The 57,671-nt window shown below is 57.9% G+C and carries 49 protein-coding genes and 1 pseudogene (2 of these 50 cut by a window edge); 13 read left to right on the top strand and 37 right to left on the bottom strand.

Annotated features, from left to right (window positions below):
- A protein-coding gene (gene gntX / locus KFZ77_RS01340) for a DNA utilization protein GntX (RefSeq protein ID WP_031521813.1) crosses the window boundary here: on the top strand, nt 1-480 show its 3' portion. It extends 204 nt beyond the left edge of the window; 480 of the gene's 684 nt are visible here — the last part of the coding sequence; the start codon falls outside the window, past its left edge; it ends in the stop codon at nt 478-480.
- A gap of 58 nt (nt 481-538) precedes the next feature.
- Complete coding sequence (gene nfuA, locus KFZ77_RS01335) at nt 539-1,114, top strand: Fe-S biogenesis protein NfuA (protein WP_031521814.1); 576 nt, start codon at nt 539-541, stop codon at nt 1,112-1,114.
- A gap of 72 nt (nt 1,115-1,186) precedes the next feature.
- Here the strand turns inward: nfuA and malQ are convergent, their stop codons facing one another.
- Together malQ and malP are read right to left on the bottom strand one after the other, a co-directional pair.
- Nucleotides 1,187-3,271, bottom strand: coding sequence for a 4-alpha-glucanotransferase (gene malQ, locus KFZ77_RS01330; protein WP_264385254.1), 2,085 nt, complete (start codon nt 3,269-3,271; stop codon nt 1,187-1,189).
- Nucleotides 3,272-3,280: 9 nt separating this feature from the next.
- Nucleotides 3,281-5,683, bottom strand: coding sequence for a maltodextrin phosphorylase (gene malP, locus KFZ77_RS01325; protein ID WP_264385253.1), 2,403 nt, complete (start codon nt 5,681-5,683; stop codon nt 3,281-3,283).
- A 611-nt stretch (nt 5,684-6,294) separates the two neighbouring features.
- On the opposite strand from malP, the gene malT reads away from it, so the two are divergent.
- Nucleotides 6,295-9,000, top strand: coding sequence for an HTH-type transcriptional regulator MalT (gene malT, locus KFZ77_RS01320; RefSeq protein ID WP_031521819.1), 2,706 nt, complete (start codon nt 6,295-6,297; stop codon nt 8,998-9,000).
- 4 nt (nt 9,001-9,004) lie between these two features.
- Here malT and nadS read toward each other — a convergent pair whose 3' ends face one another.
- The 5 genes from nadS to glpE all read right to left on the bottom strand — a co-directional run bounded on the left by nadS (nt 9,005) and on the right by glpE (nt 11,769).
- The gene (gene nadS, locus KFZ77_RS01315; protein ID WP_264385252.1) at nt 9,005-9,301 is read right to left on the bottom strand and encodes a NadS family protein; all 297 of its coding nucleotides are present in this window, start codon (nt 9,299-9,301) and stop codon (nt 9,005-9,007) included.
- A gap of 22 nt (nt 9,302-9,323) precedes the next feature.
- Nucleotides 9,324-9,641 carry a type II toxin-antitoxin system RelE/ParE family toxin gene (locus tag KFZ77_RS01310; protein WP_264385251.1) on the bottom strand — a complete coding sequence of 106 codons (318 nt, stop codon included), beginning with the start codon at nt 9,639-9,641 and terminating at the stop codon, nt 9,324-9,326.
- A 109-nt stretch (nt 9,642-9,750) separates the two neighbouring features.
- Nucleotides 9,751-10,509 (bottom strand): DeoR/GlpR family transcriptional regulator, encoded by a 759-nt coding sequence (locus tag KFZ77_RS01305; protein ID WP_264385250.1) that lies wholly within the window; start codon nt 10,507-10,509, stop codon nt 9,751-9,753.
- Between the two features lie 35 nt (nt 10,510-10,544).
- Nucleotides 10,545-11,375, bottom strand: coding sequence for a rhomboid family intramembrane serine protease GlpG (gene glpG, locus KFZ77_RS01300; RefSeq protein WP_031521825.1), 831 nt, complete (start codon nt 11,373-11,375; stop codon nt 10,545-10,547).
- Between the two features lie 64 nt (nt 11,376-11,439).
- Complete coding sequence (gene glpE / locus KFZ77_RS01295; protein WP_031521827.1) at nt 11,440-11,769, bottom strand: thiosulfate sulfurtransferase GlpE; 330 nt, start codon at nt 11,767-11,769, stop codon at nt 11,440-11,442.
- A 212-nt stretch (nt 11,770-11,981) separates the two neighbouring features.
- Between glpE and glpD the strand changes: the two genes are divergently transcribed.
- The gene (gene glpD / locus KFZ77_RS01290; RefSeq protein ID WP_264385249.1) at nt 11,982-13,490 is read left to right on the top strand and encodes a glycerol-3-phosphate dehydrogenase; all 1,509 of its coding nucleotides are present in this window, start codon (nt 11,982-11,984) and stop codon (nt 13,488-13,490) included.
- Nucleotides 13,491-13,565: 75 nt separating this feature from the next.
- Here the strand turns inward: glpD and glgP are convergent, their stop codons facing one another.
- The 6 genes from glgP to asd form a co-directional block, all read right to left on the bottom strand.
- Nucleotides 13,566-16,013 carry a glycogen phosphorylase gene (gene glgP / locus KFZ77_RS01285; protein ID WP_031521830.1) on the bottom strand — a complete coding sequence of 816 codons (2,448 nt, stop codon included), beginning with the start codon at nt 16,011-16,013 and terminating at the stop codon, nt 13,566-13,568.
- Between the two features lie 103 nt (nt 16,014-16,116).
- Complete coding sequence (gene glgA / locus KFZ77_RS01280) at nt 16,117-17,550, bottom strand: glycogen synthase GlgA (RefSeq protein ID WP_264385248.1); 1,434 nt, start codon at nt 17,548-17,550, stop codon at nt 16,117-16,119.
- A gap of 147 nt (nt 17,551-17,697) precedes the next feature.
- Nucleotides 17,698-18,981 carry a glucose-1-phosphate adenylyltransferase gene (gene glgC / locus KFZ77_RS01275; RefSeq protein WP_031521833.1) on the bottom strand — a complete coding sequence of 428 codons (1,284 nt, stop codon included), beginning with the start codon at nt 18,979-18,981 and terminating at the stop codon, nt 17,698-17,700.
- A 12-nt stretch (nt 18,982-18,993) separates the two neighbouring features.
- Nucleotides 18,994-20,970 (bottom strand): glycogen debranching protein GlgX, encoded by a 1,977-nt coding sequence (gene glgX, locus KFZ77_RS01270; RefSeq protein WP_264385247.1) that lies wholly within the window; start codon nt 20,968-20,970, stop codon nt 18,994-18,996.
- On the bottom strand, nt 20,967-23,153 hold the full coding sequence (gene glgB / locus KFZ77_RS01265; protein ID WP_264385246.1) for a 1,4-alpha-glucan branching enzyme: 2,187 nt from the start codon (nt 23,151-23,153) through the stop codon (nt 20,967-20,969). Before glgB ends, glgX begins: the two co-directional genes overlap by 4 nt.
- Nucleotides 23,154-23,414: 261 nt before the next feature.
- Entirely contained in the window at nt 23,415-24,521 is a 1,107-nt protein-coding gene (gene asd, locus KFZ77_RS01260; protein ID WP_264385245.1) for an aspartate-semialdehyde dehydrogenase, read from the bottom strand.
- 177 nt (nt 24,522-24,698) lie between these two features.
- Between asd and KFZ77_RS01255 the strand changes: the two genes are divergently transcribed.
- Nucleotides 24,699-25,292, top strand: a complete 594-nt coding sequence (locus tag KFZ77_RS01255) for a YhgN family NAAT transporter (protein ID WP_264385244.1) — start codon at nt 24,699-24,701, stop codon at nt 25,290-25,292.
- A gap of 23 nt (nt 25,293-25,315) precedes the next feature.
- Here KFZ77_RS01255 and KFZ77_RS01250 read toward each other — a convergent pair whose 3' ends face one another.
- From KFZ77_RS01250 to KFZ77_RS01225, 6 genes are all read right to left on the bottom strand, one after another.
- A complete protein-coding gene (locus KFZ77_RS01250; RefSeq protein WP_264385243.1) occupies nt 25,316-25,750 on the bottom strand; it encodes a hypothetical protein in 435 nt (144 codons plus the stop codon).
- Between the two features lie 232 nt (nt 25,751-25,982).
- Nucleotides 25,983-27,323: a gluconate transporter gene (gntU, locus tag KFZ77_RS01245; RefSeq protein ID WP_031521846.1), complete on the bottom strand. Its 1,341-nt coding sequence runs from the start codon at nt 27,321-27,323 to the stop codon at nt 25,983-25,985.
- A 9-nt stretch (nt 27,324-27,332) separates the two neighbouring features.
- Nucleotides 27,333-27,854, bottom strand: coding sequence for a gluconokinase (gene gntK, locus KFZ77_RS01240; protein WP_031521848.1), 522 nt, complete (start codon nt 27,852-27,854; stop codon nt 27,333-27,335).
- Between the two features lie 144 nt (nt 27,855-27,998).
- Nucleotides 27,999-28,994: a gluconate operon transcriptional repressor GntR gene (gene gntR, locus KFZ77_RS01235; protein WP_264385242.1), complete on the bottom strand. Its 996-nt coding sequence runs from the start codon at nt 28,992-28,994 to the stop codon at nt 27,999-28,001.
- A gap of 99 nt (nt 28,995-29,093) precedes the next feature.
- Nucleotides 29,094-29,789 carry a pirin family protein gene (locus tag KFZ77_RS01230; protein WP_031521851.1) on the bottom strand — a complete coding sequence of 232 codons (696 nt, stop codon included), beginning with the start codon at nt 29,787-29,789 and terminating at the stop codon, nt 29,094-29,096.
- A 147-nt stretch (nt 29,790-29,936) separates the two neighbouring features.
- Nucleotides 29,937-30,974 (bottom strand): oxidoreductase, encoded by a 1,038-nt coding sequence (locus KFZ77_RS01225; protein WP_264385241.1) that lies wholly within the window; start codon nt 30,972-30,974, stop codon nt 29,937-29,939.
- A gap of 395 nt (nt 30,975-31,369) precedes the next feature.
- On the opposite strand from KFZ77_RS01225, the gene KFZ77_RS01220 reads away from it, so the two are divergent.
- Both KFZ77_RS01220 and yhhY read left to right on the top strand, forming a co-directional pair.
- Nucleotides 31,370-31,870, top strand: coding sequence for a bactofilin family protein (locus KFZ77_RS01220; protein WP_264385240.1), 501 nt, complete (start codon nt 31,370-31,372; stop codon nt 31,868-31,870).
- Nucleotides 31,871-32,146: 276 nt separating this feature from the next.
- Nucleotides 32,147-32,644: an N-acetyltransferase gene (gene yhhY, locus KFZ77_RS01215; RefSeq protein ID WP_264385239.1), complete on the top strand. Its 498-nt coding sequence runs from the start codon at nt 32,147-32,149 to the stop codon at nt 32,642-32,644.
- A 199-nt stretch (nt 32,645-32,843) separates the two neighbouring features.
- On the opposite strand, the gene ggt is transcribed toward yhhY, so the two are convergent.
- A complete protein-coding gene (gene ggt, locus KFZ77_RS01210; protein ID WP_264386227.1) occupies nt 32,844-34,592 on the bottom strand; it encodes a gamma-glutamyltransferase in 1,749 nt (582 codons plus the stop codon).
- 126 nt (nt 34,593-34,718) lie between these two features.
- On the opposite strand from ggt, the gene KFZ77_RS01205 reads away from it, so the two are divergent.
- Nucleotides 34,719-35,117: a DUF2756 family protein gene (locus KFZ77_RS01205; RefSeq protein ID WP_264385238.1), complete on the top strand. Its 399-nt coding sequence runs from the start codon at nt 34,719-34,721 to the stop codon at nt 35,115-35,117.
- 13 nt (nt 35,118-35,130) lie between these two features.
- Here KFZ77_RS01205 and ugpQ read toward each other — a convergent pair whose 3' ends face one another.
- The 10 genes from ugpQ to livK all read right to left on the bottom strand — a co-directional run bounded on the left by ugpQ (nt 35,131) and on the right by livK (nt 45,320).
- A complete protein-coding gene (gene ugpQ / locus KFZ77_RS01200; protein WP_264385237.1) occupies nt 35,131-35,868 on the bottom strand; it encodes a glycerophosphodiester phosphodiesterase in 738 nt (245 codons plus the stop codon).
- Nucleotides 35,865-36,935: a sn-glycerol-3-phosphate import ATP-binding protein UgpC gene (locus KFZ77_RS01195; protein ID WP_031521864.1), complete on the bottom strand. Its 1,071-nt coding sequence runs from the start codon at nt 36,933-36,935 to the stop codon at nt 35,865-35,867. The genes ugpQ and KFZ77_RS01195 overlap by 4 nt, the downstream gene beginning before the upstream one ends.
- A gap of 1 nt (nt 36,936) precedes the next feature.
- On the bottom strand, nt 36,937-37,782 hold the full coding sequence (ugpE, locus tag KFZ77_RS01190) for a sn-glycerol-3-phosphate ABC transporter permease UgpE (protein ID WP_264385236.1): 846 nt from the start codon (nt 37,780-37,782) through the stop codon (nt 36,937-36,939).
- Entirely contained in the window at nt 37,779-38,666 is an 888-nt protein-coding gene (ugpA, locus tag KFZ77_RS01185; protein WP_031521868.1) for a sn-glycerol-3-phosphate ABC transporter permease UgpA, read from the bottom strand. The genes ugpE and ugpA overlap by 4 nt, the downstream gene beginning before the upstream one ends.
- Nucleotides 38,667-38,870: 204 nt before the next feature.
- Complete coding sequence (ugpB, locus tag KFZ77_RS01180) at nt 38,871-40,187, bottom strand: sn-glycerol-3-phosphate ABC transporter substrate-binding protein UgpB (RefSeq protein ID WP_031521870.1); 1,317 nt, start codon at nt 40,185-40,187, stop codon at nt 38,871-38,873.
- Nucleotides 40,188-40,440: 253 nt separating this feature from the next.
- Nucleotides 40,441-41,154, bottom strand: a complete 714-nt coding sequence (livF, locus tag KFZ77_RS01175; protein ID WP_264385235.1) for a high-affinity branched-chain amino acid ABC transporter ATP-binding protein LivF — start codon at nt 41,152-41,154, stop codon at nt 40,441-40,443.
- Nucleotide 41,155: 1 nt separating this feature from the next.
- A complete protein-coding gene (gene livG / locus KFZ77_RS01170; protein ID WP_031521873.1) occupies nt 41,156-41,923 on the bottom strand; it encodes a high-affinity branched-chain amino acid ABC transporter ATP-binding protein LivG in 768 nt (255 codons plus the stop codon).
- Entirely contained in the window at nt 41,920-43,197 is a 1,278-nt protein-coding gene (locus tag KFZ77_RS01165; protein WP_264385234.1) for a high-affinity branched-chain amino acid ABC transporter permease LivM, read from the bottom strand. Before KFZ77_RS01165 ends, livG begins: the two co-directional genes overlap by 4 nt.
- Nucleotides 43,194-44,120 carry a high-affinity branched-chain amino acid ABC transporter permease LivH gene (gene livH / locus KFZ77_RS01160; RefSeq protein WP_031521877.1) on the bottom strand — a complete coding sequence of 309 codons (927 nt, stop codon included), beginning with the start codon at nt 44,118-44,120 and terminating at the stop codon, nt 43,194-43,196. The genes KFZ77_RS01165 and livH overlap by 4 nt, the downstream gene beginning before the upstream one ends.
- A gap of 66 nt (nt 44,121-44,186) precedes the next feature.
- Nucleotides 44,187-45,320: a high-affinity branched-chain amino acid ABC transporter substrate-binding protein LivK gene (gene livK, locus KFZ77_RS01155; RefSeq protein ID WP_264385233.1), complete on the bottom strand. Its 1,134-nt coding sequence runs from the start codon at nt 45,318-45,320 to the stop codon at nt 44,187-44,189.
- Between the two features lie 431 nt (nt 45,321-45,751).
- On the opposite strand from livK, the gene panM reads away from it, so the two are divergent.
- The gene (gene panM, locus KFZ77_RS01150; protein ID WP_264385232.1) at nt 45,752-46,141 is read left to right on the top strand and encodes an aspartate 1-decarboxylase autocleavage activator PanM; all 390 of its coding nucleotides are present in this window, start codon (nt 45,752-45,754) and stop codon (nt 46,139-46,141) included.
- 274 nt (nt 46,142-46,415) lie between these two features.
- On the opposite strand, the gene KFZ77_RS01145 is transcribed toward panM, so the two are convergent.
- From KFZ77_RS01145 to ftsY, 6 genes are all read right to left on the bottom strand, one after another.
- The gene (locus KFZ77_RS01145; RefSeq protein ID WP_264385231.1) at nt 46,416-47,051 is read right to left on the bottom strand and encodes a hypothetical protein; all 636 of its coding nucleotides are present in this window, start codon (nt 47,049-47,051) and stop codon (nt 46,416-46,418) included.
- A 130-nt stretch (nt 47,052-47,181) separates the two neighbouring features.
- The gene (locus tag KFZ77_RS01140) at nt 47,182-48,285 is read right to left on the bottom strand and encodes a branched-chain amino acid ABC transporter substrate-binding protein (protein WP_152548382.1); all 1,104 of its coding nucleotides are present in this window, start codon (nt 48,283-48,285) and stop codon (nt 47,182-47,184) included.
- Between the two features lie 243 nt (nt 48,286-48,528).
- Complete coding sequence (gene rpoH / locus KFZ77_RS01135) at nt 48,529-49,386, bottom strand: RNA polymerase sigma factor RpoH (protein WP_031521886.1); 858 nt, start codon at nt 49,384-49,386, stop codon at nt 48,529-48,531.
- A 248-nt stretch (nt 49,387-49,634) separates the two neighbouring features.
- Nucleotides 49,635-50,690: a permease-like cell division protein FtsX gene (gene ftsX / locus KFZ77_RS01130; RefSeq protein WP_035891259.1), complete on the bottom strand. Its 1,056-nt coding sequence runs from the start codon at nt 50,688-50,690 to the stop codon at nt 49,635-49,637.
- The gene (ftsE, locus tag KFZ77_RS01125) at nt 50,683-51,351 is read right to left on the bottom strand and encodes a cell division ATP-binding protein FtsE (protein ID WP_031521889.1); all 669 of its coding nucleotides are present in this window, start codon (nt 51,349-51,351) and stop codon (nt 50,683-50,685) included. Before ftsE ends, ftsX begins: the two co-directional genes overlap by 8 nt.
- A 2-nt stretch (nt 51,352-51,353) precedes the next feature.
- On the bottom strand, nt 51,354-52,790 hold the full coding sequence (gene ftsY, locus KFZ77_RS01120) for a signal recognition particle-docking protein FtsY (RefSeq protein WP_264385230.1): 1,437 nt from the start codon (nt 52,788-52,790) through the stop codon (nt 51,354-51,356).
- A gap of 182 nt (nt 52,791-52,972) precedes the next feature.
- Between ftsY and rsmD the strand changes: the two genes are divergently transcribed.
- From rsmD to zntA, 4 genes and pseudogenes are all read left to right on the top strand, one after another.
- Complete coding sequence (gene rsmD / locus KFZ77_RS01115; RefSeq protein WP_031521893.1) at nt 52,973-53,569, top strand: 16S rRNA (guanine(966)-N(2))-methyltransferase; 597 nt, start codon at nt 52,973-52,975, stop codon at nt 53,567-53,569.
- Nucleotides 53,559-53,828, top strand: a complete 270-nt coding sequence (locus tag KFZ77_RS01110) for a DUF1145 family protein (protein WP_031521894.1) — start codon at nt 53,559-53,561, stop codon at nt 53,826-53,828. The genes rsmD and KFZ77_RS01110 overlap by 11 nt, the downstream gene beginning before the upstream one ends.
- A gap of 130 nt (nt 53,829-53,958) precedes the next feature.
- Nucleotides 53,959-54,585 carry a lysoplasmalogenase gene (locus KFZ77_RS01105; protein WP_031521896.1) on the top strand — a complete coding sequence of 209 codons (627 nt, stop codon included), beginning with the start codon at nt 53,959-53,961 and terminating at the stop codon, nt 54,583-54,585.
- Nucleotides 54,586-54,687: 102 nt separating this feature from the next.
- A pseudogene (gene zntA, locus KFZ77_RS01100) lies at nt 54,688-56,862 on the top strand (Zn(II)/Cd(II)/Pb(II) translocating P-type ATPase ZntA); the annotation flags it as partial.
- 417 nt (nt 56,863-57,279) lie between these two features.
- Here the strand turns inward: zntA and KFZ77_RS01095 are convergent.
- A protein-coding gene (locus tag KFZ77_RS01095) for a TRAP transporter large permease (protein WP_031521900.1) crosses the window boundary here: on the bottom strand, nt 57,280-57,671 show its final stretch. 895 nt of this gene lie beyond the right edge of the window; only the last 392 of its 1,287 coding nucleotides appear in the window; its start codon lies off the right edge, out of view; the stop codon is at nt 57,280-57,282.

Below are 57,671 nucleotides of genomic sequence, written 5' to 3'. Positions count from 1 at the left end.
GATTACGCTGCGCCGCTCAGCGGGCTGGTGCAGCACTTTAAGTTCCACAATACGCCGGCGCTGGCCCCTGCCCTCGCCCGGCTGCTGGCCCTGCGGGTACTGGCGGCGCGGCGTGAATCCGGGCTGGGGCAGCCCGATATGATGGTGTGCGTCCCGCTGCATCGTCGGCGCGGCTGGTCACGCGGTTATAACCAGAGCCATCTGCTCGCGGCGTGGCTCAGTGCGCGGCTGTGCTGTGATTACGCGCCCGACGCGCTGACGCGCGTTCGCCCGGCAGCGGTCCAGCATCAGCTCAGCGCCAGGCTCAGGAAAAACAACCTGAAAAACGCCTTCCGCCTTGAATTGCCGGTAGCGGGTCGCCATATGGTTATCGTGGATGATGTCGTAACCACCGGCAGCACCGTCGCGGAAATCACGCGCCTGCTTAAGCGCAACGGCGCGGCGACGGTCCAGGTGTGGTGCCTGTGTCGAACCTTGTAGACCCTCGATGATGGGCGTATTATAACCAACTAAAATAGTCAACTATTAGGCCATTGCTATGATTCGTATTTCCGATGCAGCCCAGGCTCACTTCGTAAAACTCCTGGCAAACCAGGAAGAAGGAACGCAGATCCGCGTTTTCGTGATTAACCCGGGTACCCCTAATGCCGAATGCGGCGTCTCTTACTGCCCGCCGGACGCGGTTGAAGCCAGCGATACCGAGCTGAAATTCGAGCAGATCACCGCCTACGTGGATGAGCTGAGTGCCCCGTACCTTGAAGACGCCGAGATTGATTTCGTCACCGACCAGCTGGGTTCTCAGCTGACGCTGAAAGCTCCGAACGCCAAAATGCGCAAGGTGGCTGATGATGCACCGCTGATGGAGCGCGTGGAGTATCTGCTGCAGTCGCAGATCAACCCGCAGCTGGCAGGCCACGGCGGTCGCGTAACGCTGATGGAGATCACCGATGAAGGCTACGCCATCCTGCAGTTCGGCGGCGGCTGTAATGGTTGTTCGATGGTGGATGTGACGCTGAAAGAAGGGATCGAAAAGCAGCTGCTGAACGAGTTCCCGGAGCTGAAAGGCGTGCGCGATCTCACCGAGCACCAGCGCGGCGAGCACTCTTACTACTGAGTTATCGCCCGCCCGGCAGACAAAACGCCCGCTTATGCGGGCGTTGTTATTTCTGAAGCCTGACCGGCTGGCTTAGTGTTTCTTACCTGCGGCGCGGCGGTGTTTATCCAGATCCCTGAGCAGGCGGTTGATCGCCTCATCCGAGAACATCGCTTCCAGCGAGGTGGTGAGCTTACGCCGCCAGTTTTTATACTGATCGCTGGTGCCAGGCACGTTGACCGGTGCCGCCATGTCCAGCCAGTCTTCCGGCTGCAGCCCCAACAGCGCGCTTTGCGTGTCGGCAATATAGCGCTGCATCGCCCGGTTCAGCGTCGGCGTCATTTTCATACTCTTCGCCCGATGGCCGGTGCGTTTGGGCAGACAGCCCGCCGCGTGCAGCGCCTCCAGCAGCCCCTGCTTTGCCCGCTCACGGTCTGCATGCAGCCCGCGCAGCACTTCTTCATCAGGATAAAGACCCAGGGTTTTACCCAGCGTCAGATCGCCGCTCTCCCAGTATCCGCGCAACGTGGGCAGATCGTGAGTGGTCGCGACCGCCATTGACTGTGCAGGCCACGCTTCAGGCGCGCGGAACTGCGTGTTGTCGTTTTCAAAGTAGAGCACTTTGTAAGAGTACACGCCGCTGCGGCGCAGTTTGCCGACAATCTCCACAGGCACGGTACCGAGATCTTCGCCGATCACCATGCACTGATGACGCTGGCTCTCCAGCGCGAGGATCGCCAGCAGATCGTCCACCGGATAGTAGACGTAAGCGCCCTTATCCGCCGTTTCTCCGTAGGGTATCCACCACAGGCGCAGCATCGACATCACGTGATCGATGCGCAGTGCCCCGCAGTGGGTCATGTTGGCGCGCAACAGAGCGATGAACGGCTCATAGCCTCGCGCGTTCATGACGTGCGGGTCCATCGGCGGCAGCCCCCAGTTCTGGCCCAGCGGCCCCAGAATATCCGGCGGCGCGCCAACTGAAGCTTTCAGGCAGTAAAGCTCGCGGTCGCACCAGGTTTCCGACCCGCCCTCGGCGACGCCAACCGCCAGGTCGCGATAGAGGCCAACCGGCATCCCGTGCTGTTGGCTGGTTTCCCAGCAGGCCTGGAACTGGCAATACGCCAGCCACTGCAGCCACAAATAAAACTGCACGTCATCCGCGTGCTGCTCGCAAAATGCCTGTACTTCCGGGCTGGAAGTGCGCTGCAGGGCTTCCGGCCACGCCGGCCATCCCCAGCGCAGCGGGTCCTGTTTCACCTGATGGGCGTGCAGGGCGTCAAACGCAGCCTGCCAGAACAGGCCTTCACCTTCGCGCGCCGCAAAGTCGCGGAACGCCGCTTTCTGCTCATCATCGGCATCGCGCAGGGAAAACTGCGTCCACGCCATGCGCAGCGCGGTGAGCTTCAGCGCCGTCACCGCCGCGTAATCGACCCATTCAGCCTCACGCGCCTGCTTCAGCGCCTGCTGCGTGGCGGGCTTTTTCCACCACGCCTGGGCCGGCTTACTGTGGGCAAAATCCTCAACGGCATTAACGTCGATATAGATTACGTTAAGCCAGCGGCGCGACGACGGGCTGTAAGGGCTGGCGCTCTCCGGGTTAGCCGGATAGAGCGCATGAATTGGGTTCAGGCCGATAAACGCCCCGCCGCGCGCGCCGACATCATCCAGCATCGCTTTCAGATCGCCGAAGTCGCCAATACCCCAGTTTTTTTCCGAGCGCAGGGTGTAAAGCTGCACGCAGGCACCCCAGATTTTTTCGCCGTTGCGCAGCGCCTGCGGCTCGTAGCAGCGTTTCGGGGCGATGATAATGCGGCATTGCCACTGCTGTTTTTTCCGGGTCAGCGTCAGGGTGTGATACCCCTCCGGCAGACGTGCCGGTAGTAAGAGATCGCTTCCCGCTGAGGCGTCGCCGCTATGCTGCTTGCCCTGTTCGGTCGTCAGCTGCCAGCTGAAGTTGCCCTTTCCCTGCAACGGTAACGCCATTTTCGCGCCGCGGGTGAATACCCGCACGGGCGGCAGCGGCGCGGTAGCCTCTTTAGCCGCCGGGCGGTGCATGGCGTCCAGCAAACGCTGACGGCTGTCATCCGGAACCGCCTGCGGCTTGCCGTGCGCGTTGATATACGTTGGGCTGATACCTGCCGCCTGCGCGGCTTTTTCCAGCTGTTTGCTGTCCATGGCGGTTCCTTAGCGTTTGGCCTGCCAGATTCGTTGCTGATAGTCGCGGATCGAGCGGTCAGAACTGAACATGCCGCAGCGGGCGGTATTCAGAATGGCAGCCCGGGTCCACGCCTCCTGGTCGCGGTACAGCGCATCGACTTGACGCTGCGCTTCGACATATGCGCTGAAGTCCGCCATCACCAGATAAGGATCGCCGCCCTGCTTACCGATGCTGTGCAGCATCTGATCGAAAGCGTGCTTATCGCCGTCGCTGAATGTGCCGCTTTCCAGCGCCTTCAGCACTGCGTCCAGCGCCTTATCTTTTTTGCGCCACTTCACCGGGTCGTAACCTTTGGCTTTCAGGGCTTTCACCTGCTCCACGGTGTGGCCGAAAATAAAGATATTGTCTTCGCCTACCTGTTCGGCGATCTCAACATTAGCACCGTCGAGCGTGCCGACCGTGAGCGCCCCGTTGAGCGCCAGCTTCATGTTGCCGGTGCCGGACGCTTCTTTCCCCGCTGTGGAGATCTGCTCCGAGACGTCTGCCGCCGGGATCATGACTTCCGCCGCCGAGACGCAGTAGTCCGGCAGGAACACCACTTTCAGCGCATCCCCCACTTTCGGGTCGTTGTTAATCACGTCCGCTACTTTATTAATGGCATAGATGATGTTTTTTGCCAGGTAATAACCCGGTGCAGCTTTGGCACCGAACAGGAAGACGCGGGGAACGCGGTTCGCCTGCGGGTTGTCGCGAATTTCATGATACAGCGCCACGATGTGCAGCAGGTTCAGGTGCTGGCGCTTGTATTCGTGCAGGCGTTTGATCTGAATATCGAAAATGGCGTCGGTGTTAATGTCGATTCCGGTACGCGCCTTAACAAACGCGGCCAGCTTCACCTTGTTGTCATGTTTGATGTCGCGGTAGGTCTGGCGGAATGCGGCGTCATCCGCATACTTCTCCAGCCCCTGCAGCACATCCAGATCGTTGGCCCACTCTTTTTTCAGCGTCTTATCCAGCAGCGCGGCCAGTGCCGGGTTGCACTGCTTGATCCAGCGACGCGGCGTGATGCCGTTGGTGACGTTATGGAACTTGTTTGGCCACAGCTGGTGATACTCCGGGAACAGATCCTTCACCACCAGATCCGAGTGCAGTGCCGCCACGCCGTTCACCGCAAAACCGCTCACCACGCACAGGTTCGCCATACGGACCTGCTTGTTATGCACCACAGCAAGCTTCGCCCATACCGCGTCATCCCCAGGCCAGGTCTGGTTAACCTGCTTTTTGAAGCGCTCGTTAATCTCTTTGATGATAAGCATATGGCGTGGCAGGAGCTGGCGCACCAGGCGCTCGTCCCAGCACTCCAGCGCTTCCGGCATCAGGGTATGGTTGGTATAGGCAAAGGTGCGGCTGGTGATGGTCCAGGCCGCGTCCCAGTCGAGCTGATGCTCATCGAGCAGCACGCGCATCAGTTCCGGAATGGCAATGGTCGGGTGCGTATCGTTCAGCTGAATCACTTCGTAATCCGGCAGCGCATGCAGTTTGCGTCCCGCCTGATGATGACGGCGCAGAATGTCGGCCACGGAACAGGCGCACTGGAAATACTGCTGCATCAGGCGCAGCTTTTTCCCGGCCTGATGGTTGTCGTTCGGATAGAGCACTTTAGTGAGCTTTTCAGCGTCAATGCCCTGCTGCTCGGCTTTCAGGAACTCGCCGTCGTTGAACTTCTTCAGGTCGAACGGGTGAGCGTGCGTCGCCTGCCACAGGCGCAGCGGCTGCGCGACGCCGTTACGATAGCCGAGCACCGGCAGATCCCAGGCCTGGCCGACCATCACAAAACCCGGCTCCCAGCGCAGGCTGCGGCCGTTTTTCACCACTTTGCCGCCGACGCCGACCTGCACATCCAGCGCGCTGTTGTGGCGAAACCACGGATAGCTGCCGCGGTGCCAGTCGTCCGGCGCTTCCTGCTGCTGCCCCTCTTTGAAGGACTGGCGGAACAGGCCGTACTGGTAGTTCAGCCCATAACCGGTCGCGGGTTGCCCGACGGTGGCCATTGAATCAAGGAAGCATGCAGCAAGGCGCCCAAGGCCGCCGTTGCCTAGCGCCGGGTCCACTTCTTCTTCCAGTAGATCGGTCAGGTTCACGTCATGTGCTTTCAGCACGTCGCTTACCGCCTGATACCAGCCGAGATTGAGCAGGTTGTTACCGGTGAGACGGCCAATCAGAAACTCCATCGAGATGTAGTTCACATGACGCTGCTGCGCCACAGGCTGGTTTACTGGCCGGGCGGCGAGCAGTTCCGCCAGCGCGCCGCTAACCGCATGCCACCACTGCTGCTGCGTCATCTCCGCAGCGGTTTGCAGACCAAAACGCTGCCACTGACGCGTCAGTGCAGCCTCAAATTGCGCGTTGTTGAAATCAGGCTGAGACATAGGGAACGGGAGTCCTGTTAAAAGTGAAATTGAGCATTGCGCCTAGTGTGCCTGGCGGCCCGAAATGCGTCCTCATCCTGGCCCGGATTAGACAGGGATGAGCAGCGGGGAGGAGCCGTCCCGATCGCATGTGAAATACCCTGCAATGAAGCAGTAATCGTACCGGAAATAAGCGCTGCGCCCGGTAAACAGTAATACGAAAAAAAACGAGCATAACCGCGCATCATTTACGAAATATGAAAATGCGTTTTATAAATAATAACCACAGGATTAACAGTACTGACAAAAAATTACCAAACGGCACAGATTCGCCGTCTCTTTTCACCGTTGACTACGTAACAAAAGTATATTCTCGCCCTGCTCAGGCGCTGCGCTTGCCTGAAACAGCGCAGCGGTTAATAAACCTCCAGCCCTTACGCCATGCGCCTCTGACGGCAAAACCAACAATTTATTCATGTCGCTAATAGAAATGTGACAGAGTGCAAATTCGAACCGCGCAGATCCAGACATAACTTGCAATAAAGAGAAATCTGGCCGACCTTAATTACTAATTAATTACGAAGCGCAAAAAAAATCATTATTTCCGTTCCTGCACAGTGAAGTGACTGACTATGTTGATCCCATCGAAATTAAGTCGCCCGGTCCGTCTTGAGAATACTGTGGTTCGCGATCGCCTGCTGGCAAAATTATCTTCCGCCAATAATTACCGTCTGGCATTAGTGACCAGCCCGGCAGGCTACGGAAAAACCACGCTGATCTCCCAGTGGGCTGCGGGAAAAACCGAGCTTGGCTGGTACTCGCTGGATGAAGGCGATAATCAGCAGGAGCGCTTCGCCAGCTATCTCATTGCCGCCCTTCAGCAGGCAACGGACGGCTACTGCGCCAGTAGTGAAGTGATGGCGCAAAAACGCCAGTACGCCAGCCTGACGTCCCTGTTCTCTCAGTTATTTATCGAGCTTGCCAACTGGCAGCGCCCGGTTTATCTGGTGATTGATGATTACCATCTGATTACCAATCCGGTGATCCACGAAGCAATGCGCTTTTTCCTGCGCCATCAGCCGGAGAACCTGACGCTGGTAGTGATGTCGCGCAATCTGCCCCAGCTCGGCATCGCCAACCTGCGCGTGCGCGATCAGCTACTGGAGATCGGCAGCCAGCAGCTGGCGTTTACCCATCAGGAAGCCAAACAGTTTTTTGACTGCCGTCTTACGTCGCCCATTGAGCAGGCAGAAAGCAGCCGCCTGTGTGATGACGTTGCCGGCTGGGCGACGGCGCTGCAGCTGATTGCGCTGTCTGCACGCCAGAGCAGCCATTCGGCCCATCAGTCGGCACGCCGCCTCGCCGGCATTCAGTCCAGCCACCTGTCGGATTATCTGGTGGATGAGGTGCTGGATAACGTTGATATCGCTACCCGCCACTTCCTGCTGAAAAGCTCGCTGCTGCGCTCGATGAACGATGCGCTGATCGTACGGGTTACCGGAGAAGAAAACGGCCAGATGCGGCTGGAAGAGATTGAACGCCAGGGCCTGTTTTTACAGCGCATGGATGACTCCGGAGAGTGGTTCAGCTATCACCCGCTGTTTGGCAGCTTCCTGCGTCAGCGCTGCCAGTGGGAGCTAGCGATGGAGCTACCCGATATTCATCGCGCCGCAGCGGAAAGCTGGATGGCGCAGGGCTTCCCGAGCGAAGCCATCCACCACGCGCTGGCCGCAGGCGACGCCAGTATGCTGCGCGATATTCTGCTCAATCACGCCTGGGCGCTGTTCAACCACAGCGAACTGACGCTGCTGGAGGAGTCGCTGAAAGCGCTGCCGTGGGACAGCCTGCTGGCGAATCCGAAACTGGTGCTGCTGCAGGCGTGGCTGATGCAGAGCCAGCATCGCTACAGCGAAGTCAATACTCTGCTGGCGCGTGCTGAGCAGGAGACCGGCGGCATCATGGACGACACGCTGCATGGCGAATTCAATGCCCTGCGCGCCCAGGTTGCTATTAACGACGGCGACCCGGAAGAGGCGGAACGGCTGGCGATGGTGGCGCTGGAGATGCTACCGCTCTCCAGCTTCTACAGCCGCATCGTCGCTACGTCGGTGCATGGCGAAGTGCTGCACTGTAAAGGCGACCTCACCAAATCGTTGTCGGTGATGCAGCAGACCGAGCAGATGGCGCGTCGCCACGACGTGTGGCAGTACGCACTCTGGAGCCTGATTCAGCAGAGTGAAATTTTGTTTGCCCAGGGCTTTTTGCAGGCCGCCTGGGAGACGCAGGAAAAAGCCTTCGTCCTGATCCGCGAACAGCATCTTGAGCAGCTGCCGCTGCACGAATTCCTGCAGCGCATCCGCGCTCAGCTGATGTGGGCGTGGTCGCGGCTTGATGAAGCAGAGGCCGCTGCCCGCAGCGGAATGGACGTGCTGGCGACCTATCAGCCACAGCAGCAACTGCAGTGCCTGGCGATTATCGTCCAGTGCTCGCTGGCGCGTGGCGATCTTGATAACGCGCGCAGCCATCTTAACCGTCTTGAGAACCTGCTCGGTAACGGGCAATACCACAGCGACTGGGTGTCCAACGCCGATAAAGTGCGGGTGATTTACTGGCAAATGATCGGCGATAAGAAGTCGGCAGCTAACTGGCTGCGCCTGACGCCGAAACCGGAAGTGGCAAACAATCACTTCCTGCAAAGCCAATGGCGCAACATTGCCCGCGCCCAGATCCTGCTGGGGGATTTTGATCCGGCGGAGATGGTGCTTGAGGAGCTGAACGAGAACGCGCGCAGCCTGCGTCTGATGAGCGACATCAACCGCAACCTGCTGTTGCTGAATCAGCTTTACTGGCAGGCAGGCCGTAAAAGCGATGCCCAGCGCGTGCTGATTGAAGCCCTGGCGCTGGCGAATCGCACCGGGTTCGTCAGCCACTTTGTGATTGAAGGCGAGGCGATGGCGCAGCAGCTGCGCCAGTTAATTCAGCTTAATACCCTGCCGGAGCTTGAGCAGCATCGCGCCCAGCGCATTCTGCGTGATATTAACCAGCATCATCGCCACAAGTTTGCACACTTTGATGAAGGTTTCGTTAATCGTCTGCTGACGCACCCGGACGTGCCGGAGCTCATTCGCACCAGCCCGCTAACCCAGCGCGAGTGGCAGGTGTTAGGGCTGATTTATTCCGGCTACAGCAACGACCAGATCGCCGGCGAGCTAGCCGTGGCCGCGACCACCATCAAAACCCATATCCGTAATCTCTATCAGAAGCTCGGCGTGGCGCACCGCCAGGATGCGGTCCAGCACGCGCAGCATCTGTTGAAAATGATGGGGTATGGGGTGTAATGAATTAAATTTCTTTCAGCTGTTCAATCATAAATGGGTTTGCAGCTAGTAAAAGTAGCAGCTTACGGGAAGCACCAAGCGGGATCCGGCGTTTGCTTTCCCAACTTTTAACAAGATCATGACTGACACCCACCGCGGCAGCAAAATCCTGCTGCTTCATTCCCGTCGCTTCACGTATTGACCTGACGTCAATTTCTGTCCAGTTATGCACCTGCCCGGCAGCGGGGGATTGTTCACCCTGCTCAATATTTACCATTTCATGAGCACTTGCCAGCAGGTCGTCAAATAGCTCTTTCTTCATTTCAACTCCAGATTCACTGTCGTTAGCGCAGTAAGTCGGTCAACTGTTTCAGCATCCGACACTGTTCAGCGCTCAGGTCATCCTGTTCATTTTTAGGATAAACCAGAGCGAGATAAATGCGTCCTTTATCTGCCAGATAGTAGTAAATGACCCGCATGCCGCCACGCTTACCGGAAAAGCGTCGGCCCCACCGAACCTTACGAAAGCCGCCTGTTCCGATAATCAGGTCGCCCGCCAGAGGATTGATTATCAGCGCTTCCTGAAAGGCACGGAATTCATCATCAGTCATTAACATCCGACGACGCTGGCTAAATCCCTTAAGCTCGATAAATGTAAACATGACGCTCCCTGCGTACCATTTCCAGGTCTTTACTCTGTACATGGTACACCAGCCAATAAAAAAGGTGTACTAAGTACACCTTTTTATTTTTGACAGCGTCATGTGCAGGTCAACACAGCTCCAGCTGCACGTTGTGATCCTGTATCACTTTCAGCACGCCAGCGGGCGGGTTGGCGTTGGTGTAGACGGCGTTCACCATGCTGATGCTGCCCATGTTGACCATCGCGTTGCGGCCAAACTTGGAGTGGTCCACCACCAGCATCACGTGGCGGGAATTTTCAATAATCGCGCGCTTAGTGCGCACTTCGTGGTAGTCGAACTCCAGCAGCGAGCCGTCGCTGTCGATGCCGCTGATACCAAGAATGCCGAAGTCGAGGCGGAACTGGGAGATAAAATCGAGCGTCGCTTCGCCGATAATTCCGCCGTCGCGGCTGCGCAGCTCCCCGCCGGCGAGGATGATGCGGAAGTCGTCCTTTACCATCAGCGTGTTCGCCACGTTAAGGTTGTTGGTCACAATGCGCAGGTTTTCGTGGTCGAGCAGCGCGTGGGCTACCGCTTCCGGCGTGGTACCGATATCAATAAACAGCGTCGCGCCGTTCGGGATCTGGCTCGCCACTTTCCAGGCGATACGCGCTTTTTCGGCAGTTTGCGTCGCTTTGCGGTCATGCCACGGGGTATTCACCGAGCTGGAAGGCAGCGCTGCGCCGCCGTGGTGGCGCAGGATCATGTTCTGTTCTGCGAGGTCGTTCAAATCGCGGCGGATGGTCTGCGGACTGACGGCGAACTGCTCGACCAGCTCCTCGGTGCTGACGTATCCCTGCTTCTTTACCAGCTCAATAATCGCATCATGACGTTGTGTTTGCTTCACACGCTTCTCCTGAAGACATCAGCGGATATCTGTTTTTATGTTCGTTTTCGCACATTGAGAGTATCGGTCAACGCCATTGCCAGGCCGACGGCAAGGCCGGTGACGTGCGCCGCATTGGCAATGGAAAGACCGAAAAGATCGAACCAGCCGGCGATAAGCCAGATCAGCGCAAACGCAATCAGCCCGCGCGGCATGCTGATGCCGCTGTCCGGATCGCGCTCGCCGCGCAGCCAGACATAGCCCATCAGCGCATAAACGACGCCGGATAGGCCACCGAACCAGGCGCCGCTAAACTTCTCCTGCACAAAGCCGCTGAGCAGGGCCGATATCAGGGCGATGACCAACAGCTTACCGCTGCCCAGTCGCTTCTCCACCGGGCCGCCAAGATACCACCACCACATCAGGTTAAAGACGATATGCAGCAGCGAGAAGTGCAGCAGCGCATGGCTGAAGTAGCGCCAGAATTCAAATTTCAATGAGGGATCGAACGGCCAGGCCAGCCAGACCATCACCGCCTGGTCACCGGCGACCTGCATGATGATATAGACCACAATACAGGCCACCATCAGCGCGAGCGTCAGCGGCCCGGCTTTCTGACGCAGCGTGGTCAGGAAGGAGTAGCGGCGATATTCGAGGCCGCTGTTGGTCTGACCGGACTCCCAGCTTGCCGCCAGATAGCGGGGATGTGAAGGGTCCTGCAGAAACTGCTCAAGCGCCGATCTGACGCGCGTTTCCTGACTGGCATCTGCCAGCCAGACTTCGCTCTGCGCCGACCGGGACAGGGTCAGGGTGATCCCCTGGGTCGCCATATAATCCACGAAAGCCTGGGCCATTCGCGGGTTGGCAAAAGTAGTAATCATCAACATGGCGACTGCCGTTTTTCCATACAAAGAAAAACAGTATACCCGGACAACGTGACGGGACGCGACATCAACCCTCTCCGCGCGCCACTTCCGCCGGGAAATGACGGTGCCAGGCATCGAACCCGCCATCAACGCTGTAAACATTATCGAAGCCCTGCTGAAGCAGGTACTGCGCCGCGCCTTTGCTGCTGTTGCCGTGATAGCACATCACCATCACTGGCGTTTCAAAATCATGGTTCTGCATAAACGGCAGCAGCGTGTCGTTGGTGAGATGAAAGGCGCCCGGCGTGTGGCCCATGGCGTAACTTTGCGGATCGCGAATGTCGACCAGCACTGCCGCTCCCTGATGCAGTTTCTGATGCGCTTCTTCTACGTTGATACATTCAAAATGATCCATGGTGCTCTCTTTATGCAGTGACGTCTTACGGTTTGCCGCATGGGCGGCGGCTTCATTTTAGCGTCAAGTGTACGTCTTACGCTGACCGTAACGCCATTATGTTATGCATATCACGCGAAAATGTTTTTTTGATGTTACCAAAAGCGCGATTCCTTGCTATTATGAGCGATAACGAACATTTATGAGCTTTAACGAACATCTGCGAGGCCAGCATGGAAACCAAAGATCTGATTGTGATTGGGGGCGGTATTAACGGTGCCGGGATAGCGGCAGACGCTGCCGGGCGTGGGCTTTCCGTCCTGATGCTGGAAGCGCAGGATCTGGCGTGCGCCACTTCATCCGCCAGTTCCAAACTGATCCACGGCGGGCTGCGCTACCTTGAACACTACGAGTTCCGCCTGGTGAGCGAAGCGCTGGCCGAGCGTGAAGTGCTGCTGAAAATGGCCCCGCACATCGCGTTCCCGATGCGTTTCCGTCTGCCGCACCGTCCGCACCTGCGCCCGGCGTGGATGATCCGCGTGGGCCTGTTTATGTACGATCACCTCGGGAAACGCACCAGCCTGCCAGGCTCTAAAGGGTTGCGATTTGGCGCAGCGTCTGTGCTGAAGCCGGAAATCGTGCGCGGTTTCGAATATTCTGACTGCTGGGTAGACGATGCCCGTATGGTGCTGGCGAATGCGCAGATGGTGACCCGCAAAGGCGGCGACGTCATGACCCGCACCCGCGCCACCTCTGCGCGTCGTGAAAATGGTCTGTGGATCGTGGAAGCGGAAGATATCGATACCGGCGAAAAATTCAGCTGGAAAGCGAAAGGCCTGGTGAACGCCACCGGTCCGTGGGTTAAAAACTTCTTCGATGAAGGCCTGCAGCTCAAATCCCCTTACGGCATCCGCCTGATCAAAGGCAGTCACATTGTGGTGCCGCGCGCGCATGCTGAAAAACAGGCGTACATCCTGCAGAACGAAGATAAGCGTATCGTATTTGTCATCCCGTGGATGGATGAGTTCTCCATTATCGGCACCACCGACGTTGAGTACAAAGGCGATCCAAAAGCGGTGAAAATCGACGACAGCGAGATCGACTATCTGCTGAACGTTTACAACGCGCACTTCAAAAAGCAGCTGGGCCGCGACGATATCGCCTGGACCTACTCCGGCGTGCGCCCGCTGTGCGATGATGAATCTGACTCCCCGCAGGCCATCACCCGCGATTACACCCTCGACATTCACGATGAGAACGGCAAAGCGCCGCTGCTGTCAGTTTTCGGTGGGAAGCTCACCACCTACCGTAAGCTGGCCGAGCACGCCGTGGAAAAACTGTCTGGCTACTACGATCGCATCGGGCCGGCGTGGACCAAAGACTGCGTCCTGCCGGGCGGTGAAATTGGTAAAGATCGCGACAGCTATGCCGCCATCCTGCGCCGTCAGTATCCGTTTATCAGCGAAGCGCTGGCGCGCCATTACGCCCGCACCTACGGCAGCAACGCCACGTTAATTCTGGATGATGCCACTTCCATCGGCGCGCTGGGCGAAGACTTCGGCCATGAGTTCTACGAAGCCGAGCTGCGTTACCTGGTCGAGCATGAGTGGGTGCGTCATCTTGATGATGCCATCTGGCGTCGTACCAAGCTGGGTATGTGGCTGACCGATGAACAGCAGGCGCGTGTCGCGCAGTGGCTGGCGCAGCATGGCGCGAAACATCAGCTCTCTCTGGCGTCGTAACCAGTCAGCAGCCAGTAAAAAGGCGGGTGCCTCCTCAGCAACCCGCCTTTTTTATTTCCCGCGCTCAGCGCGGTGCTACAACCGCACCGGCGTGATGTGCCAGATATTATCTGCATACTCCTGAATGGTTCGGTCAGACGAGAAGTAGCCCATATTGGCGATGTTGTTCATCGCGGTGGTCGTCCACTGTTCCGGCTGACGATACAGCTCGTCCACCTTGTCCTGACAGTCCACATAGCTGCGGAAATCCGCCAGCACCTGATAGTGATCGCCGAAGTTAATCAGTGAATCCAGCAGGTCGCGATAGCGCCCTGGCTCGTCAGGGTTGAACACGCCGGTGCCAATCTGCGTCAGCACCTGGTGCAGCTCCTCATCCTGCTCGTAGAACTCACGCGGTTTGTAGCCCTCGCGCCGCAGCGTCTCGACCTCCTCAGCGGTATTACCGAAGATGAAGATGTTTTCCGCCCCGACGTGCTCCAGCATCTCGACGTTGGCCCCATCCAGCGTACCGATGGTCAGCGCGCCGTTGAGGGCAAACTTCATGTTGCTGGTGCCTGAGGCCTCGGTCCCGGCCAGCGAGATCTGTTCGGAGAGATCGGCCGCCGGAATAATGATCTGCGCCAGGCTGACGCTGTAGTTGGGAATGAACACCACCTTCAGCCGATCGCCAATCACCGGATCGTTGTTGATCACCTTCGCCACGTCATTGATCAGATGAATAATGTGCTTCGCCATGTAGTACGCCGAGGCGGCCTTACCGGCGAAGATATTCACCCGCGGCACCCAGTCGGCGTCCGGGTCGGCCTTAATCCGGTTGTAGCGCGTGATAACGTGCAGCACATTCATCAGCTGTCGTTTGTACTCGTGGATACGCTTAATCTGCACGTCAAACAGCGCTTTCGGGTCCACCACCACGTTCAGATGCTGCGCAATGTAATGCGCCAGCCGTTTCTTGTTTTCCAGCTTCGCCTGGCGCACGGCCTGGTTTACCAGCGGGAAATCGATATGCTGGCTGAGTTCGCTCAGCTGACTGAGATCGGTGCGCCAGGTGCGCCCGATGTGCTCGTCCAGCACTTCAGAGAGCGGCGGATTGGCGAGCGCCAGCCAGCGGCGCGGCGTGACGCCGTTGGTCACGTTGCAAAAACGCATCGGGAAGATGGCGGCGAAATCAGCGAACAGCGACTGCACCATCAGGTTCGAGTGCAGCTCCGACACGCCGTTCACTTTGTGGCTGACCACCACCGCCAGCCAGGCCATGCGCACCCGGCGCCCGTTGGTTTCATCGATAATGGAGCAGCGGCTCAGCAGACCGGTATCGTTGGGATACTGATCCTTAAGTGTCTTCAGGAAGTAGTCGTTGATTTCGAAAATAATCTGCAGATGGCGCGGCAGAATTTTACCCAGCATGTCTACCGGCCAGGTCTCCAGCGCCTCGCTCATCAGCGTATGGTTGGTGTAGGAGAATACCTGGCAGGTCACTTCCAGCGCTTCATCCCAGCTAAATTTATGATCGTCGATCAGCAGCCGCATCAGCTCCGGAATCGACAGCACCGGGTGGGTGTCGTTCAGGTGAATGGCGATCTTGCCCGCGAGGTTGCTGTAGGTTTTATGCAGCATATAGTGACGATTGAGGATGTCCTGAATCGTCGCCGACACCAGGAAATACTCCTGACGCAGGCGCAGCTCGCGGCCAGAATAGGTGGAGTCGTCCGGGTAGAGCACGCGCGACACGTTCTCGGAGTGGTTTTTATCTTCCACCGCTGCGAAGTAATCACCCTGGTTGAACTTGCCGAGGTTGATCTCGCTGCTCGCCTGGGCATTCCACAGGCGCAGCGTGTTGGTAGCGTCGGTGTCGTAGCCCGGCACGATCTGATCGTAGGCCACGGCCAGAATCTCTTCGGTCTCTACCCAGCGGGTTTTCTTACCTTCCTGCTGGATGCGACCGCCGAAACGCACCTTATAGCGGGTGTTGTGGCGCTTGAACTCCCACGGGTTGCCGTACTCCAGCCAGTAGTCAGGTGACTCTTTCTGGCGACCATCAACGATATTCTGCTTAAACATGCCGTAATCGTAGCGGATGCCGTACCCGCGGCCCGGCAGCGCAAGGGTGGCGAGGGAGTCGAGGAAGCAGGCCGCCAGACGCCCCAGGCCACCGTTGCCGAGGCCGGGATCATTCTCTTCGTCGATCAGCTCTTCCAGATCAAGCCCCATCTCTTCCAGCGCGTTTTTAACATCGTCATAAATCCCGAGCGACAACAGCGCATTGGAAAGGGTGCGGCCAATGAGAAATTCCATCGACAGGTAATAGACCTGGCGGGTTTCCTGGGAGAGCTGCGCCCGGTTGGAGCGTAGCCAGCGTTCCACCAGGCGATCGCGTACCGCAAACAGCGTGGCGTTTAGCCATTCATGCTTGTTGGCGATGGCAGGATCTTTGCCGATGGTAAACATCAGCTTGTAGGCGATAGAGTGCTTCAGCGCCTCGACGCTGAGCGTCGGCGAGGCATAGGTGAAGGGTGCGTTCATATCAGTGGCTCCACAGTACAAGGAACGTGTCCATCAGACGCCATAAGTAACGCCCGCCTGGTAGGCCAGGAGGGCGTACTGTATCGCCTGTCAGATCCGCTACTTACAACAAGCGTTGATAGAGATCGCGATAGGATTGCGCCGCGACCTGCCAGCTAAAGTCCATACCCATCGCCTGACGCTGAACGAAACGCCACAGTGACGGACGGGACCACAACACGAAAGCGCGCCGGATCGCGCGGAGCAGCGACCAGGCATTACTGTCCTCAAACACAAAACCGCTGGCGATGCCGTCCGCCAGGTTCTCCAGCGAGCTGTCAGATACGGTATCCGCCAGCCCACCGGTGCGCCGCACCAGCGGCAGCGTGCCGTATTTCAGCCCGTAAAGCTGGGTCAGCCCGCAGGGTTCAAATCGGCTCGGCACCAGAATAACGTCGGCACCACCCATAATGCGATGCGAAAATGCCTCGTGATAGCCAATCTGCACCCCAACCTGGCCGGGATGCTCAGCCGCCGCGGCAAGGAAGCCCTCCTGCAGCACCGGATCGCCCGCGCCCAGAATCACCAGCTGACCGCCCTGCTCCAGCAGGCCGGGCAGCGCCTCCAGCACCAGGTCCAGCCCTTTCTGGCTGGTCAGGCGGCTGACTACCGCAAACAGCGGCATTTTTTCGTTAACTTTCAGCCCCATCGCAATTTGCAGCTGGCGCTTGTTTTCGGCTTTCTCTTCAAGCGTATCGCGGTTGTAGCGCGCGGTAAGCAGCAAATCATGCGCCGGGTCCCAGATCTTGCCATCAACGCCGTTAAGGATACCGCTCAGACGTCCTTCCAGCTGGCGCTGCTTCAGCAGCCCTTCCATGCCGTAGGCAAATTGCGGTTCGGTGATCTCCCGGGCATAGGTCGGGCTGACGGCAGTAATATGATCAGCATAGAAGAGTCCGGCTTTCAGGTACGAAATTTGACCATTAAATTCCAGGCCATTCATATCGAAGAAGGACCAGGGCAGATCGATATCGTTCATATGATGGGCGTAGAACATGCCCTGATAGGCCAGGTTGTGCACCGTAAACACCGTCTTTGCCGGACGTCCACGCGCGGCGATATAGGCCGGTGCCAGCCCGGCGTGCCAGTCATGCGCGTGCACAATGTCCGGTTTCCAGAGCGGATCGAGTCCAGACGCCATCTCCGCAGCCACCCACCCGAGCAGCGCGAAGCGCAGCACGTTATCGGTATAGGCGTAAAGGTTAGTGTCGTGGTACGGGCTGCCGGGGCGCTCATACAGGTGCGGGGCATCAATCAGGTAAATGCCCACGCCGTTAAAATGCCCGAACAGCAGCGTATAGTCCCCGGCGAAGCTTTCGCCTGTCGCCACCGCTTTAGCATCCGCCACGCCACGCAGAATATCCGGGAACGCAGGCACCAGCACGCGCGTATCCACCCCGCCCTCAATTTGCGCAGCAGGTAACGCGCCGATCACATCCGCCAGTCCGCCGGTTTTCAGCAGAGGAAAAATTTCAGAACATACATGTAAGACCTGCATTATCGCTCCCGTTCGATAAGCCAGGCATCCGGTACGCTGCAAAAGGCAGCGCTTGCCGGTAGCCCCACTTTGTGTCCCGACACAGCCTGCGTGCCGAAGGCGAAAAACACAGCGCGCAAACCTTTTGCGCGCGGTCACTCTTGCGCGTCAGCCCTGCAGTTTTGCCAGCATTTCGCGCGTTACCAGAACAATCCCCTCTTCCGACCGGTAGAACCGGCGGGCGTCTTCTTCAGCGTTCTCACCAATGACCATGCCTTCAGGAATAACGCAGGCGCGATCGATGATGCAGCGGCGCAGGCGACACGAGCGCCCTACCCAGACATCCGGTAGCAAGACGGTGGAATCAATGTTGCAAAATGAGTTCACCCGCACCCGCGGGAACAGTACCGACTGCACCACCACCGAACCGGAGATAATGCAGCCGCCGGAAACCAGCGAGTTCAGGGTCATGCCGTGGCTGCCGGAGCGGTCCTGGACGAACTTAGCGGGCGGCAGCGACTCCATGTGGGTGCGGATAGGCCAGTTCTGGTCATACATATCCAGTTCCGGCGTGACCGAGGCGAGATCGAGGTTCGCTTTCCAGTAGGCTTCGAGCGTACCCACATCGCGCCAGTACGGCTCGGCATCAGCATCTGACTGCACGCAGGAGAGCGGGAACGGGTGCGCAAACGCCTGCCCGTCGCGGGTCACTTTCGGGATAATGTCCTTCCCGAAGTCGTGACTCGATTTGTCGTCCTTGTCATCCTCTTCAAGCAGCTCGTAGAGGTAATCGGCATCAAAGATGTAGATCCCCATGCTGGCCAGCGCTTTGGTGTCGTCCCCCGGCATGGTCGGCGGATCGGCCGGTTTCTCAACGAAGGCGATCACTTTGTCGCTCTCGTCTACCGCCATCACGCCGAAGGCGGTGGCTTCATGTTTCGGCACCGGCAGACAAGCCACTGTGCAGCGCGCGCCTTTTTCGACGTGGTCGATCAGCATGCGCGAATAATCCTGCTTGTAGATGTGATCCCCGGCGAGGATCACCACGTACTCCGCTTTGTAGCGCCGAATAATGTCGAGGTTCTGGGTCACGGCATCAGCGGTGCCGCGATACCAGTTTTCACCGTGTACGCGCTGCTGGGCGGGCAGCAGATCGACAAACTCGTTCATCTCTTCACTGAAGAACGACCAGCCGCGCTGGATGTGCTGCACCAGGGTGTGTGACTGGTACTGTGTGATTACGCCCACCCGACGAATGCCGGAGTTGATGCAGTTAGAGAGCGCAAAATCGATAATGCGGAACTTACCGCCAAAGTGAACGGCAGGCTTGGCGCGAGTCGCAGTCAAATCTTTAAGTCGGGTACCACGTCCGCCGGCCAGGATCAGGGCAACGGATTTCATCGGCAACTGTCTTGCCAGCATCAGGGGGTCGTTCTTTTCAAACCTAACCATGACTGACTCCTTTTATGACTTGTGGAATACGCACACGCCGTGCGCGGGGCCATGCCATAACGCCATTACCACCGGGTTGTCCTCAGCGGCGAAAGGGGGAACGGCACGCCATTCCCCGTCAGGTAACACTATGTCAGCCACGTCGTGACCGCCGTTAAGCGCAATCAGCCAGCGGCCTGACAGCTCAATTTGCAGCTGCAAGGCCCCGGCGTGCCACGCACCGGCGTCCATCGGTCGCGCCTGAGCGTCGAGCCAGCGCACGTTGCCATCGCCCTCTTCCCACCACTGATTACGGGTCAGCGCCGGGATCTGCTGGCGAAGGTGCAGTAACGCCGCCACAAAGGAGGTCAATCCTTGATGCGCTTCCTGCCAGTTAAGCCACGTCAGGGCGTTGTCCTGGCAGTAGGCGTTGTTATTACCATGCTGGCTGTGACCATGCTCATCGCCGGCCAGCAACATCGGGGTTCCCTGGGACAGCAGCAGCGTGGTCAGCAGGGCATGTACACTGACGCGCCGCTGCTCGCTGATGCGAACGCCAGCGCCCACGCCTTCAAAACCATGATTATTGCTATGGTTATTATTTGTACCGTCCTGATTGTCTTCGCCGTTAGCCTCGTTGTGCTTATGGTTGTAGCTGACGCAGTCGCGCAGCGTAAAACCATCGTGCGCCGTCACCAGGTTGACCGTCGCATGAGGCAGTCGCCCGTTACGGCGGAACACATCGGCGGACGCGGCAAAGCGGCCCGCAAACTCCCCCAACGACAGGTCGTTTTGCAGCCAGAAACGACGCATCGCGTCGCGAAAATGGTCATTCCACTCGGCGAACAGCGGCGGAAAGTTCCCCACCTGATAGCCGCCCGCGCCAATGTCCCAGGGTTCGGCAATCAGCTTCACCTGCGACAGCAGCGGACAGTTTTTAATCGCCTCAAACAGAGGGGCATCCTGACGATAGTCAGGCGTGCGTCCAAGCACAGAGGCCAGGTCGAAGCGGAAACCGTCTACGTGACAGGTCTCCACCCAGTAGCGCAGGCACTCCAGCGCGTACTGCACCGTGTCGGGCTGGCTGAGGTTGAGCGTGTTTCCGCACCCGGTCCAGTTCTGGTATTCCCCACTGTCACTTAACCAATAATAGCTACGGTTATCGATTCCGCGCAGGGAGAAGGTCGGGCCTTCAACGTCGAGTTCCGCGCTGTGGTTAAGCACGATATCGAGGATCACCTCAATACCGGCGCGATGCAGGCTTTTCACCGCATCACGAAACTCGTTGAGCGCGTTGATTGGGTCCGCCGCGTAGCGTGGGTCGAGACTCCAGTTAGCCAACGGGTTGTAGCCCCAGTAGTTACTCAGGCCCAGCCGCTGCAAACGCGGTTCGCTGGCAAAATGCATCACCGGCAGAAGTTCAATGGCGGTGATACCCAGTTTTTTCAGGTAGTCCACCATCACCGGATGACCGAGCGCGCGGTACGTGCCGCGTATCGCTTCCGGCAGCGCCGGATGCAGTTGCGTCAGGCCTTTAACGTGCGCTTCGTAGATCACCGTCTTGCCCCAGGGCGTGCGCAACGGGGTATCGCCTTCCCAGTCGTACTGCTCGTTGACCACCACCGCCTTTGGTGCAATGGCCGCGTTATCGTGCGGGTCGGGCTGGTCAATGCCGCCGTGCAACAGCGGGTTATCGTCCGTGCTGCCCGCCACCTGACGTGCGCAGGGGTCAATTAACAGCTTCGCCGGATTAAAACGATGGCCCTGCGTCACGTCCCAGGGGCCGTGTACCCGATAGCCATAGCGCTGACCGGGACGTACGCCAGCGGCATAGCCATGCCACAGGTTGCCGGTACGCGCCGGCAGATCGTGGCGCTGCTCATTACCTTCGTTATCGAACAGGCACAGCTCTACGCGCTCAGCATGGGCGGAAAACAGGGTGAAGTTCACCCCGCTCCCGTCGTAGCGTGCGCCGAGCGGGCTGGCTGCGCCTGCCGATAAGCGGCTCATTCCCCCTCCCGCACCAGCCAGATCGTCGCCAGCGGCGGCAGCGTCAGACTCAGGGAGTGTTCACGCCCGTGGGACGCAATGGCATCGGTATGCACCGCACCACCGTTCCCGGCATTGCTGCCGTGGTAGTGGATCGAGTCGGTATTCAGCTCTTCGCGCCACTTTCCGGCCTGGTTTACGCCGATGCGATAACCGTGGCGCGGCACCGGGGTAAAGTTGCTGACCACGATAATCTCGTTGCCGTTACGATCCCGACGCACGAAAGCGAAAATGGAGTTTTCGCTGTCTTCCACCACCAGCCACTCGAAGCCGTAGCTGTCGAAGTCCAGCTCGTGCAGGGCTTTGTGATGACGGTAGGTAAAATTGAGATCCCGCACCAGGCGCTGGACGCCGTGATGCCAGTTATCACCGCCTTCCAGCAGATGCCAGTCGAGGCTGCTGTCGTGGTTCCACTCGCGCCCCTGAGCAAATTCACCGCCCATAAACAGCAGCTTCTTGCCGGGGAACGCCCACATCCACGCATAGTAGGCGCGCAGGTTGGCGAACTTCTGCCAGGCATCGCCCGGCATACGGTCCAGGATCGATTTCTTGCCGTGAACCACTTCGTCGTGCGACAGCGGCAGCACGAAGTTCTCGGTGTGGTTGTAGACCATGCCGAAGGTCATTTTGTGGTGATGATGCTTGCGGTACACCGGGTCGAGCTTCATGTAGTCGAGGGTGTCGTGCATCCAGCCGAGGTTCCATTTGTACCAGAACCCGAGGCCGCCCATCGCGGATGGACGGGACACGCCCGGGAAGTCGGTGGACTCTTCCGCGATCGCCACCGCACCCGGCACCTGCTCGCCGAGCGTGCGGTTGGTGTTGCGCAGAAATTCGATGGCTTCCAGATTCTCACGCCCGCCGAACTCATTGGGGATCCACTCCCCCTCTTTACGGCTGTAGTCGCGATAAATCATTGAGGCGACCGCATCCACGCGCAGGGCGTCGATGCCGAAGCGCTCCACCCAGTAGAGCGCGTTGCCCACCAGATAGTTGCTGACTTCGCGCCGGCCATAGTTGTAAATCAGGGTTTTCCAGTCCTGATGGAAGCCTTCGCGCGGATCGCTGTGTTCGTACAGCGCGGTGCCGTCGAAGCGGGCCAGGCTGAACTCATCGGTCGGGAAGTGGCCCGGCACCCAGTCCAGGATCACGTTCAGCCCGGCGGCGTGCGCGGCGTTCACGAAGTGGCGGAACTCGTCACGGGTGCCGAAGCGGCGCGTCGGCGCATACAGGTTGGTCGGCTGGTAACCCCAGCTGCCGTCAAACGGATGCTCGTTGATCGGCAACAGCTCGATATGGGTGAAGCCCATCTCTTTGACGTAAGGGATCAGCTGCTCGGCCAGCTCCTGATAGCTGAGCCAGAAATTATTGTCAGTGTGGCGACGCCAGGAGCCGAGATGTACCTCATAGATAGAAATCGGCGCATCAAAATCGTTAGCGCGCTGACGCGCTTCGGTTTGCAGAATTTTATCCGGCAGGCCGCAGATCAGCGAGGCGTTGTCCGGGCGCATCTGGCTCTCGAACGCGTAGGGATCGGCTTTGATACGCAGGTTGCCGTTGGCGTCGAGCAGTTCAAATTTGTAGAGCTGACCGTTAAGCGCGCCGGGAACAAACAGCTCCCAGATACCACTTTCGCGGCGCAGACGCATCGGATGGCGGCGGCCATCCCAGTAGTTGAACTGCCCGACCACCGATACGCGACGTGCGTTCGGTGCCCAGACGGAAAAGCGCGTGCCGACAATGCCGTCCAGCGTACAGGCGTGTGCCCCCAGGGTTTCATAGGGGCGCTGATGGGTGCCTTCGGACAGCAGCCAGATATCGAGATCCTGAGTCAGGGTGCCGAAACGGTACGGATCGTCAATCAGGTTTTGTTGGCCGTGCCACATTACCGCCAGCTGATAGCGAAACGGGTTCTTACGCCGCGCCATCAGGCCGCTAAAAAATCCGCGCGAGTCGAGGCATTCCAGCTTGCCCACTTTGCGGCCGGTTTTGGTTTCGATAACCCAGACTTCTGTGGCGTCAGGCAGCAGCGCGCGTACCTCAACGCCCTGGCCGGTGACGTGCATTCCCAGCACCGAGAAAGGATCGGCAAAATGACCGGCAATAAGCGCATTGATCACGTCTCTATCAATATGATGGGACATGCTATTTCATCCTGTTTTAATAGCGTCACACCTATCCAGCCTTACGCCTGTGCGTCCGGTGGTGACACTTTTGTGATGACCTGAACGGGCTACGCGTTTCGTTCCTTTTCTTGCTCCGTTCAACCTTCTGGCAGAGCGCACTGTGATCGCCCTGAACTAATCATAGTCAAGGGTTTAGCGAACTATTCAAAAATTAGGTTAATTACGGATATTTCATATTGCGGGCATAAAAAAAGGGAGGCGCTTAGCCTCCCTTGATTATTACGCCAGCTGCCGTAGCAGACGGCGCAGCGGTTCAGCCGCGCCCCACAGGAGCTGATCCCCCACCGTAAAGGCGGAGAGAAAATCATTGCCCATGTTGAGCTTACGCAGGCGGCCCACCGGGGTGGTAAGCGTGCCGGTGACCGCAGCTGGCGTCAGTTCGCGCATGGTGATGTCGCGGTCGTTCGGGATCACTTTCGCCCACGGGTTATGCGCAGCCAGCATCTCTTCGATGCCGGAAATCGACACATCTTTTTTCAATTTGATGGTAAACGCCTGGCTGTGGCAGCGCAGTGCACCAATGCGCACGCAGAGGCCATCAACCGGGATCGGCGCAGCGGTGTTGAGGATTTTGTTGGTTTCAGCCTGGCCTTTCCACTCTTCACGGCTCTGGCCGTTATCAAGCTGTTTGTCGATCCACGGGATCAGGCTGCCCGCCAGCGGTACGCCGAAGTTATCCACCGGCAGCTCGCCGCTGCGCGACAGTGCGGTGACCTTGCGTTCGATATCGAGAATTGCCGATGCCGGGTCCGCCAGCTGGTCCGCCACGTGATGGTGCAGCGCACCCATCTGCGCCAGCAGTTCACGCATATGACGCGCACCGCCGCCGGAGGCCGCCTGGTAGGTGGCAACCGATACCCACTCCACCAGATCTTCCGCGAACAGACCGCCGAGGGACATCAGCATCAGACTGACGGTGCAGTTACCGCCAACAAAGGTTTTGATGCCGTTATTCAGGCCGTTAGTAATAACGTGCTGGTTAACCGGGTCGAGAATAATAATCGCATCGTCTTTCATGCGCAGCGAAGAGGCCGCATCAATCCAGTAACCCTGCCAGCCGCTTTCACGAAGCTTTGGATAGATTTCGTTGGTATAATCGCCGCCCTGGCAGGTCACGATAATATCGAGCGCCTTAAGGGCATCGATAGAGTAAGCATCCTGCAACGTGCCGCCGGTATGCTGACCAAAGGCCGGTGCCGGCTGGCCGAGCTGGGAAGTTGAAAAGAAAACCGGGCGGATAGCGCTAAAATCGTTCTCTTCTACCATGCGCTGCATGAGTACAGAGCCGACCATACCGCGCCAGCCGATAAAACCAACATTTTTCATAGCGAGTAATTCCTGCGAGATGTGCGTTGTGCAAGCCAGTAGGTAAGCGACTGGACAATACCATCCACCTTACAAAAAGCAGCCAAAGTCGCAAGTGAATTTAATCTATGATTTGCCGACAATTAGAAATAACGCTAATTAGTCGCGTTAATTTATCAAGCATCAGGGATACGTGTAATGAGTGAAATAATTTCTGCGGCGGTACTGCTGATCCTGATTATGGACCCGTTAGGAAACCTGCCGATTTTTATGTCGGTGCTGAAACATACCGAGCCAAAGCGCCGTCGGGCCATTATGATCCGCGAGTTGCTCATTGCCCTGCTGCTGATGCTCATCTTCCTGTTCGCCGGGGAGAAGATCCTCGCATTCCTTAATCTGCGTGCGGAAACGGTATCGATTTCCGGCGGGATTATCCTGTTCCTGATCGCCATCAAAATGATTTTCCCCAGTAACGAAGGCAATGCCACCGGTCTGCCGGCGGGCGAAGAGCCGTTTATCGTACCGCTGGCGATCCCGCTGGTGGCTGGCCCCACCATTCTGGCTACCCTGATGCTGCTCTCGCACCAGTATCCGAACCAGATGGGGCATCTGGTGATTGCGCTGATGATTGCCTGGGGCGGTACCGTCGCCATTCTGCTGCAGTCGTCGCTGTTCCTGCGTCTGCTGGGTGAGAAAGGCGTTAACGCGCTGGAGCGCCTGATGGGCCTGGTGCTGGTGATGCTCTCAACCCAGATGTTCCTCGACGGCATTCGGGCGTGGATGAAAGGCTGAATCATTGCCTGCGCAGGGACGCGCTATTTCCAACTCTCCGGGGCGATGCTTTGACTCAGGCGCAGGGTCGTAAGGCAGAGCTGGTTTATATTCCAGCTCAGGATCCTGCACACCGGTTCCCACAGATTATATTTCGATATCACTTCATGCAGATATAACGCGCCGATACGTTCCAGCGTCAGCGGGCTGGTAGCCTGAAGATAATAGTGCTGCCAGGGTTCAGTCACCGCCGTGGAATTAAGCCCGATTATCGCCGGGGAGTGGATTTGCGCGACCACGTGGTGATCCCGCTTGCGCCGCAGCACCGCGCTGCCACGATGGAACAACAGGCATTCGCCGTCCCGCTGGCTGTCAAAATGTATTATCTGTTGGTTAACGGGCCGCTCCTGATGGCCTGCGCAGGTGAGATGCTTAATAACAAAAATTATGTCTTTCAGTGGCTTGCCATTACCGACCATGATTATTCCCTTAATTAATGATGAGATATCCTGAGCGGCATTATCGCAGGGTGAATAATCATTGATACGCTAAAGCAGTCTCTTTTTGGAGGCAGGCAGCAACAGGCGATATATTCAGAATTCATCCTCGTTTTATTAGCAGTAATCCGGTGCGACGCAACAATGTATTTCTCCGCACGCAGGCAATAAAAAACCCGGCGCGGGCCGGGTTTGAGATTACTAAGGCGCGGGGTTAGCCGAGCAGGCTGAAGGCAATCATGCCGACAATCGCCCCGGTGGTGCCGAGAATGGTTTCCATCATGGTCCAGGTTTTCAGCGTCTGGCCTTCTGTGGCACCGGTAAATTTACCGAACAGCCAGAAGCCGGCGTCGTTCACATGGCTGACCACGATAGAGCCGCCGGCGATGCAGATGGAGAGCGCAGCCAGCTGGGCGCCAGAGTAGTTAAGCTGTTCAATAACCGGCATCACCAGCCCGACGGCGGTGAGACAGGCGACGGTGGCAGAGCCCTGAATAATGCGCACCGCCGCAGCCAGCACAAAGCAGGTTATGGCGACAGGAAGGCCCATGCCGGTCAACGCTTCACCCAATGCCGGACCCACCCCCGAGTCCACCAGAATCTGTTTGAAGACGCCGCCTGCGCCAATAACCAACAGGATAATCCCGGCCGGCTGCAGCGCGTGGCCGCAGATCTCCATCACCTTCTCTTTCGCCATCCCCTGACGGTACGCCAGGCCATAGATCGCCACCAGACAGGCCACCAGAATGGCGGTAAACGGATGACCGATGAACTCCAGCCACTCATAGAGCGTAGTGCCTTCGGTGATGAAGCGGGCCGCGATGGTTTTCAGCCCCACCAGCACCAGCGGCAGCAGGATCAGCGACAGGCTGAAACCAAACGACGGCAGTTTGCCTTCGCCCAGGTGCGGCTCGGAGATATCGTCCGGGATTTTTAACTCAACAAACTTGCTGATGAAGTTACCGTACAGCGGCCCGGCAATCAGCATGCCGGGAATGGCGGCGCACAGCCCGATGAGGATCATCCAGCCGAAGTCGGCATGCATCTGTGACGCCAGCAGCATCGGTGCCGGCCCCGGCAGCAGGAATGCCGCGGCGGCGGCAACACCGGCAAACAGCGGGATCACCAGCTTCACCAGGTTAGTCCCGGTATGACGCGCCATTGAGAACGCCACGCTAATCAGCAGCACAATCGCCACTTCAAAGAACAGCGGCAGCGCGCAGATCAGCCCGGCCAGACCAATGGCATAGTGGGCGCGGCTGTGACCAAACGACTTCAGCATCTTGACTGCAATCTGGTCTACCGCACCCGTTTCATGAAGAATTTTGCCGAACATCGCGCCGAGCGCGACAACGATCGCCAGGAAGCCCAGCGTACCGCCCATCCCTTTTTCCATCGTGGCCGCAATTTTCTCCAGCGGCATTCCGGAAAACAGCCCTGCACCAATCGACACCACCATCAAAGCCAGAAAAGCGTGCATCCGTGCTTTCATGACTAAAAACAGCAGCAGTAAAACCGACCCTGCCGCTGTTAAAACCAGCGTTAATGTACTCACGTTACTGCCTTATTTTTTTATTAACTTAATCATATCCGCAACAACCGCATCTACCGGCTGGTTGATATCGACTACCAGCACATCCGCTTCGTCCGCGCCCGGCTCTTCGAGCGTGGCGAACTGGGTTTGCAGCATCTGTGGTTTAAAGAAGTGCCCTTTGCGCGCCTTCAGGCGCTCGCCGATGGTGTCCATATCTCCTTTCAGATAAATGAAAGAGAGATTCGGGTTGCCGTCGCGCAGCTGATCGCGATAGTGCTTTTTCAGCGCCGAGCAGACAATGAGCGACACTTCATTGGTGCGCTGCATAGCAAAGGCGGCATCGTTCAGCGCCTGCAACCACGGCTTACGGTCGTCGTCGTTCAGCGGTTCGCCGGAAGACATTTTCATAATGTTGCTGCGGGGATGGAGAAAATCGCCATCCAGGAAAGCGGCCTGTAACTTGTACGCCACTTCACGGGCAGTGACGGATTTACCGCTGCCGGAGACACCCATCAGGATGTAAATATGGTGGTCATGATTCGTCGTGCTCATCGCATCGCTCCTGGTGGCACAGTCGTTAATATCGAATGTTACGGGTAACAGTTATCGGTAACATTGTCATGCTGGCTGACAGGCTAAGCAACAACCCGGCGGAGGGAAAGTGAATAAGTGTGAACTACATCAAATTTGTGGACGTCAGATCGATCCGCCCGGTGACAACGTGAAACCTAAATCTAACATCTTCGGCGAGACGATTTCACCGCGCACGCGCGCCAGCAGACGCTCGGCACCGATACGCCCCATGCGCTCGCGCGGCGTCAGCACGCTGGCCAGCAGCGGCTCCATCACCTGCCCGATGTCATGCCCGTGGAAACCGGCGATGGCGACGTCGTGCGGAATGCGCAGCCCGAGACGCTGGCACTCAAACGCCGCGCCCACGGCGAGGTCATCGTTGGTACAAAAGATGCCGTTCAGCTCCGGATATTCGCGCCGCGCCCGGCGAAACAGCTCAATCCCGGATGAATAAGACGACGAGTGCTCATCCATCACGCTATTGGGTGCCAGACCCGCGTCGCGCATTGCCTGCTCGTATCCCAGCTGTTTAATGATAGTGCGTTCATCCAGACGCGCGCCCAGATAGGCCACATGGCGATGCCCACGGGCGATGATAGCGGCGGTCATCTGCCGCGCGGCCTCAAAGTTATCGAAGCCCACGGCAATATCCAGGCAGGGCGACACGCTGTCCATCAGCTCCACCACCGGAATTCCCGCCACTTCGATCATTTTCAGGGTACGCGGCGTGTGGGTACGCTCGGTGAGTACCAGCCCGTCGATATTCCATGACAGCATCGACTCCAGACGCTTCTCTTCCAGCTCGGGCTTATAGCCGTAGTGCGCCAGCATCGTCTGGTAGCCGTGCGCATCGGTCACGCTTTCGATCCCGCGCAGGACTTCAGCAAATACCTGGTTGGTGAGCGAGGGAAGCAGCACGCCGATAGCGCGGCTGGTGGCATTAGAGAGAATATCGGGGGCGCGATTGGGAATATAGCCAAGCTCATCCAGTGCGGCGGCGATCTTGCTGCGCAAGGCCACCGAGACCTGTTCCGGATTGCGCAAAAAACGGCTGACCGTCATTTTGGTCACGCCTACGCGATCTGCCACATCCTGAAGTACCGGTCTTTTCTTTTTCATCGTCCTGAATGGCTTAAAAGGGAAGGATTTCCTCAGTTTATCATGGACAACGAACAACCTCCCTTTTTGCAAAGGGAGGTTGCGGATTTATTTCATTACTCAGACCGGCGGCAGATCGAACAGCAGAATTTCACTGTCGCTGTCGGCATGGATGGAGAGCGCCTGCTCGTCCCAGATGGCCAGACCGTCGCTGGTGGTGGCTTTGGTGCCGTTAATGGAGACGTTACCTTTTACCACCTGGATCCAGACACGGCGTTCTGCGGCAATCTGGTAAACGTTCTGCTCGTCTTTAATCATCGCCCAGCGCGACAGCTCCATATCCTGATGCACTTTCAGCGACCCGTCGCGGGCATCCGGAGAGAGCACCAGCTGGCGACCCTGCGCTGCATCAAAGCGGCGCTGCTCGTAGCGCGGGGTGATGCCGGTTTCTTCCGGAATGATCCATATTTGATACAGGCGCAGACGGTCGGTCTTGCTCGGGTTGTACTCAGAGTGACGTACCCCGGTACCGGCGCTCATAATCTGGAACTCACCGGCGGGCACCTGCTCTTTATTGCCCATGCTGTCTTCGTGCTCTACCGCGCCTTCCAGCACATAGGTCAGGATCTCCATGTCTTTGTGCGGGTGCGTACCGAACCCCTGGCCCGCTTCGACGATGTCATCGTTGATGACGCGCAGTGCGGAGAAGCCCATGAAATTCGGGTCGTAATAGTTGGCGAAGGAAAAGGTGTGCCATGAATCCAGCCAGCCATGATTTGCGTGACCACGTTCTTCAGCTTTGCGTAAGAAAATCATCTTTTATACCCTCGTGTAACCTGAGCCATCAGGCCGTTGTTCGTTGCGATGGATGTAGTGTGGACGTGAACGGCCCAGGATGATAGAGGGTGAAAATTGACTCCTCTGTTCAAATTTTATGAACAAGTACAGAGGAGCCTGCTGAGCTTATCTGTCTAAGGTCACCGTGGCAGGTGATGGCTGCTCAAAGCCGCGTTCGAGGATTTCAAGGTTGGTCAGAACATCAGTTTCCCTGATGTAGTTTTCGGCCCCATGAAGAATGGTTTCATAGAGCGCATCATAGACCCGGCCATAGTCTCCCGTTTCCGGTTGGACCTGCTCGCGCACCGTCTCGCCCGCGTCATTAACGTACTCCAGCTCGCCCACCGAATCGTCAGCCGCAAAGCCCGGCTCGCCCGGCATAATTCCCGCTTTCAGGCTGGTTTCCTGCTGATCGATACCGTATTTGATAAACGAACCGCGAGTGCCGTGCACAATGAACTTCGGATAATCGATTTTCACCAGGTGGCTGGTTTTGACGATGGCTTTCAGACGCCCGTAAAACAGCTGTGCTTCAAAGGTATCATCCGGGTTCGCCGGATTACGCAGGCTGCGAATGTCATACGAGACGTGCTGCGGTCGCCCGAACAGCGAGATGATCTGATCGAGCGTATGCACGCCGAGGCCAAAGAACATGCCGTCCTGCGGCTGGCCCGGCTTCGTCTCTGCCTCAGGGCGGTAATAGTCGAAGTGGCTCTCAATTTCGACAATCTCGCCCAGTTTGCCGCTCTCGATCACCTTCTTCGCCGTCAGGAAGCAGGCATCAAATCGGCGGTTCTGGTACGGGGTCACTATCAGCCCCTTGCGCTGCGCCAGTTCAAACAGGGTGCGCGCTTCGGCAAGGGTCATGGTGAACGGCTTTTCCACCAGCACGTTTTTGCCGGCTTCCAGCGCCCGGCGCGCGTAGTCGAAATGGCTGTCCGCATGGGTACAGACCACCACCAGCTGCACAGCGGGATCGGTGAGAATATCGTCCAGATTACTGGTGAAGTGGATGCCCTGATACTGCGGCTCGTGTTCCGCCAGCTTTTCATGGCGGCGATAGATGTGGGCGACGTGAAGCTTATCTTTGCGGTTGAGCACATAGGGCAGATGGTAACGGGTGGTGCTTTTGCCAAATCCAATCCAGGCGCAGTGAAGTGTCATCGCATATTCCTTATTTTATGTCCTCCAGCAACCTTAGCCACAATCTCATTATGATGCCACCCCGGTCGCAATTGCCGGAATAAGGGCTATTAATTCGTTGTATTCCCGCTAATAATATCGCAGTCCATTTTTGGCTTTATTATCGTTAGGCATTGCCCGTCCTGCATGCTAGTCTGCCGGCCAGACTGATTCTGGCATTACCCTTTATATAGCAGCGCACAGGCTGCGATCGGATTAACATGGTACGAGTTCATTATTTTTTAAACGCGGGGCTGTGTTGCTGGTCGCTGGCGCTATTTTTCTGGTGCGTTTACGCCACGCCCTGGGCAATTTTTCCCGGCGTGCTGGCGCTCATCGCCTTCATACTTCATGGCTTTCAACAGCGAGTTTTTACTATGTTTGGAAAAAATAAGAGTCCCACCACCGAGCCGCAAAATAGCGTGATGGTTACCCCGGCAGCGCCAGAAAAAGAGACACCGCGCGAAGAGAAACAGAATAATACCGTTATCTCCAGCGACGTACGCTTTGAAGGCAATATTATCGCCAGCGGCCAGGTGTACATTTACGGTGAAGTTCACGGCAATATCGAGTCCAACGGCGGCATTATCAAAATCATGCGCAACGGTCTGGTGCAGGGCAACATCGTGTGCCGCGAGCTGATTGTTGACGGCACCGTCAATGGCGAATGCAAATCGGAGAGCATCGATATCTATGAGAACGGCACGCTGAACGGCGCCATGAGCTATGCCTCACTGGCGATCAAAAAAGGCGGCGTGTTTATCGGGAAATCGCTGGCGCAGCAGATGACCGAGAAGAAAACCAATGTGATTGATCTGACCCCTGAGCCAGGCACCGACGAGCCGGTTGCCATTCAGAAGAGCCGTCAGAAGAGTTAACCCGCCCGTGGCCGGGCCATCATGCCCGCGCCCCTGCCTCTTGCTCCGAATTGCGGGCAAAAAAAAAGCCAGCACCCGGCTGGCTAAGAAATACTGGAAGCAATGTGAGCAATGTCGTGCTTTCAGGTTCTCCGTTGGGGTATCCCCTGAACGCATGGCAATAATAATCATTATCATTCGCATGTGTCCAGCATTTTTTTCAAAAAAATGCATTGACTGCAAAAGTAAAGTCAATGATGTTTAAAGGGATTTCTGTAACTCATTGAGGAGAAAAGGATGTGTGAGATTGTGATTCGCCATGCAGAGAAAACGGACGTAGCGGCAGTGCATCACCTGTTTACGCTGCCCGAGGTCATTCGCAACACCCTGCAGGTGCCACATCCTTCTCTGCATATGTGGGAAGAGCGGATGCATCCGCTACCGAGCGATCAGCGGCAGCTGGTGGCCTGCATTGACGGACGCGTGGTCGGGCATCTGGCGATGCACATTCCTCCCCGCCCGCGCCGCAGCCATACCGCCAGCTTTGGTATTTGCGTCGATCCCGCGTTCGGCAACCGCGGCGTTGCCAGCGCGCTGCTGAGTGAAATGATCGACCTGTGCGACAACTGGCTGCGCGTGGAGCGCATTGAACTGACGGTATTTGTCGATAACGCGCCGGCGATTGCCGTTTATCGCAAATTTGGCTTTGAAATCGAGGGCACCGCTAAAGGCTATGGCCTGCGTGAGGGCGAATATATTGATGCTTATTATATGGCACGTCTGAAAGCGGGCTAAATTAACCGGCCGGGGATATTTTCTTCAGCCTGATGCGAAGTATTCCACGCCGGAATAAACAAACCCGGCGCGGATTTACCTTAAATACACCTCAGGCTGCGTCAAATACTTCTCTCCGGCATTAATATGCGTCCTGATTAATAATCAGGACTAATTGTTAACCTAAAAATAATAACGCCCCGGTGCGGGGCGTCAGGCATTAATATCCAGCCGTCAGGCCATCAACGGTACGGGGATCGGAAGCGCCATATTTAATGCCGTCCGGCCCCAGCATTATGCTCTGGGTGCTTCCCATCACGTCTTTCACTTCCACCTTCTGCCCTTTATCGCGCAGCAGTTTCAGCGTGTCCGGGCTGAAGCCCTTCTCCACGCGCAGCTCATCCGGCAGCCACTGATGATGGAAGCGCGGCGCGCTGGTCGCCTCGGCTACATTCATGCCGAAATTGACGGTGTTGATTATCATCTGCAGCACGGTAGTGATAATGCGGCTGCCGCCAGGGCTGCCGGTGACCAGCCAGGTTTTGCCATCCTTCACCACAATGGTCGGTGACATCGACGACAGCGGACGCTTGTTCGGCCCCACGGCGTTCGCGTCTCCCCCCACCAGCCCATAAACATTCGGCACGCCAGGCTTGGCTGAGAAGTCGTCCATCTGGTTATTCAGCAGGATACCGGTATTTCCCGCCACGATGCCCGAACCGAAGTTGGTATTCAGCGTGTAGGTGACCGCGACCGCGTTGCCCTGCTTATCCACCACCGAGAAATGGGTAGTCTGGTTGCTTTCATAAGGAGTCAGATTGCCCGGCTTGATGGTTTCCGAAGGCAGCGCCTTGTTAAGATCGATTTTCTGCGCCAGGGATTTGGCATAGGCTTTGCTGGTCAGCGCCTGCCACGGCACCTTCACGAAGTCAGGGTCGCCGAGATACTCCGAGCGGTCAGCGTAGGCAAATTTTTCCGCTTCGGCGATGGTGTGTATCGCGTCGGCGCTGCCAAAGCCGTACTTCGCCAGATCGACGTTTTCGAGAATATTGAGGATCTGCACGATATGGATCCCGCCGGAGGACGGGGGCGGCATGGAAAAGATTTCATACCCGCGATAGGTGCCGCTGATCGGCGTGCGCTCCACCGCTTTATAGGCTGCCAGATCCTCCCGGGTAATAAGCCCGCCGTTTTTTGCCATTTCGTCGGCAATCTGCGTGGCGATCTCGCCTTTATAGAACGCATCTGGCCCCTGCTCAGCAATCATCTCCAGGCTGTGAGCGAGGTTCTCCTGCACCAGCTTGTCGCCTTTCTGCAGCGGATTGCCGCCGACGTGCCAGAAAATGGCTTTGCTGTTGGCATGATTCGCCAGGTTCTCCATCCCGTAGGTGTTGAGGTCGAAGGCTAACGCATCGTTAACCCAGATACCGTCCCGGGCCAGGGTAATCGCCGGCTGAATCACCTTATTCAGCGGCAGCGAGCCGTACTTTTCGATCGCCAGCGCGAACCCGGCGACGGTGCCCGGCGTACCGGAAGCCAGATGCGAGGTCAGCGATTTTTTGCTGTCGGCGTCGCCCTTCTCATTGAGGAACATATCGCGCGTGGCCTTTGCCGGTGCCATCTCGCGGAAATCGATCGCGGTGGTTTTCCCGTCGGCGGTACGCAGCATCATAAACCCGCCGCCGCCGAGATTACCGGCCTGCGGATGGGTCACCGCCAGCGCAAACCCGACGGCGACCGCCGCATCTACCGCATTACCGCCCTGTTTGAGGATCTCCACCCCGACGCGCGTCGCGGTGGCATCCACCGTCGAAACCATGCCGTTGTGGGCTTCCACCGGGTGGAAAATGTCTTTCTCAACGCCATAGGAAACCGGTGCTGGCGCGGTCGGCGCCGCCGTTACGCTAAAGCTTCCCCCTGCCGTCAACATCACAATGGCGACCAGCCGCGCCACGCTGCGCTTTATCATCATTCATCTGCTCCTTAAACCAGGGGAGGCTTTCCCCGCTTCAAGTCTGGTTCACAACTCTGAAAAGATCATCGTTATGGCGCAGAAGGGATACACTTAAGGGATCTCCCTGAAGGAGGAATGACCATGAAAAAGCTAATTTTACTGGCAGCGCTGCTGCCGCTGACGGCCCTCGCTGCGCCGCTGGATAATCCGACTAACAGCCCGAATCGCCCGGGTTATCAGAACCCGACCCAGCAGCGGATGCAGACGCAGATGCAGTCTCAGCAAATCCAGCAGAAAGGAATGCTCAACCAGCAGCTCCAGACGCAAACCCGGACGCAGCAGCAGCATCTGAATACGCAGATAAACACCAACACGCAGAGAATTCAGCAGGGGGAGCTCAACCCCCGGTCTCAGCAGCTCCTGCCCAACAGCCAGGGCGGAATGCTGAGCGGGGGAAGCAGCAATAGCGCAGGCGCGCTGAGCGGTGGCGAACAGCACATGATCCAGCCAAAAACCAACGGCGATATGCTGCGCCGCTAGAGCGAGCTGGCTTTTACGCGCTGAAATCCGGGCCGATCTCGTCGATGCGGTCGGTGCAGATACAGTCAACGCCCCAGCCCAGCAGCGTCGCGGCGCGCTGGGGATCGTTGACGGTATAGACCAGGATACGTAGCCCGGCGGCTTTCAGCTCGCTGACGCGCGATTTATCGAGCAGCCGGTGGTTAAGGTGGATCGACACGCACGCCAGCCCGTCGGTCAGGTCGCGCCAGTCATCGCGCCACTCATCAAGCAGCAGACCGCGCGGCAGTTCCGGTACAGCGGCCTGCGCGGCTTTCAGCGCATCAATCTCAAACGACGACAGCAGCGGCGCGGTCATGCCCTGCCACAGCTCGCGTGCTGCCAGCGCCACCACGCGTCCGGTTTCCGGGCCAGTGCCGGTGGTCGGTTTTATTTCGATGTTCGCCATCATCTGGTGCTGGCGGCAACGCGCCGCCACCTCAGAGAGCAGCGGCAGCTTTTCGCCCTTGAACGCCCCGCCGTACCAGCCGCCAGCGTCCACTTTCAGCAGATCGTCCCACGCCAGCGCTCCCGCCACGCCCCAGCCATTGCTGGTGCGCTCCAGCGTGTCGTCGTGCAGCAGGAAGATCTGCCCGTCTTTCGAGAGCTTGACGTCAAACTCAATCATGGTGTGACCGTAGTGCGCCCCGACGTCGATTGCCGCCAGGGTGTTTTCCGGTGCCAGTTTGCCGCCGCCGCGGTGGGCGACGATGCGAGGATAGGGCCAGTTCATAGACGTTGTCCTGTTTCACCATCGAAGAAGTGCAGGTTCGCTTCAGGAAGCTGCAGCCACAACGTACTGCCCGGCTGCGGACGCTCCTGATGCGCCAGGCGCGCCACCACTTTCTGGCTGCCCCAGCGGCCATGCGCGAGGTTGTCGGCCCCCAGCATCTCAAGGGTGTCCATCACCAGCGGAATGCCGCCTGCGGCCTGTGAGCTTAGCGCAATATGTTCCGGGCGGATACCCAGCGTCACCTTGCGGCCCGCCAGGCTGAGGCGCTGCTGGCCCAGCGGCAGCGTGATGCCATCATTCATCTCAAAATGGCTACCCGACACGCCGATACGCCCTTCCAGCAGGTTCATCGCCGGGGAGCCGATAAAGCTCGCCACGAAGCGGCTGGCCGGTTTCTCATACACTTCCACCGGAGTGCCGATCTGCTCGGCGATGCCCTTGTTCATCACCATCACGCGCTGCGCCAGGGTCATGGCCTCCACCTGGTCGTGGGTGACGTACAGGCTGGTGGTTTTCAGGCGGCGGTGCAGGTGTTGCAACTCCAGACGCATCTGCACGCGCAGTTTGGCATCAAGGTTAGAGAGCGGTTCATCGAACAGGAACACCGCCGGATCGCGCACGATGGCGCGGCCCATCGCCACGCGCTGACGCTGCCCGCCGGAGAGCTCGCGCGGACGACGTTTCAGCAGCGCATCCAGCTCCAGAATACGCGCCGCCTCCCGGACGCGCTCCTCGATGTGCGCTTTACCCATCCCGCGAATTTTCAGTCCCCAGGCCATGTTCTCTTCCACGCTCATGTGCGGATAGAGCGCATAGTTCTGGAACACCATCGCGATGCCGCGCTCTTTTGGCTCCAGATTAGTGACACGCTGATTGTCGATCCAGATATCACCGGCCGACACCTGCTCCAGCCCGGCGACCATGCGCAGCAGCGTCGATTTGCCACAGCCGGACGGCCCGACCATGACGATAAACTCTCCGTCCGCGACGTCCAGCGTCAGCGGCTGAATGACCTGGGTTTTGCCATCCCAACTTTTGGTTACTGCCTGTAATTTCAGTCCGGCCATTTTATTTCTCACTGTCCACTAAACCACGCACGAACGCGCGCTGCATGGCTAAAACGATAACGATGGGGGGGATCATGGTGAGCAGCATCGCCGCCATCACCTGATTCCACTGGGTACTGCCGTCGCCGGTGGCGATCATCCCTTTGATACCTGCCACCGCGGTGCCCAGGTCCGCATCACTGATGATCAGCAGCGGCCACAGGTACTGGTTCCAGCCGTAGATAAAGGTGATCACGAACAGCGCCGCGAGGTTGGTTTTCGACAGCGGCAGCACGATGTCGCGGAAAAAGCGCATCGGCGAGGCGCCATCAATGCGCGCCGCTTCCATTAGCTCGTCCGGCAGCGTCATAAAGAACTGGCGGAACAGGAAGGTCGCGGTCGCCGATGCCATCAGCGGCAGCGTCAGGCCGGTATAGCTGTCGAGCAGATCCAGCCTGGCAATCACTTCCACCGTCGGGAAGATACGCACCTCAACCGGCAGCATCAGGGTGATAAAGATCATCCAGAAGAACAGGTTACGCAGCGGAAAGCGGAACCAGACGATGGCAAAGGCCGACAGCATCGATACCGTGATTTTGCCCACGGTGATCGCCAGCGCCATGATGAAACTGTTGAGCAGCATCAGGCTGAACGGCGTACCACCGCCGGTCACGCCCTGGGTCCAGATGTGCGACAGGTTTTCCCACAGATGGCCGCCTGGGATCAGGGTCATCGGCGTCTCAAACACCGCTTTGCTGTCGAGAGTGGCCGCCACCACCGCGACATAGAGCGGAAACAGGATGGCGGCAATGCCCAGAATGAGCAGGGTATGGCTGAAAATCGTCAGCCCGCGACGGTTCTCGATCATTGATAGCGCACCTTACTTTCCACGTAGCGGAACTGCACCACGGTCAGGACAATCACCAACGCCATCAGCACCACCGACTGCGCGGCAGACGATGAGAGATCCAGCCCGGCAAAGCCTTCGCGGTAGATTTTGTAGATAAGCGTGGTAGTGGCCTGCACCGGGCCGCCTGCGGTCGCCGCGTCGATCACCGGGAAGGTGTCGAAGAAGGCGTAGACGAGGTTAACCACCAGCAGGAAGAAGCTCACCGGCGCAATCAGCGGCAGTGACAGCTTAAAGAAGCGGCGCACTGGCCCGGCCCCGTCGATAGCGGCAGCTTCCACCAGCGAACGCGGGATAGATTGCAGCGCAGCGAAGAAGAACAGGAAGTTATAGCTGATCTGCTTCCACACCGAGGCGAAGACCACCAGGAACATCGCCTGCCCGCTGTTCTGGGCGTGGTTCCAGCCATAGCCGAATTCGCCGAGAAAATGAGTGATCAGGCCGCGCCCTGGGTTAAACAGGAAGATCCACAGAACCGCCGCAACGGCAGGGGCAACGGCATAGGGTAACAGCATCAGCGTCTGGTAAAGACGGCTGCCGCGCACCACGTAATCGACCAGCGCCGCAAAGAACAGCGACACCAGCAGCCCGGAAACGGTGACCATGGCGCTGAATTTAATGGTGGTCCAGAAGGCGTCGAGATAGTAACTGTCGTTGAACAGGCCGACAAAATTATCGAGGCCGACAAACTGGCTGGACAGCCCGAACGGATCGACGCTTTGCACCGAATACCAGAGCGCTTCGCCCGCAGGCCAGATAAAGAAGATGATTGTGATGATGAGCTGCGGGGCGACCAGAAGATAAGGCAGCCAGCGCGAGCGGAACACCGGACGGGATGATGACATAGAGAAACGCTTTCCTGAAAAAATGCCGGGTGCGGCTTCGCCTTACCCGGCCTACATAAGGCATATTACAGGCCCGCGAAGCGAAGCCGACTCGTCAATCCTGTGCAGAGCGGGTAAGACGAAGCCCCCCCTGTACCAACCCGGCAATCCCTGCCGTAGGGCGGGTAAGCAAAGCGCGCCCGCCAGGCCAATCCGCCGTCGGGATTACGACTTAGTAGACTGCTCGAAGCGGCGCAGCAGCGCGTTGCCACGCTCAACCGCAGAGTCCAGCGCCTGCTGAGGGGCTTTTTTACCGGTCCAGACGCTTTCCAGCTCTTCATCCACGACGGTGCGGATCTGCGGCATGTTGCCCAGACGCAGACCTTTGGTGAACGGCAACGGCGGCTTGTTCAGCATCTGACGGGTCGCGATGTCGGCACCCGGGTTTTTGTCATAGAAGCCCTGCTCGCGGGTCAGGTCGTAAGCGGCTTTGGTGATCGGCAGATAGCCGGTCTTCTGGTGCCACTCCGCCGCGTTTTCCGGCTTCGCCAGGAAGTCGAGGAATTTGGCTACGCCCTGATAGGTTTCTTTATCTTTGCCCTGCATCACCCACAGGCTGGCACCGCCGATAATGGCGTTCTGTGGCGCGCCTTTCACGTCGGCGTCGTATGGCATCATGCCAACACCGTAGTTGAATTTGGCGTAGTGACGGATATCCGCCAGCGAGCCGGATGACGCGGTAGTGATAGCGCAGTCACCGCTATAGAACTTCTCGGTCGACTCATCCTTGCGCCCGAAGTAGGTGAAGTCGCCCTTCTTGTTCATCTCCTGCAGCATGGCGATGTGCTTTACCTGCTCAGCTTTGTTGAATTCCAGTACCGCGTCGGTGCCGTCGAAGCCGTTATTTTTGGTCGCCACCGGCAGACCGTGCCAGGCGCTGAAGTTTTCAATCTGGATCCAGCCCTGCCAGCCGCTGGCGTAGCCGCATTTCATCCCGGCTGCTTTCAGCTTCGCGGTGTAGGCCGCCAGATCCTGCCAGGTTTTCGGCGGCTGCTCCGGATCTAAACCGGCTTTTTTGAAGGCGTCTTTGTTGTAATACAGCACCGGCGTGGAGCTGTTGAACGGCTGGGAGAGCAGATGACCGCTTTTCGCATCGGTGTAGTACCCGGAAACGGTCGGCACGAACTGGGATTCATCAAAGTTGATGCCCGCATCCTTAAACACTTCGTACACCGGCTTGATCGCTTTGGAGGCCATCATAGTGGCGGTGCCGACTTCATACACCTGCAGGATGGCCGGCGCGTTGCCGGTACGGAAAGCCGCAATGCCCGCCGCGAGGTTCTGTTCGTAGTTACCTTTATAGACCGGCACAATCTTGTAGTCGGGGTTCGCCTGGTTGAAACGGCTCGCCAGGGATTCCACTTCCTTACCTAACTCCCCTTCCATTGAGTGCCAGAACGGAATAGAGGTTGCAGCCATCGCCTGCCCGGCAAATGCCATGCTCAGCGCCAGCCCCAAAGCAGTGTGTCGTAATGATGTCATTCGGGTTATCTCTCTTGTTGTGCCGGATGCGCGAAACCACGCGTTTTGTGCTCGCGAGGTAACATGACATGCGCGAATGACAGAAAAATAACTTTTTATTTACAGTCTTGTGACAGGATGGCGGCGGAAGCGTGATGGAATGATGAAGGTATTATGGCGAAAATTATGGAGTGCGGCCTGACGCCCCCACCCACGTTTTCCGTAATAGAGGGGAAAGAGTAAAAGGCAGCATACGCCGCCTTTTAGTTGATACTTAACCGCCCAGATAGGCGCTGCGCACGGCTTCGTTGGCGAGCAGCGCGTCACCGGTATCTTCCAGCACCACATGACCGTTTTCCAGCACGTAGCCGCGGTCGGCGAGCTTCAGCGCCTGGTTAGCGTTCTGCTCGACGAGGAAGATAGTCATGCCCTCCTGGCGCAGCTGTTCAATGGTATCGAAAATCTGCTGGATGATGATCGGTGCGAGGCCCAGCGAGGGTTCATCCAGCAGCAACAGGCGCGGCTGGCTCATCAGCGCGCGGCCAATCGCCAGCATCTGCTGCTCACCGCCGGACATGGTGCCCGCGCGCTGAATGCGGCGCTCGTGCAGACGCGGGAACAGATCGTACACCCGCTGAATACGCTGCTGGTACTGCGCGCGCTCGGCAAAGAAGCCGCCCATCGCCAGGTTCTCTTCCACCGTCATACGCGAGAAGACGCGGCGGCCCTCCGGTACAATCGCCACCGCTTCGCGCATGATGCGTGCGGTCTGCCAGTCGGTGATCTCCTTACCATCAAACACGATTTTCCCGCTGCTGGCGCGCGGGTCACCGCACAGGGTGCCGAGCAGCGTGGTTTTTCCCGCGCCGTTCGCGCCGATAAGCGTCACGATCTCGCCCTGCTTAATCGTCAGGCTGACCTCATGCAGCGCCTGAATCTTGCCGTAGTGCGCACTCACCCGGTCAAACGACAACATTACCTTTTCCATCTTATGCCTCGCCCAGGTATGCACGGATAACATCCGGGTTGTTACGGATCTGCTCCGGGGTGCCGTTCGCCAGCGGCGTACCCTGGTTTACCACGTAGATACGATCCGAAATGCCCATCACCAGCTTCATATCGTGCTCAATCAGCAAAATGGTGGTGTTGTGGTGGTCGCGCAGCTCGACGATCAGCTCGTCCAGCTCTTTGGTCTCTTTCGGATTGAGGCCCGCAGCAGGCTCATCGAGCATCAGGATTTCCGGCTGGGTCACCATGCAGCGGGCGATCTCCAGACGACGCTGATCGCCATAGGCCAGGTTGCTGGCCTGACGGTTAGCGTGCGCCAGCAGACCGATACGCTCAAGCCAGGTGGCGGCGCGGTCCAGCGCCTCACTGTGGGTCTTGCGAAACGCCGGGGTTTTCAGCAGACCGGAGAACAAGCCGGTTTTCAGCTGCTGATGCTGGGCGACCAGCAGGTTTTCAATCACCGTCATCTCGCGAAACAGCCGCACGTGCTGGAAGGTGCGCACCACGCCCATGCGGGCAATCTGCTGGCCCGCCAGCCCTTCGAGATGCTGGTCACGCAGCATGATAGTGCCGCCGGTCGGTTTATAGAAACCGGTCAGGCAGTTGAAAACCGTGGTTTTCCCCGCACCGTTCGGACCAATCAGCGAGACGATCTCCTGCGGATGCAGATCGAGGGCGACGTTGTTCACCGCCAGCAGGCCGCCGAAGCGCATCATCAGGCCGTTTACCGATAATAAGGGCTGACTCATGCCTGCTCTCCTTTCACTTGCTCTGCTTTCAGCTTCAGCTGCGGACGCGTCATCGGCAGTAAGCCCTGCGGACGCCAGATCATCATCAGCACCATCAGGCCACCCAGCATCAGCATGCTGTATTCGTTAAAGTCACGCATCAGCTCGCGGGAAACCACCAGCAGAATGGCAGCAAGGATCACGGCGAACTGCGACCCCATCCCGCCTAACACCACGATCGCCAGCACAAAGGCCGATTCGGCGAAGGTAAAGGATTCCGGGCTGACGAAGCCCTGGCGCGCGGCGAACAGCGTACCGGCGAAACCGGCAAACGCGGCGCTGATGGTAAACGCCGTCAGCTTGATGCGCGTCGGGTTGAGGCCCAGCGAGCGGCAGGCGATCTCATCTTCGCGCAGCGCTTCCCAGGCGCGGCCCAGCGGCATGCGCAGCAAACGGTTGATCACAAACAGCGTCAGCACCACCAGCAGCAGCGCCACCAGGTAGAGGAAAATGATACGGTCGCTGGGATCGTACTTGATGTTAAAGAAGTTGCTGAAAGTGTCCCAGCCGCCTTCTCGTGCGGTGCGGCTGAACTCCAGGCCGAACAGCGTCGGTTTTGGGATCTGGCTGATGCCGTTCGGCCCGCCGGTGATTTCGGTGTTATTGAGCAGCAGGATACGCACGATTTCACCGAAGCCGAGCGTCACAATCGCCAGATAGTCACCGCGCAGGCGCAGCACCGGGAAGCCAAGCAGGAAACCCGCCCCCGCCGCGACCAGGCCCGCCAGCGGCAGACAGGTCCAGAACCCCAGCCCGTAGTAGTGATTCAGCAGCGCAAAGGTGTAGGCGCCGATGGCATAAAAGCCGCCGTAGCCCAGCACCAGCAGACCGGACAACCCCACCACCACGTTCAGGCCAAGACCAAGAATGATGTAGATCATCGTCAGCGTGGCGATATCCACGGTGCCGCGCGAGACCATAAACGGCCACGCCACCGCAACCACCAGCAGCGCGATGAGGAACAGCTTCTGCTTCACCGTCGAGCCGTCAATTGCCGGCAGAATAAACTTCGGCCCGGAGACCTTTTTCAGGCTGTGCTGGAACGCAGGACGCAGCAGCTGGAAGAAGAAGACGATGGCGGTGCCGATGAAAATCCACTGCCAGCGGATTTCCGACGCGCTACCGACCACCAGTTTTGTGCCGTCGAGGCCCAGCTGGACGCCCATAAACACGCTGGCCAGCAGGAAGAACATGGCCGCTGACAGCAGCGCCATTGCAAAATGCATCGGTTTCATACTTTTTCCACCTCCGGACGGCCGAGGATACCGGTCGGCATCACCAGCAGCACCACGATCAGCAGCGCAAAGGAGACGACGTCTTTATATTCGGTGCTGAGGTAGGCGGAGCAGAGCGCTTCGGTGATGCCGAGGATCAGGCCGCCGATCATCGCCCCCGGAATGCTGCCGATCCCACCCAGTACCGCCGCGGTGAAGGCTTTCATCCCGGCCATAAAGCCGATGTAAGGGTTGATTACGCCGTAGAACTGGCCGAGCAGGACGCCCGCCACCGCCGCCATCGCGGCGCCGATGACAAAGGTCAGGGCAATCACGCGGTCAGTATTGATGCCGAGCAGGCTGGCCATTTTCAGGTCTTCCGCGCAGGCGCGGCAGGCGCGGCCCATCCGGGAATAGCGGATAAACAGCGTCAGTGCCAGCATCGCCAGGAAGGTCACTACCCAGATCACCAGCTGCATGGTGTTGATGGAAGCGGCGAAGTTGCCGCTGCTGCCGATGACCCACTGGCCGTCAAAGAGGTTCGGCAGGGCGATGTCGCGCGAACCTTCGGTGAGGCTGACGTAGTTCTGCAGGAATATCGACATCCCGATGGCGGAGATCAGCGCAATCAGGCGTTTGGAGCTGCGCACCGGGCGATATGCCACCCGCTCAATACTCCAGCCGTAGGCGCTGGCGACCACGACCGCACCGATAAACGCCGCGCCGACCAACAGCCAGCTGGCGTCGATCCCCATCATCATTAACGCCGCGATGATCATGAAGGAGACATAACTGCCGATCATGTAGACCTCGCCGTGGGCGAAGTTGATCATGCCAATAATGCCGTACACCATGGTGTAACCGATGGCGATCAGCGCGTAGGTGCTGCCCAGCGTGACGCCGTTAAACATCTGCTGGAGAAAATAGAGGAACTGCTCGGACATAACGTAACCTTTTAGTAACCGGTTAGATCAGGGCGAGCGCTGCGCGACCGGGGCCGCGACAGCGCATTATTTCGCAACGACAGACGAACCGTGCTGAGCAACGGTAGACGACCCGTCGGCGTGCCACTGGAAGACGCCAAATTCAAATCCTTTCAGATCGCCTTTTTCATCCCAGTTCAGCGGCCCAATCACGGTATTCGCACCGTGCGTTTTCAAATCTTTCACCAGATCAACCGGCTCGGTACTGCCGGTGCGCTCCAGCGCCGTCGCCAGCGACTGCACCGCCGCATAGGTGATCCAGACGTACGGGCCGCTCGGATCTTTCTTCTGCGCTTTCAGAGCATCCACAATACCTTTGTTGGCCGGATCCTGGTCATAGCGCTTCGGCATGGTCACCAGCATCCCTTCCGCCGCATCGCCGGCAATGTTCGACAGCGAGGCGTTACCTACGCCTTCCGGGCCCATAAAGCGGGTTTTCAGGCCGGTGGTACGCGCCTGACGCAGCATCTGGCCCATTTCCGGGTAGTAACCGCCGTAGTAAACGAAATCGATATTCTCTTTCTGCAGGCGTGCCACCAGCGCGGAAAAATCTTTCTCCCCGGCGGTAATGCCGTCGAAGAACACCACGTTCGCGCCGCCCTTCTTCAGACCATCCTGAACCGAGCGCGCCAGGCCTTCGCCGTACTGCTGCTTGTCGTGGATGATGGCGATACGCTGAGGCTTCACACTCTCCAGAATGTATTTCGCGGCGGTCGGCCCCTGGGAGGAGTCGAGGCCCGCCGTGCGCATGATGGTCTGATAGCCGCGCAGGGTCAGTTCCGGATTAGTGGCCCCTGGGGTAATCATCAGGATGCCTTCATCCTCGTAAATATCCGACGCCGGCTGGGTCGATGAGGAGCAGAGGTGACCGATAACATACTGAATGCCATCGTTAATAATTTTGTTGGCGACGGCCACGGCCTGTTTAGGATCGCAGGCGTCGTCATACTCCACGCCCACCAGCTTATCGCCGTTGATGCCGCCTTTGGCGTTGATGTCGCTGATGGCCTGACGGGCGCCGTTAAATTCCATGTCGCCCCACTGTGCTACCGGGCCCGACATGGCACCGACCACCGCCACTTTAATATCGTCTGCCATCGCGGCGTGAGAGATTGCTAACGCTACCATCCCCGCGACTAACGTCTTCGCGTGTTTACTCATCCGTAGAAATCCCCGTTCGTGATGTTTCATCGTGTGTTTATATTTTGTTTTATTATGGTTAAAAAGCATTCTGTACTTTTATTGAACAACGCTATTTTTACCAATGCCTTTAATGGTTTAGCGAGGCTTTTCGTGAAAAAGCGCGCTAAAATCTCTATTTTTCAGGCGATTAAGCAAAGATAATATTCTGAAACACTCGGCAAATAAACAAAAAAAGCGCAGGTTGCAGCATAAAATAGCGACACATTACGTGGAATAAATCGCTATGTTTTAGCGAATTCCACTGTCTGTTTTTCATTCTGTGATGTTAAAAGCTGAATATGCCCGCTGTTAAAAAGTAATCACCTGGCACGGCGACGAAAAAAGAGAAAGCGCGGCAGGTGCTGAATTGGGTACACTTTCCTTCTCTTCGTTTTTTGGAAGGCGGTTTTATGAAACTTACCATCCTTCGTCTGGAAAGCTTTTCGCCACAGGATTTAACCGATCTCGGGAAGATCTGGCCGGAATATTCCAGCAACACCTTAAAGGTGGATGAGACGCACCGGATCTATGCTGCGCGCTTCAACGACCGGCTGCTAGCCGCCGTGCGCGTGACGCTGTCTGGTGCGCAAGGCGCTATGGATTCGCTGCGCGTCCGGGACGTCACGCGTCGCCGCGGCGTCGGCCAGTATCTGATTGAAGACGTGATGCGCGAAAACCCGGCGGTGCGCCACTGGTGGATCTCCGACGTCGGCGTTGAAGACCGCGGCGTAATGGCCGCGTTTATGCAGGCGCTCGGCTTCAGCGCCCAGACCGACGGCTGGCACAAGCAGCAGGATTGACTGCCGAAAACGCTGCATCTTAATTCACTTTAGCCTGCCCTGGCAGGCTATAAGTAATCCTGATCGAGTCGGTCATCGTAAACGTGACGTATTGCGAAGCGATAGAGCCGAAAGGACAAAAAGCCGAGCAACAGACAGCAACCCACCATCCAGAATCTGTATTCATTTTCAGAAAAGCAAGAGAACCAGACTGCGCTAAATACAGCGATTCCCAGAAAGGATGTTGCAACACCTTGAAGAAGGCGGGACAAAAGAAATAACACGCTTTTTTTGGTCACTGTAGCCCCTCAAAAAATAGCTGACAAACGCGGTCAAATTCGTTTTTGTCTGGTATTTCGCAGGCATCAATAAATGGTTGTACGCGCTCTTCTACGAGAAAATAGAGCAGATCAAGATTCCCCTTTGCCTTTAATTCTCGCTGTATTATTGGGTATTTAAGCGCCAACGCACGTGAGGTATAAATGGCCCTTGAGCTTTCACCACCTATAGCGATGACAGTGCCAAAGACAAGACCTGAAACAATTGCGACAGACAGCCGATTCGATATAACTTTCCCGAGGTTAATGCCAGTGATTGCCGTAAATCCGGTTTTACCTGCGAGGCTTCCTACAGCATATTCCCCAGCATGGGCAAAATTTTTGTAATCCACTCGCTCAAAAAACATCTGCAGAAACGGTCGCGCCGCCTCTTCAAGGCCTTTACGGTTAGCGCCACCAGATTTCACAAGCCATGCAAATCGATAAGTATCATCCTCATTCAGTCGCGTATTGTCGGTATCCAGCATTCTGTGCCCCAGGTAATACATATCTACCGGAAAAGCGATAAACCCTTTGATAATACCTTCAAGCAACGCATTCGAAATATTGACCGCGTTCAGCATCCGACGAGCCAGAGTATGTGCACTGTCCATAGCATTCCCCATTTACACTGGATGAATGCTAAGCGACGCGGCACAGGCGGACCAGAGACGCGAAATATTTTAAGATTTCGGCATAAAAAAACCCGCCGGAGCGGGTTTTTGTCAGGTCAGCGAGCTAGCGTTATTTCGCGTCGGTCGCCGTGCCGTTAGCGTGCCAGGTAAAGACGCCGAATTCAAAGCCTTTCAGATCGCCTTTCTCATCCCACGACAGCGGACCCATTACCGTGTCAACGCTGGCCCCTTTCAGGTATTTAGCAATTTCTGCCGGATCGTCGCTCTGGTTCAGGCCAGCCGCCAGCGACTGCAGTGCCGCGTAGGTGGTCCAGACGAATGCGCCGCTGGCATCCTGTTTCTTCGCCTTGATGGCATCTACCACAGGTTTGTTCGCTGGTACCTGATCGTAGTTCTTCGGCTTGGTGACTAACATCCCTTCCGCGGAATCACCGGCGATGTTAGACAGCGACACGTTCGCAACACCTTCCGGGCCCATAAACTGGGTTTTCAGACCCGCCGCGCGTGACTGACGCAGGATCTGGCCCATTTCCGGGTGGTAACCGCCGTAATAGACGAAATCGATGTTTTCTTTCTTCAGGCGCGCCACCAGCGTAGAGAAATCTTTCTCACCGGCGGTGATACCGTCAAAGAACACCACGTTTGCACCGCCCTTCTTCAGCCCGTCCTGCACCGAACGCGCCAGGCCTTCGCCATACTGCTGTTTATCGTGGATCACCGCGATGCGCTGCGGTTTCACTTTTTCCAGAATGTATTTTGCGGCGGTCGGCCCCTGGTCTGAATCCAGACCGGTAGTGCGCAGCACCAGCTGGTAGCCGCGCGCAGTCAGCTCGGGCGCGGTAGCCGCCGGCGTGATCATCAGAATGCCTTCGTCTTCATATATATCAGACGCCGGCTGGGTAGACGATGAGCAAAGATGACCAATCACGTATTTAATACCGTCGTTAATCACTTTGTTCGCTACCGCAACGGCCTGTTTCGGGTCGCAGGCGTCGTCATATTTGACCGCGACCAGCTTGTCGCCTTTGATGCCGCCCTTAGCGTTAATATCGGCGATGGCCTGTTCCGCGCCGGTGAATTCCTGATCGCCGTACTGGGCCACCGGGCCAGACATCGCGCCGACCACGGCAACTTTAATATCTGCCGCCATCGCCGCGTGGCTCATCGCCAGCGCAATACATCCAGCCAGTAACGCTTTGCCCTTCATTTTCATCCTGAGATCCCCATTGCTTGTTGTGATTGCAGTTGTTGTGTTGTTTGGATGACACGTTATTGCGCGCGTTTGCCGCGGCTATGTTTTTGATTACGGTATACGGCGGGTGTCATAGCAGCATACTCTGCTAAAAACATACCCGATTTTGTCTGATTTGGAATAGCAAATTTGTCGGTGGGCGGATTACGGGATGACACGCACAAAAAAACCGCCTCGCGGGCGGTTTTTTACGGTGAAGCGGAATTACGCTTCGATAGCGGCGCGAAGTTTTTTCATCGCGTTCTTTTCCAGCTGACGTACGCGCTCAGCGGAAACGCCATAGCGGTCGGCAAGCTCCTGCAACGTGGACTTGTTGTCCTCATCCAGCCAGCGCGCTTTGATAATCTGCTGGCTGCGCTCATCAAGACCCTGCATCGCGTCGGAAAGTTTATCCGCGGCATGCTCTTCCCAGTTATCGTCCTCAATGCCATCGGCAAAGTTGGAGGTTTTATCCTGGAGGAACAGCACCGGTGCCATTGGCGAACCGTCCTGCGCGTCATCGTCCGGCGACAGGTCAAAGGTCATGTCCTGGGCCGCCATACGCGACTCCATTTCGCGCACGTCTTTGCTGGAAACGCCCAGTTCGCGCGCTACCATTTCGACTTCGTCCTGGTTAAACCAGCCCAGACGCTGCTTGGTTTTACGCAGGTTGAAGAACAGCTTACGCTGCGCTTTGGTGGTCGCCACCTTCACGATACGCCAGTTACGCAGTACGTATTCGTGAATTTCCGCTTTGATCCAGTGAACGGCGAAGGAGACCAGGCGCACGCCCACTTCCGGATTGAAGCGACGCACGGCTTTCATCAGGCCAATGTTACCTTCCTGAATCAGGTCAGCCTGCGGCAGGCCATAGCCCGAGTAGTTACGAGCGATATGAACTACAAAGCGCAGGTGAGACAGGATCAGCTTTTTCGCTGCTTCCAGATCGCCCTGGTAATGCAGCTTTTCAGCAAGCTCCCGTTCTTCCTCGGCCGTCAACATCGGCCAGGTGTTAGCGGCCCGGATATAGGATTCCAGGTTACCAACAGGGGCTAGAGCTAAAGTTTGCATTTCTTTGGTCATTCAAATCCTCTCATTAGAAGCGTACTGGCTGAGGTCGTCCCTTTATAAGGCAACGAAGGCGCCAGTTCTTTGTGCAACGAGACGCTATTCAACACTTTTATCAGACAGTGAGGTTATCCACAAGTTCACTGCAACACTGTGAATAATTTACGCACAAATTGTGACATTACAGAAATCGTGCAGCAGGAATTTATGAAGTGGGTCCCTGCCCGGTGTCACTGGCAGGGACTTAGTATATCAAACTATTTTTATTCCGGGGTAAAGTGACGTAAATGTTGCACCGTCGCCAGCCAGGCGGCCAGCCAGCCGATCATGGAACAGACCAGCAGCAGCAGCAGGCACTCATCAAAGGATAACCCACTGATATCAAAGGTAGTGCCAAACACTTTCGCTACGTCAGTCACCGCTGACGAGAGCCGCATCACCAGAATTTCTGACAAAATCAGTGACAGAAAAGCGCCCGAAAAGCCAAGTAATGCCCCGCCATACAGGAACGGACGCAGGATAAAACCGTCGGTGGCGCCGATAAGCTTTTGCACGTTAATGGTATCGCGGCGCGCGAAAATGCTCAGGCGCACGCTATTGCCGATAACGAGGAATACGGCAGCGACCATCAACACGCCAATCATCGCCGAGACGCGCCCGACCAGCCCGGTCAACGCCGCCAGACGCGCAAACCAGCTGTCGTCCATGCGCACTTCATCCACGCCATTCACCTGCGAAACGCGGTCGCGCAGGGTAGTCAGCGCATCGGTGCTCTGGAAGTTGAGATCCGGTTCAATCACCGCCACAGCGGGCAGCGGGTTCTCTTCCAGCATATCCAGCGCGCCGCCAAAGCCTGACCAGTTGCGGAACTCACCCAGCGCTTCGTCTCGCGACAGGTAGTTGACCTTCGCCACGCCCTGCTCGGCCTGCAGCTGGCCAATCACCTGCGCCGCCGCATCGTCATCCAGGGTTTTGCTCAGGTATACCGTGATTTGCGGCGAAGGATAGTACTGGGTCGCCGCCTGGTTTACGTTCTTGTAAACCATGTAGCAGACGCTCGGTAGGGTCAGTGAAATCGCAATCACCATCACGGTAAGGAAGGTGGCCAGCGGTTTGCTGCGCAGATCGGCCAGCGCGCCCTGCCAGGCATAGCGCACCTGCTCGTTGATCCCGCCCTTGCGCGATTTCGCTTTCACATTGTTTGCTTTAGTACGCTTTTGCACAGATCGCCCTGATTCGCCAGACTTATTCAGTTTGTTGAACTTGCTCAGTTTGTTACTAAAGTGCCTGATATTATTCAGCGCATCCTTTTTATTCACCGACTCTGCCTCCATGCAGATGACCTTCGCTGAGGGTCAACACAGGATAGGGTCGGCGTGCGATGAGGCCGGTATCGTGAGTTGCCATCAGAACCGTTACCCCAACGCGGTTGAACTCTTCGAACAGGCGCAAAATCCCTTCCGACAGCGCGTTATCCAGGTTACCGGTTGGTTCATCTGCCAGCAGCACCGCCGGCTTATTCACCACCGCGCGGGCAATGCCGACGCGCTGCTGTTCCCCGCCGGAGAGCTGAATGGGGAAACTCTTCGCTTTATCCAGCAGCCCCACTTTATCCAGCGCCGCCGAAACGCGACGACGGATGTCCTCCACGCTCGCACCGGCGATAATCAGCGGGATAGCGACGTTGTCATACACGGTACGATCCATCAACAGGTGGTGATCCTGGAAGATCATCCCGATCTGACGGCGCAGGAACGGCACTTCGCGGTTTTTCAGGCGGCTGATGTCGTGCCCGCCGAAAAAGATATGCCCGGCGCTGGGCCGTTCAATGCCGCAAATCAGCTTCAGCAGCGTACTCTTACCGGCACCGGAGTGACCAGTAAGAAAAGCCATTTCGCCTGGCCGCATGTGGAAATTCACACCCTGCAGCGCCTGTCTCCCACCACGATAGGCTTTGCTGACGTGTTCAAAGCGAATCATTGTTAATCCTCTCGGGCAAAAAGTGCCTCAATAAAGTCGCCCGCGTTAAACGGACGCAAATCCTCAATGCGCTCACCAACACCGATGTAGCGAATCGGGATACCGAACTGATCGGCGACGGAGAAAATCACGCCGCCTTTAGCGGTACCGTCGAGCTTGGTCAGCGTAATGCCGGTCAGGCCGACGGCCTCGTGGAACAATTTGGTCTGGCTGATGGCGTTCTGCCCGGTGCTGGCATCGATGGTCAGCATCACTTCGTGCGGCGCCTCAACGTCCAGTTTTTTCATGACGCGGACGATTTTCTTCAGCTCTTCCATCAGGTGCGCTTTGTTTTGCAGGCGCCCGGCGGTATCTGCGATCAGCACATCCACTCCGCGCGACTTCGCCGCCTGAATGGCATCGAAGATTACCGACGCGGAATCCGCACCGGTATGCTGGGCGATAACCGGGATATTGTTGCGCTGGCCCCAGACCTGAAGCTGCTCAACCGCCGCGGCGCGGAAGGTATCCCCTGCCGCCAGCATCACCGATTTGCCCTGCTGCTCAAACTGGCGCGCCAGTTTACCAATGGTGGTGGTTTTACCCACGCCGTTCACGCCAACCATCAGAATAACGAACGGGGTTTTCCCTTCAATATTAAGCGGTGCGTCAACTTTCGCGAGAATATCGCTCATCTCTTCTTTCAGCAGGCCATACAGCGCCTCGGCGTCACGCAGCTGTTTGCGGCTAGCGCCTTCTGTCAGATTCGTGATGATTTTGCGCGTGGTTTCCACGCCAACATCGGCAATCAGCAGTTGCTCTTCCAGCTCTTCGAACAGATCATCATCGATTTTCTTGCCGCGGAACAAGCCGATAAATCCGGAACCAAGGTTCTCTTTGGTTTTTACCAGGCTGCGCTTCAGGCGCGCAAAGAAACCCTCTTTGGTCGGTTTTTCCTGCTCGGGAGCTGCTGCAGCCACCGGTTCGGCGATCTCCTCTTCCGGTTCGACCACCGCGTCGTCGGTGTTAGCCGCCGCCAGCGCCTGGGCTTCCAGCTCTTCGTCACTGAGTGCGCCGACGTCCGTCGCCTGCTCCTCTTCCGGCAGCAAGGCTTCCGGCTCAGGCTCCTGCACCGCTACTTCTTCCGGCAGTGGCAGAGTTTCGTGCTCTGGCTCTGGCGCTACCACCGGCTCAATGACCTCTGCCACCTCAGGCTGGGCCTGCTGCTCCGCCACGTTTTCAGTGACGTTAACCACCTCTTCAGCGAACTCATCCGGGTCCGGCGTGGTGGCTGGCGCAGCCGCGATCTCCTCAACAGGCGTAACCTGCTCAGGCTCGTTTTTTTCTTCTGTAACAGTTTGTTGCGTGTCGACCTGCTGGTCGATTTCTTCATCCTGCGCCCGATCTTTTTGACCTAAGCCCAGCCAGGAAAATAAGCCACGTTTTTTATTCTTTGCCATTGGCGACCACACTCCCCGCTATTCATCATGGCGCAGCTCCGGTATTGCGATGCGGAAGCTGAAAATTTTCGAATTAATTCGTGAGTCTACCACTTTCGACCCCTGGCGGCACAGCCTGAGGTTTCACCCACGCGTCTGCCCCGTTAGAATAGCCTCCCGGATTTAACATCGTAGCGATCACCATGAAAAAACCTACCCGCGGCGCAAGCGGCCAGATTCGTATTATCGGCGGCCAATGGCGCGGCCGTAAATTACCCGTCCCCGACAGTCCCGGCCTGCGCCCGACCACTGACCGGGTGCGCGAAACGCTGTTCAACTGGCTGGCCCCCCATATGGTGGACGCCCGCTGTCTGGACTGTTTCGCCGGCAGCGGCGCGCTGGGGCTGGAGGCGTTGTCGCGCTATGCCGCTCAGGCGACGCTTATTGAGATGGAGCGCGGCGTGGCCCAGCAGCTGAGCCAGAATCTCGCTACACTTAAGGCGTCTCACGGTCAGGTGGTGAATGCCAACACGCTGGAGTATCTGAGCAAACCCGGTCAGCCGTTCAACATCGTATTTATCGACCCGCCGTTTCGCAAAGGCTTGCTGGAGCAGACCGTCACCCTGCTGGAGCAAAATGGCTGGCTTGCCGACAACGCGCTGATTTATATCGAAAGCGAAGTGGAAGGTGGCCTGCCACCGCTGCCCGCCAGCTGGCAACCGCACCGGGAAAAGATAGCCGGTCAGGTCGCCTACCGCCTGTTTATTCGTGAACCGCAAGGAGCAACCGATGTTGATTAATCTTGGCCGCCTGCTGATGCTGTGCGTGTGGGCCTTCCTGATACTGAACCTGCTGCACCCGTTCCAGCGTCCGCTGAACATTTTCGTTAACGTGGCGATGATGTTCATGATCATCATGCATGGTCTGCAGCTGACGCTGTTAAAGGCGACCCAGCCGAAGGACGCACCGCCGATGGGCCGGGCGGAACAGTTCCGCATCTTCCTGTTCGGCGTGTTCGAACTGCTGGCCTGGCAGAAGCGGCAGCAGCTGAAAAAATAGCCGCTTTCACTGTGTTTTAAGAATGTCGCCTGCCCACTGACGTTGTCATTCGTGCCCGACGCCCACTAGACTGAAACATAGAGTCGTGCGCGTCGGGTGCACGTTACAATATCTGATTCAGGGACTTATCATGCTTTGGTCGTTTATTGCTGTCTGTTTTTCCGCCTGGCTTTACGTCGATGCGTCTTACCGAGGGCCTGCCTGGCAACGCTGGGTGTTTAAACCGGTTACCCTGCTGCTGCTGCTGATCCTCGCCTGGCAGGCACCGCTGTTCAGCGCCACCGGCTATCTGGTACTGGCGGGCCTGTGCGCCTCGCTGGCAGGCGACGCGCTGACGCTGTTCTCGCGCGAGCGCATGCTCTACGCCACCGGCGCGTTCTTCCTCTCCCATCTGCTTTACACCATCTTCTTTGCCAGCCAGATGACGCTCTCTTTCTTCTGGCCGCTGCCGCTGGTGCTGCTGGTTATCGGCGCGCTGCTGATCGCCACTATCTGGACGCGGCTGGAGACGCTGCGCTGGGCGGTGTGTACCTTTGTCGGGATGACGCTGGTGATGGTCTGGCTGGCGGGCGAGCTGTGGTTCTTCCGCCCTACCGCCTCGGCGCTGTCGGCGTTTGTTGGCGCAATCCTGCTGCTGCTGGGGAATATTGTCTGGCTGGGCAGCCATTATCGCCGCCGCTTCACGGCCGATAACGCCATCGCTGCCGCCTGCTATTTCGCCGGCCACTTTATGATCGTGCGTTCGCTCTACATCTGATCCACCGGGCGAGTGAAAAAACCGCCCGTCCTTCTCTTGACTCTGGACCTCACTCCAGAGTGTATGCTCCGAAATGAGAAAATTATCATTTCGGAGCCTGCCATGACGATTCGCCCGGAAAATGGCCCAGCGGTCCCCCGGTTTGCCACGTTGAAAATGCGCCCGCTTAACGGCGCCCCTGCCCCCGAGCCACAGCCGAAACCCGAAGCAGGAACCACCCGCTACAGCTGGTATATCGACGGCATGGACTGCCCTGCCTGCGCGCGCAAAGTAGAGAACGCGCTGCGTCAGGTGACGGGCATTGTCAGTGCCCAGGTCGCCTTTGCCAGTGAAAAGCTGACCGTAGATGCGCAGCGCGATGTGCGACAGGCGGTCAGCGACGCGGTGACCCGCATTGGTTTTACCCTGCGCGATATCGATGCTGCACCGGCGCAACCGCGCACAGCGTGGCGCGAACAGCTTCCGTTGCTGGCGCTGGCGGCAATGATGGCAATCAGTTGGCTGCTGACGCAGAGTGGCGCAACCCAGGCCGGGCAGGTTGCATTTATTGTCACCACGCTGGTCGGCCTGTGGCCGATTGCCCGCCAGGCGCTGCGTCTGATGCGCAGCGGCAACCCGTTTGCTATCGAAACGCTGATGAGCGTCGCCGCCATCGGTGCGCTGTTTATCGGCGCGACCGCCGAGGCGGCGATGGTGCTGCTGCTGTTTATGATCGGCGAGCGGCTGGAGAGCTGGGCGGCAACCCGCGCCAGGCGTGGGGTCAGCGCGCTGGTAGCGCTGAAACCGGAAACCGCGACCCGCCTGCGGGAGGGCAAGCGGGAGACGGTGGCGCTGGCGGCGTTGCGGCCCGGAGACGTCATTGAAGTCGCCGCCGGAGGACGCCTGCCTGCCGATGGCCGGCTGCGCAGCGCGTTCGCCAGTTTTGATGAGAGCGCCCTTACCGGGGAATCCGTGCCGGTGGAGCGTACGCGGGGCGAAAGCGTAGCGGCCGGTGCCACCAGCGTTGATCGACTGGTTGAGCTTGACGTGGTGTCCGAGCCAGGCCACAGCACTATCGACCGTATTCTGCAGCTGATTGAAGAGGCCGACGCGCGTCGCGCCCCGATTGAGCGCTTTATCGATCGCTTCAGCCGTGTCTACACCCCGCTGATTATGGGCGTGGCGCTGTTGGTCGCCATCCTGCCGCCGCTGCTGTTCGGCCTGCCGTGGCTGGAGTGGATTTACAAGGGGCTGACGCTGCTGCTGATTGGCTGCCCGTGCGCGCTGGTGATCTCCACGCCCGCCGCCATCACCTCCGGCCTTGCCGCCGCCGCACGCCGCGGCGCGCTTATCAAAGGCGGTGCTGCGCTGGAGCAGCTCAGTCGGGTACGCCAGGTGGCCTTCGATAAAACCGGCACCCTGACCCAGGGCAAGCCACAGGTAACCGTTATCCACGCGGCGGACGGGGATGAAAATGCGCTGCTGGCGCTGGCTGCCTCGGTGGAGCAAGGTGCCACGCACCCGCTGGCACAGGCGATACTGCGGGAAGCGCTGGCCCGCGACCTGCCGCTGAGCCAGGCAACCGACCAGCGCACGCTGGCGGGCAGCGGAATTGAGGCAACGGTGGCAGGGCGTAGGGTGCTGCTCAGCGCGCCGGATAAGCTTACGCAGGCGTTAAGCCCGGCGTGGCAGACGCGCATTGCGGAGGCCGAAGCCAGCGGGCAAACGGTGGTCGCGGTGATACGGGATGAACAGCTGATGGGGACGCTGGCCCTGCGCGATACGCTGCGTGAGGATGCCCGTCAGGCGATCGCGGCGCTGCAGCGTCTGGACGTGAAATGCGTGATGCTGACCGGGGACAATCCGCGCGCGGCCCAGGCGATAGCCGGGGAGCTGGCGCTGGACTACCGCGCCGGGCTGCTGCCAGCGGATAAGGTGGCGGCGGTGAATGCGCTGAACCATGACGCCCCGCTGGCGATGGTGGGCGACGGTATCAACGATGCGCCCGCGATGAAAGCGGCGAGTATCGGCGTGGCGATGGGCTGCGGGACTGATGTCGCGCTGGAAACGGCCGACGCTGCCCTGACGCACAACCGCCTCACCGGGCTGGCAGAGATGATGAGCTTAGCCCGCGCGACGCATGCGAACATTCGCCAGAATATTGCCATCGCGCTGGGGCTGAAGGGGATCTTCCTGGTCACCACCCTGGCGGGCATGACCGGGCTGTGGCTGGCCGTGCTGGCGGATACCGGTGCCACGGTGCTGGTCACCGCCAACGCGTTACGGCTGCTGCGCCGGGGTAAGCCTGCGCACCCACCACAAAAAACAAATCATCCAGTGCCAGAGCGATGGATCGGTCCGGCATCAAAACCGCCGCGCCGCAGGCGTTGAGTCCGGGCTGGCGGTCGGGAACCGCCAGAGGGCGCGAGCCCCGGGATGGGGTATCGCGCCCGACCGGAAGCGAAACGCCGGAGGCAAGGGTAGCCCAACGGGCCGGTTTTTTAGCCGGGAGCCGGGATGGCGAAGGGGGCGGCGGCGAGCCTCCTTCGTCCGTTCACGAGCAGCCGCGTTCCCATGTGAGCGCGGTGCCACGGTGAACGGAACCTTTGCCGTTCTACCATAGTCCTCACGCCAAACCCGGTGGATGCACGTTAAAGGTGGGTGCACTCCGTTTCCCCACCTGACAAGATCGAGGCGTCCCCACCCGCCGTTACGCTACATCATCCCCAGCATCCGCGGCAGCCAGAGCGAGATCGCGGGCACATAGGTCACCAACATCAACACCATAAATAATACCGCGTAGAACGGCAGCATTGAGCGCACCACCACTTCGATCTTCTGCTTGCTCACCGCGCTGGCAACAAACAGCACAGATCCCACCGGCGGGGTTATCAGCCCAATCCCGAGGTTCACCATCATGATCATCCCGAAATGTACCGGGTCGATGCCGAGAGCATTGGTTACCGGCAGCAGCACCGGCGTCAGGATCAGGATAATCGGTGCCATGTCCATCAGCGTGCCAATCAGCAGTAGCATGATGTTGAGGTACATCAGGATCACGTATTTGTTATCCGACAGCGCGGTAAAGAACTCGGTGATGCGCGTCG

This window comes from Siccibacter colletis (assembly GCF_025914095.1).
Taxonomy (GTDB): Bacteria; Pseudomonadota; Gammaproteobacteria; order Enterobacterales; family Enterobacteriaceae; genus Siccibacter; species Siccibacter colletis.
This window is presented reverse-complemented; position numbering and strand designations above follow the sequence as displayed.

Bases quoted from the DNA above. Each gene is read 5' to 3' on its own strand.
- glgP (WP_031521830.1), bottom strand. From the start codon at position 16,013: ATGAACGCACCCTTCACCTATGCCTCGCCGACGCTCAGCGTCGAGGCG.
- KFZ77_RS01145 (WP_264385231.1), bottom strand. From the start codon at position 47,051: ATGGACAGTGCACATACTCTGGCTCGTCGGATGCTGAACGCGGTCAAT.
- glgC (WP_031521833.1), bottom strand. From the start codon at position 18,981: ATGGTTAGGTTTGAAAAGAACGACCCCCTGATGCTGGCAAGACAGTTG.
- KFZ77_RS01110 (WP_031521894.1), top strand. From the start codon at position 53,559: ATGTTGATTAATCTTGGCCGCCTGCTGATGCTGTGCGTGTGGGCCTTC.
- KFZ77_RS01220 (WP_264385240.1), top strand. From the start codon at position 31,370: ATGTTTGGAAAAAATAAGAGTCCCACCACCGAGCCGCAAAATAGCGTG.
- malT (WP_031521819.1), top strand. From the start codon at position 6,295: ATGTTGATCCCATCGAAATTAAGTCGCCCGGTCCGTCTTGAGAATACT.
- KFZ77_RS01230 (WP_031521851.1), bottom strand. From the start codon at position 29,789: ATGATTTTCTTACGCAAAGCTGAAGAACGTGGTCACGCAAATCATGGC.
- livK (WP_264385233.1), bottom strand. From the start codon at position 45,320: ATGAGTAAACACGCGAAGACGTTAGTCGCGGGGATGGTAGCGTTAGCA.
- glpE (WP_031521827.1), bottom strand. From the start codon at position 11,769: ATGGATCATTTTGAATGTATCAACGTAGAAGAAGCGCATCAGAAACTG.
- nadS (WP_264385252.1), bottom strand. From the start codon at position 9,301: ATGAAGAAAGAGCTATTTGACGACCTGCTGGCAAGTGCTCATGAAATG.
- rpoH (WP_031521886.1), bottom strand. From the start codon at position 49,386: ATGACCAAAGAAATGCAAACTTTAGCTCTAGCCCCTGTTGGTAACCTG.
- malQ (WP_264385254.1), bottom strand. From the start codon at position 3,271: ATGGACAGCAAACAGCTGGAAAAAGCCGCGCAGGCGGCAGGTATCAGC.
- ugpA (WP_031521868.1), bottom strand. From the start codon at position 38,666: ATGTCATCATCCCGTCCGGTGTTCCGCTCGCGCTGGCTGCCTTATCTT.
- ugpB (WP_031521870.1), bottom strand. From the start codon at position 40,187: ATGACATCATTACGACACACTGCTTTGGGGCTGGCGCTGAGCATGGCA.
- rsmD (WP_031521893.1), top strand. From the start codon at position 52,973: ATGAAAAAACCTACCCGCGGCGCAAGCGGCCAGATTCGTATTATCGGC.
- KFZ77_RS01250 (WP_264385243.1), bottom strand. From the start codon at position 25,750: ATGGTCGGTAATGGCAAGCCACTGAAAGACATAATTTTTGTTATTAAG.
- glpG (WP_031521825.1), bottom strand. From the start codon at position 11,375: ATGTTGATGATTACTACTTTTGCCAACCCGCGAATGGCCCAGGCTTTC.
- KFZ77_RS01205 (WP_264385238.1), top strand. From the start codon at position 34,719: ATGAAAAAGCTAATTTTACTGGCAGCGCTGCTGCCGCTGACGGCCCTC.
- KFZ77_RS01310 (WP_264385251.1), bottom strand. From the start codon at position 9,641: ATGTTTACATTTATCGAGCTTAAGGGATTTAGCCAGCGTCGTCGGATG.
- glgB (WP_264385246.1), bottom strand. From the start codon at position 23,153: ATGTCCCATCATATTGATAGAGACGTGATCAATGCGCTTATTGCCGGT.
- KFZ77_RS01195 (WP_031521864.1), bottom strand. From the start codon at position 36,935: ATGGCCGGACTGAAATTACAGGCAGTAACCAAAAGTTGGGATGGCAAA.
- livF (WP_264385235.1), bottom strand. From the start codon at position 41,154: ATGGAAAAGGTAATGTTGTCGTTTGACCGGGTGAGTGCGCACTACGGC.
- panM (WP_264385232.1), top strand. From the start codon at position 45,752: ATGAAACTTACCATCCTTCGTCTGGAAAGCTTTTCGCCACAGGATTTA.
- gntK (WP_031521848.1), bottom strand. From the start codon at position 27,854: ATGAGCACGACGAATCATGACCACCATATTTACATCCTGATGGGTGTC.
- yhhY (WP_264385239.1), top strand. From the start codon at position 32,147: ATGTGTGAGATTGTGATTCGCCATGCAGAGAAAACGGACGTAGCGGCA.
- KFZ77_RS01225 (WP_264385241.1), bottom strand. From the start codon at position 30,974: ATGACACTTCACTGCGCCTGGATTGGATTTGGCAAAAGCACCACCCGT.
- livG (WP_031521873.1), bottom strand. From the start codon at position 41,923: ATGAGTCAGCCCTTATTATCGGTAAACGGCCTGATGATGCGCTTCGGC.
- ggt (WP_264386227.1), bottom strand. From the start codon at position 34,592: ATGATAAAGCGCAGCGTGGCGCGGCTGGTCGCCATTGTGATGTTGACG.
- KFZ77_RS01140 (WP_152548382.1), bottom strand. From the start codon at position 48,285: ATGAAAATGAAGGGCAAAGCGTTACTGGCTGGATGTATTGCGCTGGCG.
- malP (WP_264385253.1), bottom strand. From the start codon at position 5,683: ATGTCTCAGCCTGATTTCAACAACGCGCAATTTGAGGCTGCACTGACG.
- ftsE (WP_031521889.1), bottom strand. From the start codon at position 51,351: ATGATTCGCTTTGAACACGTCAGCAAAGCCTATCGTGGTGGGAGACAG.
- asd (WP_264385245.1), bottom strand. From the start codon at position 24,521: ATGAAAAATGTTGGTTTTATCGGCTGGCGCGGTATGGTCGGCTCTGTA.
- nfuA (WP_031521814.1), top strand. From the start codon at position 539: ATGATTCGTATTTCCGATGCAGCCCAGGCTCACTTCGTAAAACTCCTG.
- ugpE (WP_264385236.1), bottom strand. From the start codon at position 37,782: ATGATCGAGAACCGTCGCGGGCTGACGATTTTCAGCCATACCCTGCTC.
- glpD (WP_264385249.1), top strand. From the start codon at position 11,982: ATGGAAACCAAAGATCTGATTGTGATTGGGGGCGGTATTAACGGTGCC.
- KFZ77_RS01255 (WP_264385244.1), top strand. From the start codon at position 24,699: ATGAGTGAAATAATTTCTGCGGCGGTACTGCTGATCCTGATTATGGAC.
- gntR (WP_264385242.1), bottom strand. From the start codon at position 28,994: ATGAAAAAGAAAAGACCGGTACTTCAGGATGTGGCAGATCGCGTAGGC.
- KFZ77_RS01105 (WP_031521896.1), top strand. From the start codon at position 53,959: ATGCTTTGGTCGTTTATTGCTGTCTGTTTTTCCGCCTGGCTTTACGTC.
- ftsY (WP_264385230.1), bottom strand. From the start codon at position 52,790: ATGGCAAAGAATAAAAAACGTGGCTTATTTTCCTGGCTGGGCTTAGGT.
- livH (WP_031521877.1), bottom strand. From the start codon at position 44,120: ATGTCCGAGCAGTTCCTCTATTTTCTCCAGCAGATGTTTAACGGCGTC.
- glgX (WP_264385247.1), bottom strand. From the start codon at position 20,970: ATGAGCCGCTTATCGGCAGGCGCAGCCAGCCCGCTCGGCGCACGCTAC.
- ugpQ (WP_264385237.1), bottom strand. From the start codon at position 35,868: ATGAACTGGCCCTATCCTCGCATCGTCGCCCACCGCGGCGGCGGCAAA.
- KFZ77_RS01165 (WP_264385234.1), bottom strand. From the start codon at position 43,197: ATGAAACCGATGCATTTTGCAATGGCGCTGCTGTCAGCGGCCATGTTC.
- glgA (WP_264385248.1), bottom strand. From the start codon at position 17,550: ATGCAGGTCTTACATGTATGTTCTGAAATTTTTCCTCTGCTGAAAACC.